Raw genomic sequence first — 54,197 nt, forward strand, 5'->3', positions numbered from 1 at the left:
AAGAAAAACTTGATTAATAATGTACAGGATTAATTCTACTACAAAATTGGAAGGAGGGGGCAACCATCGATCCCTACCTCCCACACTCCGAGAATGATTATTATTCTTGAGAATGAATAGTTTATTTTTTGGAAGTCCCTAGGTTTGGTGGATATTATGTATTCTAAGATATAGTCCTGCTGGCGAGTGAATGGAACGAACCACAGAGACACAAAGGACACAAAGATAGAACGCTACTTATTTCTGCGTTTCTTAGGTGGGTATTATGAAAGATATTTGAATGTTAGATACAGTAAAAATCATCAATTCTGATCCCCCCGCCTATCGGCACCCCCCTTATCAAGGGGGGCAGGGGGGATCGAATCTTTAAGGGCAGCAAATAAATAATTAGCTAAAGTTACTCCATCTACTCCTAATTCTGTCCTTTCTTTGGCTGCTAAAATGCCGGCTTGAGCGTGTAAATAAGCCGCTAATGCGGTTGCTTCCGAGGGTTTATCTGGCATTTGGGTTAAGAATCCGCCGATTAATCCTGTTAAAACATCACCACTACCACCTCGCGCTAAAGCGGAGGTACTTTCGGGAATTAAATACATTTTACCTTCCGGGGAGGCGATTATAGTTCTGGCTCCTTTTAATAAGACAATTGCACCACTTTGTTGAGATGCTTCTTGAGTGATATTAATCCTGTCCTGAGAACCTGAGAAGTTAGGAAATAAGCGTTTAAATTCTCCCCAATGAGGCGTTAAAATTGTCTTATTCTGGCGAGATGATAATTTTTCTATACCCAATTGAGCCAAAATATTTAAAGCATCGGCATCGAGTATAATCGGTTTATCACTATCTAAAACCTGTTCGATAATAGCGGGATTTTCTGTAGTTAATCCAGGACCACAGGCGAGGACATGATAATTATTTAATTCTAGGGGAAGTTCGGCAATAGCTCCCGTGGCAGTTTCGGGACAATCGATAATTAATGCTTCTGGTAAATGACTAATTAATAAAGATTTAAGGGCAGCAGGAACAGCAATAGAAAGCATTCCCACACCACTACCTCGCGCTCCTAATCCGGTGAGAATTGCCCCCCCCGCATAACGACGAGAACCACAGATAATTAATAAATGTCCCTGCTGATATTTATGGGTAAGGAGAGGACGGGGTAAAGGTAAATAAGGGCGAATTAGATCGGGATTAACCCTCAGAATTGGCGGTGAATCTTGTAAAATTGTTTCTAGGTCAAGGGGACTAATTCCTATATCAATTAACTCCACTTTACCCAGATAGGGTAAGGCCAAATCTTGGAAAAAAGCTCGCTTCCAGAGTCCCAAACAAAAGGTATGAGTGGCTTTAATTGCCGTGCCTAAAACCTCTCCGGTGTCGGTGTGAATTCCTGAAGCAATATCGATACTAATTACCGGTTTTTGCCAACTATTAATTTTATCGACTAATTCGGCAATCTCTCCCGATAAAGTCCTTTCTAAACCAAAACCGAAAAGACCATCGATAATTAACTGACAATCCTCCAAAGATTCTAAAGTTTTCTGAAAAATTAAGCCTAAATGCTTGACATAATTAGCCTGTTGTGCTGTTAAATCCTTGAGTTTGGCGATCGGACAAAAAAGAGATACTTGATAACCAGCGAGATGTAATTCTCTAGCAATCACGAGAGCGTCGCCGCCATTGTGACCAGGGCCAACGATAACGCCGATTTTGGGGAAATTAGCCAAAGAATAGGACTTTTTAAACTGTTGTGCCGTTAACAGGGCTGCCTTTTCCATCAAAGCGGCCACAGGCATACCGGAGGCAAAAATCGCCCCTTCAATGCGACGCATCTGCTCGCTATTAACCACGTTTAACCGATAATTGTAGCTCATTGCAGGGATAAATTGCCTGTTAACAGGTCTAGATAACTTTTTTGCCGAAAAACTGCCAATTAGCCCGCATTTTCACCAGCTAAAGGCTGGGTTGGGTGATAATAGCCAGATCATTCTGTCTAGTTTCCGCTTGACGGTGAGCAATGGATATATTAATTAAGTAGGTAGGCGTTAAAAACTATCAGATGCCCCCCTTATTAAGGGGGGATTAAGGGGGGATCGGCACCCCCCTTATTAAGGGGGGATTAAGGGGGGATCGAACCTAAAATCCATTTTTAATTTAATTATAACCAGCTACTTAATATTGTCATTTTATAGGATAATTGTCTTATGCCTATCACTGCCGCCCAACTAAAAACTATTGTTACTGGCGATGAGTCCGCTAGAGCCGAATCTCTGCGAACGATCCTTAACTATCCCGTACTAGAAAGGGACTCCCAAGGGTCAAGGTTTTGGTATTTGCGTCCGGGGGGCAACCCAGAAGATGCCGCAGAAACTTGTCCTATTGCTGTTGGTTTTTATCAGGAATTAAATCGAGGAACAGACCAAGAAATTAAGCAGTTTCTCACTTCAGAGCCACAGCAACAGGAAATCTATGGTCACTATATTGACAGAATTGCTGAGGATCAACCTGTCATGTATTTACTTTTCCCATTTTTCCCTTTTGAAGAGGAGTTAGGGGGAATTAAAAATCAAGCTAGAGTAGCTTTTATCTTACCCACTGAGGGGGGATTACGGCAGCGGGGGATTCAAACTTTTGCCTTTGAGGATGAGGATTTAAGGGCGAGGTTAGCACGGTTACATTGGGATGAATTAGCAGATAAAATTCTTGAAAAAGCTCTTAATTTAATCCCGCAAGTTGATTGGATTTTCTATAAACCTGCTGAAACTGCTCAGGAGTTAGCCCACGAATTAGCCGCAGTTACCCAACGCATTGAACGGGCGATACCTGATGTTTATAGTCAGGAAAATCAAGGGGGTTATTTACATAAATTATTAGAGAGTTTTCGGAAAGAGTTATTGCCCAATCTCAAGCTAAATTCTGAGGATCAGAAAGATTATAGTTTTAGTGATATTTACGCTCAAACTATTGCTTATGGTTTGTTTACGGCGCGGGTATTTAGTTATGTCAAGAATCCGAAACGAGATTTTAATCGCTACCATACTTGGCAAGAATTACCAGAAACTAACCCTTTTTTAAGGTAGTTATTTAAAGATGTTTCCCAGCGTCCGGCGGCGGAGTTGGGGGATGAGTTAATTGATAGTATCGGTGAGGCGTTTGGCATCCTCAGAGCGGCAAAAATGGAGGCAATCTTAACGGATTTTCGCAATAAGATGAACCGCGAGGATATTGTTATTCGCTTTTATGAGGACTTTTTAGCGGCTTATAAGCCTCAAATGCGGGAGAAAAGGGGGGTTTATTATACTCCTGAACCTGTGGTGTCTTATATAGTGCGTTCCGTTGATGAGTTGATTAAGGATAAGTTTAATAAACCGTTGGGAATTGCGGACTCAGAGGTGATGATTCTTGACCCTGCTTGTGGGACGGGGACGTTTTTATTATGGGTATTTCAGTTGATTCATAAGCGGTTTGAGGAGAACCCAGTCGCGTTGACGGCAGGGTTAGCGGATAAGTCTTGGTCGGGGTATGTTTCGGAAAGGTTATTACCTCGGATTTTTGGCTTTGAGTTGTTGATGGCTCCCTATGCAATTTGTCATCTAAAGTTGGGGTTATTTCTGGAAGAGACGGGTTATCAGTTTGCGAGTGGCAAGCGGTTAGGGGTTTATCTGATTAATACTTTAGAGGATATTAAGTTAAGGGAAGAAAAGCAGCAGTTAACTTTAGCTTTACCCCAAATGGAGGAGTTAATAGCAGAGGAAGCAAAAGCAGGTTCTCGGATTAAGAAAAATGAACCGATTATGGTTGTTATTGGCAATCCTCCCTATTCTGGTCATTCGGAAAATAATAATGAGTGGATCAAAAATTTAGTTAATGATTATTACTTTATTGATGGCAAGGGTTTAGGTGAGAAAAATACGAAATGGTTACAGGATGATTATGTTAAATTTATCAGGTTTGCACAGTGGCGAATTGATAAAAGTCAAAAGGGAATTTTAGCTTTTATTAATAATCATGGTTTTTTAGATAATCCTACTTTTCGAGGCATGAGACAACAGTTAATTAATACTTTTGATGAGATTTTTATTTATGATTTACATGGTAACAGTAAGAAAAAAGAAACCGCTTTAGACGGTAGTAAAGATGAAAATGTTTTTGATATTCAGCAGGGGGTTAGTATTGGTATAATGGTAAAAAGCATGGATGTAAGTTAACTCATGGCTTTGCTTGATCCTAAGACGGTTATTTCTCCAGCTAAATTGAAAGATTATCTTTTAGTGTTATTGCCTAAAGATGATAAATCACAATATTTAGCTCAAGCTGGTTATAATCAAGATAATTGGGTACAATTAGAAAAAGATTTAAGAGAGCAAATCCTTACTTTAGAAGCAACTCCTACCACTAAAACTAAATATGGTCAAAAATATGAAATTATTGGTAATTTAAGAGGAGTTAATAATAAGATTCTCTCAGTCAAAACCATTTGGATGGTTACACCTACTGAAACAAAATTTGTTACTTTATTTCCGTTTGAAGGAGGTTAGAGCATGAAATTTAGTTTATTTACCCAAGTTCGTTTAATTGAAGATTTACCTGAGTATGGTTTAAGTCAGGGTGATTTGGGTACTATTGTTGAACATTATCCCAATCCTGAAGGAGAAGATGGTTATAGTTTAGAGGGGTTAATTCCTCTAAATACGGTAGAAGTGTCTGAATCTCAAATTGAGTTGGTGTCCATGGGGATAACGAAAAAACAAGCAGTTTCTTTTTAGTGTTATTTTTGCATGACAAGTTCGGTAGAACCCAAATATGTTCTAATATAATGGAGTAAAAATATGAACCTTTTGCTAGAGATGAAGCAAAAGCAACAAGTGATTTAGATTTATTAGTAGAATTTCAAAGAAAAGTTACCTTTGATAAATATATGGAAGTTTTTTTTAGAAGATAATTTGGGTTTGTCTGTAGATTTAGTAACAAAAAAAATGTTAAAAACCCAAGTTATTAACTCTATCAAAGAGGAGGCTATTTATGTCTCGTAGTTTAAAGCTATATTGTGATGATATCTTAATTAGCGGTTGGGGGTTTATTTAATTAACACTCTAGAGGATATTAAGTTAAGGGAAGAAAAGCAGCAGTTAACTTTAGCTTTACCCCAAATGGAGGAGTTAATAATAATCATGGCTTTTTAGATAATCCTACTTTTCGAGGCACGAAACAACAGTTAATTAACACTTTTGATGAGATTTTTATTTATGATTTACATGGTAACAGTAAGAAAAAAGAAATTTGTCCTGATGGTAGTAAAGATGAAAATGTCTTTGATATTCAGCAGGGGGTTAGTATTGGTATAATGGTAAAAAGCTTAATGACACCATGAAGCTACCGAACCCTGAAGGAGCTATACTAGGAGATAAGCTAGAATGTTATTGTTTGAATTTTCAGCATAGCGTAGGCAAGTATAAAGCCTTTCGGTTAAACTAATGTTTGTATTGTTTATCAGTGGGGTACACTAATGAATACAGTTGAATTAAAACAAGCAAAAAATCAATTTAATGATTTATTGGAAGCTGTCCTGAAAGGTGAAGAAATTATTATTACAGAAAATAATCAACCTGTAATTAAATTAAGTCCTGTCAAGTTAGCCAAGAAACCACCGCGTCAACCCGGAAGTGCTGCGGGAAAAGTTTGGATAGCCGATGATTTTGATGCTCCTTTAACTGATTTTGCGGATTATATGTAATTATGCTCAAAGTTTTAATAGATACTCATGTATTTCTTTGGTATGTCACTAATAATAAACAATTGCGAGATAACCATAAAATTATGATTAATGAAAGAGAAAATCTGGTTTATCTTAGTCAAGCTAGTATTTGGGAAATGGCTATCAAATATAGTCTAAGAAAATTAACTTTTGATTCGCCTTTTCGAGAATTTATTGAGTCACAAATTCAGATAAATGATTTTCAGATTTTGCCTCTTAATTTACTACATTTTGAACAAGTAGCTCAATTACCTTTTCAGCATCAAGATCCTTTTGACCGGATGATTATTGCTCAAGCAATAGCCGAAAATGTTCCTGTTATTAGTTATGATCAGGTATTTGATTGTTATATAGTTAAACGTTTATAAAAAGAGGAGGTTTAATCATGGCTAAAATCTATCACGCTCATTTATACGGTTTAAGAGAAGATAAATATCAAATATTAAAAGAAAATACGGTTAACTCTACTAATTTTCATGAGGTTAACCCTCAATCTCCTTTTTATTTGTTGATTCCTCAAAATACTGATTTATTTGGTGAATATGAACAAGGATTTAAACTAACAGAGTTTATGAATGAATATTCTTTAGGATGTCTTACTAAAAGAGATAAATTAGTAATTAATTACTCTATTAATTCAGTAAAAAAACAAATCGCCAGTTTTCTTGATCCAGAGAAAACGGACAATCAGTCTGCACAAGAATTTAATTTAAGACTTGTTGATAACGATATGTGGAACACAAATATGGCAAGAAAATCTGTAGATGTTAATCAAATAGTTAAATATATTAAATCCGAGTGTTTTAGACCGTTTGATAATAGATTTATTTTTTATCACGAAAAGTTTGTTGCTCGTTTAAATCGTCGTATTATGCAACATTTAGATCAGAAAAAGAATATAGCATTAGTAACTGTTCGTCAGTTAGCTTCATTACCATTTGAGCATATATATGTAACTGATAATCTTACCGATCAACATATTATCTCTGTTAGAACAAAAGAAGGGGGGGTAATTTTTCCCCTCTACCTCTACCCCGACTCCGATAAAGCTCAAGAACTCCAACAAGAAAAACGTCCCAACTTCTCCCCAGACTTCCTCAAAACCCTAGAAACAAAACTCGGTTACTTACCCACACCAGAAACAATCTTTTACTACATCTACGCCGTCTTTCATTCTCCCACCTATCGCAGCCGTTACGCCGAATTTCTCAAGATAGACTTTCCCAGAGTACCCCTCACCAGCAACGATAACCTATTCCGTCAACTCGCAGAATACGGAGAACAACTGGTACAGCTTCACCTGATGACATCTCCTAAACTTGATCCTCCCTTAGCCCCCTCTTCAAAAAGGGGGGGAGTGGAAGCCCCCCTTATTAAGGGGGGTTGGGGGGATCTATCTTTTGTGAGTAAAAGCGATAGAATTGTAGCGGCAGGACATCCCAAATATAGCAAAGGAGAAGTCCACATTAACAAACAAGGAGACTGTTTTAGAGGAGTACCTGAAGCAGTTTGGAACTTCTATATTGGCGGTTATCAAGTTTGTCAGAAATGGTTAAAAGACAGAAAAGGACGCACCCTATCAGACGAGGATATACTGCACTATCATAAGATAGTAGTAGCCCTAGCCGAAACCATCAAATTAATGCAGTTAATCGATGCTGCGATTCCGGGTTTTCCTATTGAGTAATTAAGGAAAAATTATCATGAATAATATCGAAATTAAGCAAAAAATAAACGAAAAACTTGACCTACTAAACACAGAAGAATTAACTCTGATCGACAATTTATTAAATCAGATTACCTCTTTTATCACAACAAAAAAAACTCTGAATATTCCAGCAAAAGATGGTTTAGACAATGAGGATCCTTTAGCAGACTTAAGAAATAGTGATTTTATTGGTTGTTTTGCTGATGAACCAGATTTAGCGGCAAAATCAGAGGAAATCGCCCAAGGTATTTTGTCCAGAAAAGATATTGGGTAATTATGATTATTGCTGATACAGGTTTTTTTGTTGCTTTAGGGAATAAAAACGATAATTTTCATGCCAAAGCCAAACAAAAACTTGTCACATTAAAAGAGCCATTAATTACCACTTATCCAGTGGTGGTAGAAACCAGTTATCTTCTTTGGGAAAGATGCGGAAATGATGCTCAATTCAAATTTATACGTCAATTAACTCAAGGGAGTATTAAAATTTTTCATCTAGAAAATATTCATTTAGAACGAATGCTAGAATTAATGATAAAATATTTGAATTTGCCAATGGACTTAGCTGATGCTTCTTTAGTAGTATTAGCTGAAACAATTCAAGAGAACAGAATATTAACCACAGATAGGCGAGATTTTACTGTTTATCGTTGGCTAAATAATCAAACATTTGAACTTTTACTTTAAGAAGAGATGAAAATGACAGCGATTGAATTACAAAGAAAGGGATTTAAGGCTTTAGTTGATGCTTTAGGTATTGTGGATGCTATGCGCTTTATTCATCAATATGATAGCGGTAGTGGTGATTATACCAAAGAGTGCCATCAGTGGTTAGATCAGTTAACAATTGATGATTTCCATAATTATGTTCGACAAAAACGCCAAAGCCAAAAATGAATAAAACCGCTAGGGACGCACCCTATCAGATGAGAACATACTGCACTATCATAAGATAAAGGAGATGATTAGATTATGACTGCTACTGTTATCGATATTGGAACTTTAATTATTAGTAGCCCTGAAACTTGTGGTAATCGGCCTCGCATTGCCGGGACGCGAATCACAGTTGGGCGTATTGCAACGCTATGGAAACAAGGACTTAATGCTGAAGCGATTCAAAATGAATATCCCCATATAGAACTGGCAAAAATTTATGCCGCCCTAGCTTATTATCATGCCAATCGAGAAGAAATTGAACAACTTTTGGCTCAAGACCAGACAGATTATCAGCGATATAGTCAACTTTATTCACAGCCGCCAGGTTCTCATTCATGACCCAACTGAGGCTATATCTGGATGAAGATATGATGTCGCACTCGTTAGTTCAAGCTTTAGCTAATCGAGGTGTCGATGTAACGACTGTCTTAACAGAGGGTCGAGAGGGTTTGAGTGATGAGGAACAATTAAAATGGGCAGCGTCTCAAAACCGTGTTATTTGCACAGCCAATGTTGCTGATTTTGTGCAATTACATATTCAATTTATTGAGACTAACGAAACTCATAAGGGAATTTTGATTATTCCTCAACAGCAGTACTCAATTAGTCAATGCTTGCGGGGTTTAATGACATTCATCTCTGCTTATAAGCCTGAGTCCGTAACCAACCAAATTTACTTTTTAAGTAGTTTCTTGATATCCCCATGACCCAAATCTACCACAGACACCTCTACTGCACCCGCGACAGCAATTATGACTGGTTACTGCATCATGTTCACTACTACTATATTGGCGGTTATCAAGTCTGTCAGAAATGGTTAAAAGACCGCCAGGGACGCACCTTGTCAGATGAGGACATATTGCACTATCATAAGATAGTAGTGGCCCTAGCCGAAACCATCAAATTAATGCAGTTAATCGATGCTGCTATACCTAGTTTTTCCATCAAGTAAATATAGCCAGCAAGATTTATGCTCGAAACCGTAATCCAAGACTTGATAAAACAACAACGCCCCTACTACCACCCCGAAGGGGATTACATCAAAGGTGTCAATAATAACTATTGGCTAGTTTTTAAACATCGAGATGCGGAGAACCTCTTGCGAAATATAGTGAGTTTCTTGGGCCTACAAAAACATTCTACTCATAAGCTGTTCCGCATTGAACTCAACACCGCTCACATCTTTGAATATACCCCTAAACGAGAGGGAAATATCCCCAGCATTGCCTTACTCCGCACCAGTAAATTAACCATTATTGAACAATTCTTAAACCTCGAAAATGCCAGCAAAGAAGAAAGCTTAATTCGTGGAACATTTATCGAAATAGAACATAAAAAAAGACGTAGATTTAATTTACCCGAACAGCTAGACAAATACAATCAATTTATTGCTGCCTATTTAGAACGTACTAAAATCTATAGAAGAAGTACCGCCTACTTTAATAGTGGAGTTCTCAAACTTTATGAAGAACCTCTTTTTAATTTAGTCTTAAATGAAGGTCAGATTAAACTCTTAATGGACTGGCAAGGCTTCACCAATAAACGAGATGTTCAAGAATTAGAAAAACTCCACAACCCCGAATATCGTCAACAATATATTACCCGAACTTTAACCGAATGTTTACAAGGACTAGCTGATAAAACCTTTAGCAGTACCACTATTCTAGCGGAATTAGTTAGGTTGGGAATCCTTACCATCAAACTTGTTAAAATGCAAGAAACTAGAGGTATTTATCATAAAAAAACAGGGATTTTAACCGATAGTTTAGGTAACTCTATTTTACATGAAGGCTCAGATAACTTCACTGGTGCTGCTCATAGTAGTAACGCCGAGAGTATCACCTTTTTATATTACTCAGACTCCTTAGATTTAGAGACAATTCAACAGTCAATAATCGAATTTGACCAAGAATGGCAAGAGCCAGAATTAAGCTTTGATTTAACTCAAGAATTTTTGCAACAAGTCTTAGCAGAAAAACAGCGCCGACAACAACAAATTCAACCTCAAATAGAGACAATTAGTCCTCAAGAATTTCCCGCAGGCGCAACTACAAATATTAAAATTAAGGGTAAAAACCTAGACAAAATTGAAGAAATTGAGATTCCCGATAATCCCTTAATCGCAGTAGAAATAGAGGAAAAACAACCCCATCTCCTAACAGGAACTGTCACCGTTGATCCCGAACATCCCTCCACTTCTTTAAAAACTTTTAGAGTCAAAGAGAAACAGGGAACTTATCAGATTACGCCAACTCAAGCCCCAACTATTAAACAAGAAATAACCTTACCTGAATGGGAAGAAATAGCTGGATTTAAACAAGCGATTGAACTAATCCTACAGGGAAAACAGGGAACCCCCGATGATTTTCTCTACTGGTTAGCCCAACAACGCCCCCACCTGCTCAACATTCAATCCAGTAACATTTTAGATCGACTGGTTAATCAAGACATCCTGTTTGAACATCAAAAATCCGGCGCACAACATTGTTTGAGAGTCATGCAGAACTTTGGCGTAGTGGTTTGTGCCGATGCGGTAGGCTTAGGAAAAACCCGCCTTGCTGCTGCGGTAACAAAACTCTACCTAGAAGAAAATCCTCAAACTAAAATTGCCATTATTGCTGCCAAAAAACTCCACCCGAACTGGGAGAGAGAAATGGCAGAATTAGGATTGCTCGCCAAGAAACACTACGAACTCTACAATAAAAACCTAATGAGTCGTGGCGGCGATCGCTTTTATGATGAATTTACCCGCCATGGGGGTGCGGCAGATTTAGTCATCATTGATGAAGCTCATGAAGGCATCCGTAACTATAACAACCGCATCCATAAAACCTGCCTGCAAATTAAAGAACACGATCGCCAGATTGAAAGACAAAGATATTACCTGCTCCTGACGGCAACCCCTTGGAACAACCGCCGCGAAGACATCTATAACATCCTTTCTCCCTTTCTCACCCGTCCCGAAGGCTTCCAAGAATTGGGCTTTCCCCCCGAAGTCAAACAATGGTTTGCCAGCCGAGAAATAGGAATAGAAAACTTTACCGATACCACCAATATTTTCCGGCGCACCTATCGAGAACTCTTCTTACAGCGTACCCGCAAGATGTTGAGAGAAGCCACCCCAGACTTACAACTCTATGCCCAACGCCTTGCCCAATGGCTGCCCGTCCAATTTGAACCAGAAACCGAACAAGCATTAGAACGGATCTTCAGTCAGTTTGAAGATAATCTGTTTATTCCCTTTGCCGACCCGATCCGTTACTTAACCAGCACAGTGGAACAGCGTTCTTTACTGAAAAACCAGCGCCGGATGTTTTTACAACGGGCAGAGTCTAGTATGTATGCTCTACGACGAACCATTAAAAACTTTAGCGATCGCATTCCCTTACTCCAACAGCAACTCGAACAAGTCACCCCGGATGCCGAAGGGTTAAAACAATTTCTCTTACAACATTACAAATTTCAAGCTGAAAAAACAGGAAGAGAAACCGACTGGTTGGGGATAGAAGAAAATGGGGATGAGGATTATTGGGAAGAGGAAGAAGATGAAGAAGAAACTGACAGCAACAAAGGGGAAAAACGTCAACAGTTACGCCGCTCTATTGACCTAGCCACCGATAAACTGAAAAATAATCCCCTAGAAGCTAAAAATATCTATAACCGCATTCTCGCTGACTGTCATAGTGATTTAGAGCAACTACAGCAGATTTCAGTCCTCTTAGCCAATGAATTTGTCACCGACCACAAACGACAGCAAGTTAGCCGGAAAGTCATGGAATTAGTTGCTGATGGTCACAAAGTTTTACTAATTTCTACTTTCTCCGATACCGTCATTGATTACTACCGCTACATGAGCCAAAATCAGGTCATTGTCTCCAAAGGAATTGGCATGGCAATGGGCAGTCACAAACTTTACTACACCGATGAAAAATCGATTAAGATTGCGCCAAACAACGCCCTCAGAGGAAACAACCAGCAAACCGGACTCCAGCGCCAACAATTATTCCGTTTATTTGCCCCCGAAGCCACTTGTAAAAACCCGAACGAACGCCCTTTACTAGAACAGGAAATAGCCGTCCTCATCGGTTCAGAAACCCTCTCCGTCGGTCAAAACCTGCAAGATGCCGACTATCTAATTAACATTGACCTCCCCTGGAATCCCATGGTCTTGGAACAGCGCATCGGCAGAATCGATCGCCCCAAATCCCATCCTTGCCAATATATTTACATCTATTACGCCAACAGTGAAAGTCAGCTACTCAGACAAGCGGGCCGACTAGCTAACCTGAATAAGAAACTAATTGGGGAACTGGCCAAAGATGACAAAATTCCCCATATCAGTAATGTAGAGGAGTTGGGCGCTTCCGTTTATGGAGATACCTACTTTGACGATCAAATTCTCCCCGGTTATATTGACTTCATCCACAATCTAATTAAAGCCCGACAACTCGAACAAGAAAGTTTTCAAGAACAAACCTATCAAAAACAAGAAACTAGCCGCAACCTCTACAGTCAAAACGAGCTTTTGCATAGTGAAGAATTGCGGAAGCTCTACGAAAGATTAGGAGAAAAATATCAGCCCAATCCTCTAACTATCGGTCAATTTACCACCTCGGAATTACCCACCAGTGTAGTCGCTTTAACTCTCGATTACTTTGACCCTAATGGTCAACCAATTCCCGAACAAAATCAACTAATTTATTGGAACGATCTAAGCAGAGAAAATGATGGTTTAGGAGTAGCAATCGCCACAGCTTTTAAAACCCCTCAAGCCAGCCAGATTGTTCCCGCGAAACCAATCATTAACCTAGCCCAGCAGCTTTATGAACAACTGGTTCAAGTTAAACAAAAATTAAGCCAAGACCTAGAAGAAACTGCTATTTTAGAAAATATCCAACTCAATTCAGAACGACTAAGTAGGATTCAAAAGCGCATCCAAACTATGTCAGCTTTTCCCGCCAACGTTAACCGAAAAATGGTTAAAAATACCCTAAATAAATTGAGCCAAGCTAAAGAAACAAAGAAAGTGCAAAAACTGCTCAAAGATTACACTGACGGTGAACCAAGCCAACTCGATGATCAAAAATTTATTCTGGGGTTGATTCAGGGTACAGAACAGCTTAATTTACTGACCTTTGATACTGCTAAACCTTCCAGTTTAAAACTTTCTCTTTCAGCCATGTTACTGAGAATTTGGCTCTTCTAGGTTCTGTGTGATAAGTTTAACTTACAATATGATCGATCGATCTTTGTGTCCTTTGTGTCTTTGTGGTTCGCTCCACTCCCTCGCCAGCAGGACTGTATCTTAGAATACATTTTACCCACCAAACCTAAGAGAGCCATGAGGCAAGGAGCAAGGTTTTCTTTTCACTGATTACTGTTGACTGAAAAGACTCCCCCACAGCCATCTTACTCCGGGGAAAATCGCTATAGAATAGAGAGAAAAAAGAATTGCGAGGAAAAAACTCTGTCTTTTAACCCGATTGTCATTCCCCCTTCCCCGGAAAATCCCGCTCGCTATCTAGTGATCATGCTGCACGGTTGGGGTGCCGATGCCATGGATCTGGCCCCCCTTGCATCGATGCTGGATCTGGCTGATTGTCAATTTTTGTTTCCTAATGCTCCCTTTGATCATCCGCAAGTGCCGGGGGGACGCGCCTGGTATGCGCTAGAAACCTCCGATCATCAAGGTTTAGTCGCTAGTCGTCAACAGTTGCACGATTGGATTATTTCCCTAGAAGCAACTACCGGCATTCCCCTAGAGCGGACTTTTTTGACCGGTTTTTCCCAAGGAGGAGCGATGACCCTGGATGTGGGTTTATCCTTACCCTTGGCGGGATTGGGTTCCCTGAGTGGTTATCTGCACGGTGAACCCCATCCCCAAGGTCCACAAAATGTCTTAATTGTTCATGGTAAGCAGGATCCCGTCGTTCCTATCGCTGCCGCTCGTCAAGCCAGAGATTTACTGCTTGGTTTGGGGGTTAACGTCGAATATCACGAGTTAAATATGGGTCACGAAATCCCCATTCCGGCGCTGACTATATTACGCCAATTCCTCCGCAATCGTCTGGAAACGGCATGAATAATGCTCGTCAGCTGGCTTTGCTGATTTTACGCGATATCGATCGCTCCTCCGCTTATCCCGATCGCGCTCTTGATCGCCATTTGTCCGCTAGTTCCTTAAATTGTCTTGACAAAGCCTTGACAACGGAGATTGTTTATGGTATAATCCGCCGACAAAGAACTTTGGATGCGCTGCTCGATCGCCTGGGGAAAAAAACCGCGGCCCAGCAACCCCCAGATTTACGGCGAATTCTCCATATTGGTCTTTATCAACTGCGCTATCTCTCCCAGATTCCCCCATCAGCGGCGGTGAATACGGCGGTAGAATTAACTAAAATCAGTCATTTAGGCAAATTAGCGGCGGTGGTTAACGGAATGCTGCGGCAATATCTCCGTTTAACTGCTAATGGCGACGATCCTTTACTTTTACCGGAAAATACCGCTTCTAGATTGGGTATTCTCCACAGTTTCCCCGATTGGTTGGTGCAATTGTGGTTAGATCGCTTTAGTGTTACGGAAACGGAACAACTGTGTCAATGGTTTAATCGCTCTCCTGACCTCGATATTCGGATTAATCCCCTGAAAACTAGCCGAGAAGCCCTAGAAAATGAGTTAGAATCAGCCAATATAACTTTTCATCATCTTAAATTACCTCTAGCTTGCCGTTTAACCTCTGGTTTAGGCAATATTGAGCGTTTAGAGGGATTTCGAGCCGGAAATTACACCCTACAGGATATTAGCGCCCAATTAGTCACTTATCTACTCGATCCCCAGCCCGGAGAGACAATTATCGACGCTTGTGCGGCACCAGGGGGAAAAACCACTCATATTGCCGAATTAATGGGCGATCAGGGTAGAATATTAGCCTGTGATCAAACGGCATCCCGTTTACGACAGTTAGAAGCCAATATTAAAAGATTAGACTTAAAAGCGATCGAAATACATCTAGGGGATAGTCGCGATCGTCCCCAGTGGTGCGGCATCGCCGATCGTGTACTAATCGATGCTCCCTGTTCAGGATTGGGAACCCTGCACAAGCGTCCTGATATACGTTGGCGACAAACACCAGAAAATTTACCTGTACTAGCCAAACGACAGGGGGAACTTTTAGCCTCGGCTGCCACTTGGGTAAAACCGAAGGGAATCTTAGTTTATGCCACTTGTACTTTAAATCCGTTAGAAAATGAAAGAGTGATCGAGCAGTTTTTAGCCGCTCATCCCGATTGGAAAATGGCCACTCCTGACTCTAATTCATGCGTCTCAGAATACTATACAGAAACGGGAGCGATCGAAGTGTTACCCCATCGGCATAATCAAGACGGTTTTTTTATGGCTAAGTTAGTCAAGGAAGTGTGAGATGAAAAATAAACAATTACTGAAAATTCTCATCGGTGTTGCTTGGATTGATGGTGTAATTCAACCATCAGAAAGAAGCTATTTAAGACAGGTAGCTGTGAGGGAAAAACTTGATGATGATCCGGAGATAAAACCACTATTATCGGAACTAAAACCGGTTAAAACCAGTGAATGTTATCGATGGTTAGAGTCCTATTTAGGCGATAATCCTAGTCCAGAAATCTATCAAGATCTACTAACATCGATTAGCACTTTAATCTATAGCGATGACGACGTGGATATACAGGAAGCGAAATTATTAACCAAAGTGCAGAGTTTTGATCCGACTCACGATAGCCATCGATCGATTTTAGATAAATTAGTGACGGGAATTCAGAAATTGTACCACAAGGCAATTACTGAAAGTAATTAAGGAGTAGCTATCAGTGATGAGCAGGTCAAAAAATTCCCCGATAAAAACTGATAGCTTCTCCCTATATTTTAGGTAATAACTGTGGGTTGTTCCCGTCCGGTAGATTGACGAATTTGACCGATTTCTTCAGCTAAATCAATTAACGGCTGTAGGGCTTTTTGGGTGTCGATATCGTGTTTACTTGCGTCCGGTTCATAACTTTCTAGATAAACCCGGAGAGTTGCTCCTTTAGTTCCCGTACCGGATAGACGATAAATAATCCGAGAACCATCGGTAAAACCAATGCGAATACCTTGATTTTTACTCACACTACCATCCACGGGATCCGTATAGCTAAAATCATCGGCATATTCCACTTCATAGTTACCAAATTGTTTACCCTTAAGGTCTAAAACCAGCTTCTGGAGACGTGCCATCATCTCTTTAGCCGGTTCTAAGGCGACTTCTTCATAATCATGACGAGAATAGAAATTACGACCAAATTCTTGCCAATGACTGCGAACAATTTCCTCTACAGATTCCCCTTTAACTGCCAAAATATTTAACCAGAAAAGAACCGCCCATAAACCATCTTTTTCGCGAATATGATTGGAACCCGTGCCGAAACTTTCCTCACCGCAAAGGGTTGCTTTCCCCGCATCTAACAAATTACCGAAGAATTTCCAACCGGTGGGAGTTTCATAACAGTCAATTCCCAGTTTAGCCGCTACGCGATCGGCCGCCGCACTGGTGGGCATCGATCGCGCCACTCCCGTGATACCATTTTGATAGCCCGGTACTAGATGAGCGTTGGCAGTCAGTACAGCTAAACTATCACTGGGGGTGACAAAAAAATTCCGACCGAGGATCATATTGCGATCGCCATCTCCATCGGAAGCAGCCCCAAAATCCGGAGCCTCTTGACCAAAGAGAATTTCTACCAGATCATGGGCATAGACTAGGTTAGGGTCGGGATGACCCCCACCAAAGTCCTCTAAGGGAATACCATTTAATACTGTACCCTTGGGCGCGCCTAAACGCTGTTCAAATATGGCATAAGCGTAGGGACCCGTCACCGCATGGAGAGAATCCATGCACATTTTAAACTTACCAGAAGTGAGTAGGGCCTGAATGCGATCGAAATCAAAAATCTTTTCCATCATTTTGACGTAGGGAGTAACCGCATCGATCACTTCCACATCCATAGTTCCCAGTTTAAAGGAACCGGGGCGATCGAGATTAATATCGGCCCCTAAGAGGATGTTATAACTGCTAATCACCTTAGTCTCGGCATAAATTGCATCGGTGATATTTTCCGGGGCTGGTCCGCCGTTAGTAATATTGTACTTAATGCCAAAATCGCCCTCTGGACCGCCGGGGTTATGACTAGCAGAGAGAACAATACCGCCAAAAGCGTTATTTTCGCGAATTAACCCAGAAATAGCGGGAGTGGAGACAATACCATCGGTTCCCACGAGTATTCTACCGATACCGTTAGCGGCGGCGATTTTCAGGATAGTTTGAATAGCTTGACGGTTATAATAACGACCATCTCCACCGACAACTAGGGTTTGACCCTCGATACCGTCTAAAGTATTGAAGATAGCTTGAATAAAATTTTCCAGATAATGGGGTTGTTGAAAAACGGGAACGGATTTTCGCAATCCAGAAGTCCCCGGTTTCTGGTCACTAAAGGGTTTTGTGGCAACAGTTTCAATCGTCATAGTCTTTTCTTGATAGGCCGACGCAATTGTAAACTTAAGTATATAGCAGTAGGTTGACAGCCAAGAAATCGGGTAAGAAAGACAACGGTTCTATTGGGTTTGGTGAGTGAGTGGAAGGAACCACTCCAGACACAAAGGACACAGAGATCGATCGCTCCTATATAATTTAAACTGATCACACAAAGAATAAGAGAGCTAATCTAAGGATAGGGGGTTAAGATGGGTCTTAGCCAATAAATGAACCAGATTTGGGGGTATAAACCCCCAATAATAACCAATTTTAGCTATATCGCTTAATCGGCCCCTTCAATCGGTGCAAATCCCTGACGTTGAATATTCTCGCTGATGTGACGAGGTTCGAGGAATTGCAGCAGATAATCTGGACCTCCTGCTTTGGAACCTACCCCCGACATCTTGAAACCCCCGAAGGGTTGACGGGAGACAATCGCACCGGTGATTCCCCGGTTAATATAGAGGTTTCCCACTTCAAATTCCTGCATAGCTCGGTTAATATGGGCAGGAGTGCGAGAATATAAGCCACCAGTTAAAGCATAGTCGGTTCCGTTAGCTACAGCTAAAGCTTCCTCAAAATTACTCACTTTGATAATTGCCACCACTGGACCGAAAATTTCCTCCATCGCTATTACCGCATCGGGGGGAACATTTTTAAAGACGGTGGGACTGACGAAGTAACCCACCTCTGGAATTGGCATTTCTAGAGCCAATTCTGCCTCTTTTTTGCCAGTTTCGATGTATTCCCGAATTCTTGCTTGAGCTTTCTCGTCGATAACCGGTCCTACTTCCGTACTCGGTAAATCCGTCGGCCCGATATTGAGGGACCCGGTAGCCTCGACAAAGCGATCAACAAAGCTATCATAGACGCTTTCCAGAACGATTATCCGCGAACAGGCTGAACATTTCTGGCCGGTGTAGCCAAAAGCGGACTTAACCGCACCGACAACGGCCTGATCTAAATCGGCACTCTCATCGACAATTAGGGCATTTTTGCCGCCCATTTCGGCGATAACTCGTTTTAGGTGTTTTTGACCCTTTTGCACGATAGAGGCATCTGTATAGATGCGACAGCCCACTTCTCGTGAACCGGTGAAGGCGATTAGGTGAACATCGGGATGGCTAACTAAATGCGCCCCCACCTGGGAACCTTTACCCGGGATATATTGGAAGACTCCAGCAGGAATACCCGCTTCTAGGAGAATCTCGGCAAATTTCGCCGTAATCACCGAAGAAGTCTCGGCAGGTTTCAATAGCGTGCAGTTACCTGCTACTAAAGCTGCCACTGTCATCCCAACTGCGATCGCTAGGGGGAAATTCCAGGGAGAAATCACTAAAGCAATACCCCGGGGTTGGTAGGAATAACGATTATTTTCGCCTGCCACGTCGAAATTATGCCCTAAATCCAGTCTTTCCATCTCGGAGGCGTAATAACGGCAAAAATCGATCGCTTCTGACACTTCTGGATCCGCCTGTTGGATAACTTTGCCCACTTCCAAACAAATCCAGGCCGATAACTCGTGTCGTCGCGCTTCCATCAAATCTGCTGCTTTTCGCAGTATTTCGGCTCTTTTAGCCACTGGAGTGCGTTTCCAAGCGGGAAAAGCCTGTTTCGCCGCTATTATCGCTTTTTCTGCCTGTTCCACCTCAATTAAGCCCACTTTTCCCACTATTTCCTGCGGGTTACAGGGATTAACGGAATTGATTTGAACATTGGTGGTGACGTATTCGCCATTAATTAGGGGTAAATAGGTCTTACCGAGGGAATTTTTGACAAAAGTAAGGGCTTGATTGGCTTTATTTCGTAGTTGCTCGTTGGCATAATCTGTATCGGGGGCATTAGGAAAACCGGGGATAATCGGGTTATCATTGCCTAAAACCCGGGGGGCTGCGATTAAATCTTCCACGGGACGATCCTCCAAATTTTGCCGTAGGAAAGAACTATTAGCAGTATTTTCTAATAAACGGCGGATTAGATAGGCCATACCGGGTAAAAGTTTTCCGTAGGGGGAATAAACCCGCACCCGATGACCCCGCTTCACTAAGGCTTTGGCTAATTGGTCGCCCATGCCGTACAATACCTGCATTTCAAAGCGACGACGGGGAATTTCTAAACTTTCTGCGATCGCACAGGCTAGGGCTTGCGATCGCACGTTATGACTACCGATAGCAGCGTATAAATATTGATGATTTTCCAATAATAACCGCGTCATCCGTTCATAATTGGCATCAGTGGCTGATTTTTCGTTATATACCGGCTGTGGCCAGTGATTTTGGCGACATTTAATTGTTTCCTGATCCCAGTAAGCGCCTTTGACTAGCCGGACAGTCAGGGGATAACCGCGCTTTTTAGCCCAATTAATTAAATCTTGTAAATCTTGGGCAGAATCTCTTAAATATGCCTGTAGGGTGATACCAATATCGGTACGACTGCGAAATTCTTCTTCTAGGAGTAATTCTTTCAGGATAGCCAGGGTGAGGTTTTTATAAACGTACTGTTCCATATCAAAATGGACTGCTACCCCTAACTCCTGAGCGCGTCGCAATAGTAGGCGAATGCGATCGCAAACTTTTTCTTTACTGCCAATCGGATCTATGGGATCAAACTGAGAATAAAAGGCAGTTAGCTTGACAGAAACCTGCACTTGTGGTAATAAGTCGCCGTCCGCTTCATCAATTTGGCTAACTTTATTCCATTTGGTTGCTTCTTGAGCCAAATGGGTGATTAAATCCAGATAACTTTGTAGATAAACTTGGGTTTCCGCTTCAGTAATTACCGCTTCACCGAGGAGATCTATGGTAAAAGCCATTTTTTCCTTCCGCAGACGGGTGACAGTGCGAGTAATTTGCTCTAGGTCTTCCCCGGCGATATACTTACGAGCTAAGGTTTCTACAGATTTAGCGATCAGACTGGCGGCCGTTTGAGCGGGTAGGGAGTTAGGATCACTAAAGTTGAGGATACTTTTCAGCGCACTGGGCAGTTCTACGGAAGCATCACCGAGGTATTGTTGCAGATGATTAGCGATCTCGGCATTACTGCGTAAAGCGGGTAAACAATCAATAAAACGGAATAATTGTACTCGTAAATTGGGGTTAGACATTGCCCAATCGAGTAATTTATCATCCCAACGCATTTGATCCTGTAAAGCAGACCAAAGACCTTTTTTTTCCCGAGTTTCGGCTAAAAGTTGTCTAGCGATCTCTTGGGTTTTAGTTTCGTAGTTTTGAGTTGAGTCGATTTGGATAACCACGGTGATTCAAGTAAAAAAAATTATCAACGGGATTCAGCTTTCAGCAAGCTACCGTCAGCCTTCAGCCTAAAATTCAGTTTTTGAGCTTTTTTAGCTGATTGCCGCTCTTAATGGCTCTTTTCTCTGGTTTATATTCTTACCGAAGGACTAATCAAAGCTAATAGCTGATCGCTTTTGCTGAACACTCTATTGTACTCGATCGAGCGGGGAAGTGGGGGTGTAGGGTTTAGGGTGTGGAGTGTGGGGAAGTGGGAAGTATAAATAAAAATAATCTCCTGACTACTGATTACTGATCACTGATCACTGATTACTGATTACTGATTACTGATACCCGATAGTCCTTGTGTATTGTCGAAGCGTTTACTTATAATAACTTTAAAAAGATTTTCGGGATCATCGGTAGCCCTATGGCAAAAATTGAAACGAGAACAGAACCCATGGTTTTAAACATGGGACCCCATCACCCTTCGATGCACGGAGTTTTGCGCTTAATCGTCACCCTTGACGGGGAAGACGTGATTGACTGTGAACCCGTAATCGGTTATCTTCATCGGGGCATGGAAAAAATTGCCGAAAATCGCACCAATGTCATGTACGTTCCCTACGTTAGTCGTTGGGATTACGCCGCAGGGATGTTTAACGAGGCGATTACAGTCAATGCTCCCGAAAAATTAGCCGATATCGCCGTTCCCAAACGAGCGCAATATATCCGGGTGATTATGTTGGAACTCAACCGCATCGCTAACCATTTACTCTGGTTAGGCCCCTTTATGGCGGATGTAGGCGCACAAACTCCCTTTTTCTACATTTTCCGGGAACGGGAGATGATTTATGACCTCTGGGAAGCTGCCACGGGAATGCGGTTAATTAATAATAATTATTTCCGTATTGGTGGCGTGGCGGTGGATTTACCCTACGGATGGGTGGATAAGTGCGAGGATTTCTGTGACTATTTTGACCCCAAAGTGGACGAATACGAGAAATTAATCACTAATAACCCGATTTTCCGCCGTCGTATTGAAGGGATAGGCTGCATTACCAGAGACGAAGCGATTAACTGGGGTTTATCCGGTCCGATGTTACGCGCTTCTGGGGTGAAATGGGATTTAAGAAAAGTTGACCATTACGAGTGTTACGACGATTTTGACTGGGAAGTGCATTGGGAAACCGCCGGCGATTGTTTTGCTCGTTATCTGGTGCGGATTCGGGAAATGCGCGAATCGGTGAAAATTATCCGGCAAGCACTGAAAGGTTTACCCGGTGGTCCCTACGAAAATCTGGAAGCAAAACGGATGGCAGAAGGGAAAAAATCAGCTTGGAATGATTTTGACTATCAATATATCGCCAAAAAAGTCGCCCCCACTTTCAAAATCCCTAAAGGTGAACATTATGTGCGTTTGGAAAGCGGTAAAGGGGAATTAGGTATCTTTATCGTCGGTAATGATGATGTTTTCCCTTGGCGTTGGAAAATTCGGGCTGCTGATTTTAATAATCTTCAAATTCTGCCTCATATCCTCAAAGGGGTAAAAGTTGCCGATATTATGGCGATTTTAGGCAGTATTGATATTATTATGGGGTCAGTCGATCGCTAAATCTCCTTCCTAGGGAGCAGGTAGGTTGATTCATGAATCAACCTACTATAACTGGAGCAGGACAGGGCTGATTCATTCTCCCAATCTAATTTTTTATTTTTGCCACGTTTAATCGCTTACGCGGTAGGCAAAGCAGCACGTTTTGACAAATTTTCAGCTATTTAGGGCTTGGTGAATAAATGTGAAATGTATGCAAAGTAAGGGTTTTGGGGCTTTACGAGCGAAACAGGTGCAAGATTTTGAGAGAATCGTGGTTCAAAACCTTGCATCTTCATCGGCCCGCGTCCTGTAGGGGCGAAGCATTCGGGCAATAACCTATCGGTGAAACCGGAGATTTTCTATCCGAATGCTTCGCCCGTACTTTTTGCTGCAAACCCTATTTATTCCGAGAAATCGACTAAAAATGTAATTGTTGTGGGCAAACCACAAATCTCTGTATGATAGGGTGAGAAAATTTGTTTAAAGGCAAGTGAGATAACATTTAGGGGAAATCAAGACAATGACCGAAGATATCGCAACTCCCAGCAAAATATGGATTATTACGGGGGAATCTGATCGTCAAGAAACGCCCACCGGCGGTAGAAGTAGCAGTGATATCGGGGGACGGCTCGGTGAACAGGAAAGCTCGCCAGTTGCGGCCACCGAAAGAAGTCAAGTGGATGTGTCCAAACTGAAGCTAGAAATGAAGGGCTTTCTCAAAGCGATGAGGGAAATGCTCGATGAAGCCGACCCTCCTAGCGCTAAAATCCGGCTCGATGAAGTGGAACTGTCTGTAGAAATTAATGGGGAAGGGCAAGTTAGCCTGTTTGGGGTCGGGGGCAAAGCGGGAGGTAAAGGAGCGATGACGTTTAAGTTCAAGAGGAAAGATGGCTAAAAACTGGGTGATAGCGATCGGCATCAATGAATATGACAACCTCAAGCCACTGAAATACGCAAAGAAAGATGCAGAAGCGATCAAAGCTTGGTGTGAAAGGGAGGGAGGATTCGATCGCGGTGGGATATTTCTATTTACCGAAGATTCTCCACCCATTCCTGCTAGTCCCCCCATTCCCACGCAACTAACCCACGGTCGTCTCAAGCGGTTTCTTCAGAGGCAGTTCCAGACTCCCCTGCTTAAGCCTGGAGACAATCTCTGGTTTTTCTTTGCTGGTCACGGCAGGCGAGATCAAGACAAAGACTACCTGATGTTGCCCGATAGCGATCCGGGCAATGTAAGAGAAACGGCTGTATCAGTGGATTATGTAACCGAGCGGCTGCGGAGGTCTGGTGCGGATAACGTCGTACTATTGTTAGATGCCTGTCGAGATGAGGACAGCCGAGGCGGTCTGGGCATTGGAGAGGAGGAGTATCAGGGAGTAATAACCTTCTATTCCTGTACGGCCAATCAACAGTCATGGGAGATCGACGAGTTGCAACAAGGCTCATTTACCCATACGCTGCTGGAAGGATTGCGGCGGCAAGGAGAAGGCAATTGCGCTACGGTAGAGCGTCTAGACGAATACCTGCGCCGTCAAGTCGAGAAAATTAACGCTAGATATGGGAAACCGAGACAGAATCCCTATTTGAAAGCAGAACCGCCCCACAAGCTCTATTTTATTTTGTTAGAACAAGTTGCCACGCTTAGGGATGTGCAACCCCTAAAGTATCAGGCTTCCTTAGCAGAAAATAGGAGCGATTTTGACTTAGCTGAACAGTTATGGATTCGTGTCTTGGGAGCATCCCGTGGCGATTTAGATGCGATCGAAGCTATCAAGCGTATCGCGCGAAGACAGTCACAGTCGTCTTCAATTCCTACTACTCCTGAACCCGTCAGGCAGTCCGAGGGGAATAGGTCATCCACCCCTAAGCCTTCTCAAGAAAATGGACTCAAGGTATTTAACTTTGAAATCGTGGAAGTAAATGCGAAGGGTGAGCAAATCAAAAAAGAGTCGAAGCAGTCCCAATATTTCAGCCAAGATTTGGGCAAAGACATCACCCTAGAAATGGTCGCCATACCGGGGGGAACATTCACGATGGGTTCACCAGCAGGAGAAGGAGATAATGATGAGAAACCCCAACATCAGGTCACTGTTCCCCCCTTTTTCATGGGCAAATATCCCATAACCCAAGCGCAGTGGCAAGCGATCGCGTCCCGTGCCGATTTAAAAGTTAAACAAGACCTTAATCTCAAACCAGCCTATTTTAAAGACCGTCCCGATAGCGATCGCCGTCCCGTGGAACAAGTTAGTTGGTATGATGCGATCGAGTTCTGCGCGAGATTATCGAAACTATCGAAACTAAGCGGAAGGGAATACCGGCTACCGAGTGAGGCGGAATGGGAGTATGCTTGTCGCGCTGGGACAACCACCGCCTTTCATTTCGGTGAGACTATTACCACGGATTTAGCGAATTATAGAGGAACTGATTGGGAAATAGAAAACAAAGTTTATCCAGGGAATTATGGAAGGGGTCCAAAAGGCACTTATAGGGAAGAAACCACACCAGTAGGTCATTTTAAGGTAGCTAATGACTTTGGGCTGTATGATATGCACGGCAATGTTTGGGAATGGTGTTTAGATCCGTGGCACGACAGCTATGAGGGTAAAACGCAGACCGATAGCGAAGTTTGGGATGAAGAACAAAGCGCGGAGCAATATTTACTTAATGAAAATAATGTTATACAACTATTAAGTGATAAAAGAACTAGAGTACTACGCGGCGGTTCTTGGAACAGCCTTCCGAGGTACTGTCGCAGTGCGGTTCGTGACAGGGACAACCCCGGCAACCGCAACAACTACTACGACGGTTTTCGAGTTGTCTGCCGCTTCCCCAGGACTTGATTTCCCTTTATTCTTTTCTCTTTTTCCCTTTTCCGGCGATTTTTTTGCCGCTCATAGTACATATATACTATTCTTGATGCTGCAGAAGAGAACTCTCTAACCCTTGTACTCTTTTTTCCCTTTTTACTCTCATTCCCTATTTTTTCTCTTTTCTTTTCTTTATCGCCAGTTTTTTGGGTTTTTGGGGCGATTTTGGGGTTATTTGGGCGCACCAGAAGGCAAAAACCCCCGCATCAAGTTAATCTAGATGCCTTTCGAGAAAAAATTTTTTCTGTGCAGGGAATCCTTACAATAGAAAAGGGAACACACAACCAAATTGCTGGTATTTTTCCTCTGGGCATGGTGGCGCAGTTTGTAGAATTTAGCTGGAATTTATGAATCATTTCCTGCATTCTTTCACTGTTTTTCCTGATTCTGCCCGAAAATCTCGCTCTTACTCCCTGGGTAAACTGCGACGACCCTTAATCTTCCTGTTTACCGTCGGTTGTCGTTTCTATAATCAGCCGAAATTAGCCGTCGGGACTATTTCTCCGGTCACAATTATCGCCCCCGAAGATGCCAGTTTTCATCTTGACTAAGAATTTGCTGATGAGGACAAAACATGAGCAAAAATGATCTATTTTTTGAGATTTCAACCCCTCTTAATTGTACGATCTGCGTCACTGTTGCCTATTGGGAAATTATCACCCAGATAAAACATCCTATAATGAAAGGACAAGAAAAATTAGTCCAAGAAACCCTTAGCCAACCTGATGAAATTCGACGTAGCCGCAGTGACCCCAATGTTTATCTTTTTTATCAACTTCAACGACCAAAACGTTGGCTCTGTGCCATTATCCGAAAGCTCAATGGTGATGGTTTCCTAATTACCACTTATCCCACCGATGCAATTAAAGAAGGGGAAATTTTATGGCAGAAGTAAACGTTTATTATGATCCGATGGGCAATACCTTAACCGTGTGGTTTGGCGATCGCTCTTCAGAATATCTCTGCGAAGAAACCGGCGACGAAGTTATTTTAATGAAAAATCAAAAAGGCGAAGTTATTGGTTTTGAAAAACTTAACTATAGAATTTCTGAAAACAGGAATCTGAAAATTTCCCTAGAAACCGCCATCCCTCTTTAAACAGTAAAGGTTAAAAATGACAATTACTAAAAGTGGGCAAGCTTTCAACAATATTAAGGAAAATCAATCAAAATAATCTCTCCTTGTCTAACTTTCCCGTGGTGTGCGGTGCTGGGGGGACTTTGTAACCCTTTTTCTCTTTTTTTTCCCGCCCAAAGGCCGGTCGATTTTGTAGGGGTGAACTGCGTTCGCCCACCGGCAATTATCGGCCCACCAGCAATTATCGGCCCGCCCGTTTTTTGGGGATTTGGGGCGATTTTTGGGTTATTTGGGCGCACCAGAAGGCAAAAACCCCCGCATCAAGTTAATCTAGATACCTTTCGAGAAAAATTTTTTTTGCACAGGGAGTCCTTACAATAGAAAAGGGAACACACAACCAAATTGCTGGTATTTTTCCTCTGGGCATGGTGGCGCAGTTTATAGAATTTAGCTGGAATTTATGAATCATTTTCTGCATTCTTTCACTGTTTTTCCTGATTCTGCCCGAAAATCTCGCTCTTACTCCCTGGGTAAACTGCGACGACCCTTAATCTTCCTGTTTACCGTCGGTTGTCTGACTAGCGTGGTCGGTTATCGTTTCTATAATCAGCCGAAATTGGCCGTCGGGACTATTTCCCCGGTTACGATTATCGCCCCCGAAGATGCCCGTTTTCAAGACCAAGAAACCACCGCCCTCAAACGCCAAAAAATTCGGGCTGGACTGCTTCCCCGGCTGAAAAGAGACCCCCAAACCACCGACCAGATCGAGCGATCGCTGCAGGACACTTTAGGGCAATTAAGTCAAATTCGCCCAATTTTGCGAAGAAATTCCATTTTAATGGGCAGGACTATTTCCAACGCCACAATGGAAACGCTGCTCACCTTTTCTGCCGCTCAATGGTCAACTCTACAGAGCCGCCTCAACTATGAAGAATCTTTTACAAACCTCTTGACAAAAAAGCAGGAATATGCTGTAGACGAAATCCAAGCCTATCGTCAGCGCGTGACGAAGGGAAACTTTGAGCAATTTATCGATCGATTAGGGCAATTACGGCAAATACAGGAGCAAACCAGCCAAAATTATCGGCATTCCAGCTTAAATAAACTCAAATACGCCGATCTGATCGCAGTGGCCCAAATGGGCGATCGAGAGTGGCAAAACCTAGAAACAGCCATCCTGCAAGCGAGTCGCCGGATTTTGGTGCAAGGCATTCCCCCGGGGATTTCCACCAGTCACCTACAGGATACCATCGCCGTGCAGATTAGCAGCGATCGCCTAACCGATCGCCAGCAGCTTTTAGCCGAAAATATCCTTCTGGCAGCCCTGGAGGGAGAAGCGAACCTGATAGAAGATCGGGAGGCAACCAAAGAACAAGCCGCTAAAGCGGTGGAAGCGGTAGATATGGTCATGTCTAGCGCTCAAACCGGTCAAATTATCGTTAAAGCAGGCGAAACAATTACTCAAGCTCAGTTTGTTCTCATCGATGGCTTTGGTTTGAGCGAACGGGGCATTAACTGGATGGGTTTAGGGTCAACGGCAATCCTTGTCACCAGTGCGATCGGGACTTTTTGCCTCGTGGCCCAGCGTCTCCATCGGCCCCTGCGTCACCGGGATTTTATTCTCTTGGGTTTACTAAGTTTTACCACACCGATCCTAGCGATCGCCAATATTCCCTTTACCAATTTGGCAGCCGTGGGTTTATTAGTCAGCAGTTTCTACGGCCCGACTCTGGCCGTCACCCAGGTCCTCTTAACTGCCGGTCTTTCCCTATTCAGCATCCAAGGTATCAGCGCCGATTTAATCGCGGGGACGATAGGGGGACTATTAGCGGCTATGATAGCGGCAAAATTGCGTTCCAGGGATGAATTATCGCTGCTAGGGATGGGAATCGGAGTCAGCCAAGGGGGTGTTTATCTGCTCACTTACCTAATCGTTAGTGCCACGGCCAGCACGATCATCTATACTCTACTACCCACGGCGCTCGTCTATGGTCTATCGGGGATAGCTTGGACGGTAATCGCCCTAGGATTATCCCCCTATTTGGAACGCTGTTTCGATGTGGTGACTCCGATTCGTCTGGTGGAGTTGTCCAATCCTAATTGTAGTTTGCTCAAACGTTTGGCCACGGAAGCACCGGGTACTTTTCAACATACCCTTTTTGTCGCCTGTTTAGCTGAAGCGGCCGCCCGAAAACTGCACTGTAATGTGGAATTAATTCGCACGGGGACTCTCTATCACGATATCGGGAAAATGCACGATCCTCTCGGTTTTATTGAAAATCAAATGGGTGGCCCGAATAAACACGATGAAATTAATGATCCCTACGTCAGCGCCGAGATTATTAAAAAGCACGTTAGCGAAGGGTTAGTCATGGCCCGCAGACACGGTTTACCGCGAGTCGTCCGCGATTTTATTCCCGAACACCAAGGTAATCTCTTAATTTCCTATTTTTATCAGCAAGCTTTGCAAAAATCCGCCCAAAATGGTCAAGAATTCGTCGATGAGGCGGCCTTTCGCTACGATGGTCCGATTCCCCAATCGCGAGAAACGGCGATCGTTATGTTAGCCGATAGTAGCGAGGCCGCTTTGCGATCGCTGAAGGAGGCCTCCCCAGAACAAGCTATGGATATGATCAAAAAGATTTTTCAGGCCCGATGGCGCGATCAACAATTAGTAGATAGTGGTATTCGTCAGGAGGAATTACCAATTATTGCCGAGATTTTTGTGCAAGTTTGGCAACAATTCCACCATCAACGCATTGCCTACCCGAAAGCAGTTTTAGAAGTCTCCTCAGCCAAAAAAATATGAAAAAAGATACTTGGCTAAATCAGTTACAATTTCTCTACGAACAAGATGAACATCTCTGGTTGACTGAAACAATTAAACTTCTCAAGGAAAATCGTCTAGCTGAGTTGGATATTCAACATTTAATCGAGGAGTTGGAGGCTTTGAGCAAACGGGATAAAAATCGAGTTGAGAGTTTTTTAAGACAGATAATTATTCATCTTTTGTTGTGGCAATATTGGTCAAAAGAATTTGAATTAAATCATCGGCATTGGCAAGGAGAAATAGCCACTTTTAGAGTTCAGCTAAATGGATATTTAAGCACAAATCTAGAAAAATATCTCCTAGATAACCAAGAAAGAATTTATCAAGATGCCGTTTTTATTGTCGGGCAAAAAACTGAAATATCTCCTCACAATTTCCCTCTAAATTGTCCCTATTCCCTTGAACAAATGCTTGATAGGCATTGGTTGCCAGAGCGAAATTAGTTAAATCCCACAGCTAAAAATCAAGGATAATTACCAAAATGTTACTAATTACTCTCAACGAAAATACTTTATCTTTATCTCCGGGCAGTCAAGTTATTTTTCCCCATCAGACTTGGGAAGATTACGAAAGATTGCTGAGTTTACGTCTCCAAAAAACCTATCCCAAACTCTATTTTAATCGCAAAACTCAAGAAATTCGGCTTATGTCTCCCTTACCAAGTCATGGCAAACGTATCAATCTTTTAAGTGATTTAGTAAAAATTATCCTTCGTCGTCAAGGCAAAGACTGGGAATGTTTTGATCCGATTACCTTGAAAATTCCGGGAGAAGCAGGAGTAGAGCCGGATACTTGTTTTTATATTGATAATAGACAGGCAATTTTAGGCAAAGAGAGAATTGATTTAACTGTCGATCCTCCTCCCGATTTAGCTATAGAAGTGGACTTTACTTCTCTGACTGATGTAGAGGCCTATCAATTGCTGAAAATACCCGAATTGTGGGTTTATCGTCGGGAAGAATTAAAAATATATCTGTTCAGAGAAGACGGTTATCAAGAAAGCGAAAATAGTCTTCTCTTTCCCGATATAAATATCAAGAAACTTTTTCCCTATTATGTTGAATTAGGCTGGAATCAAGGTTCTAGTATTGCTTTACGTCAGTTTGAAGCTTTAGAGAATTTTAGTTAAAACACTTTTTGTATAAAAGTGAGCCATGTACCCAATTAATCCCCCCTTAATCCAGGCTTAATAAGGCTTGATCCCCCCTGCTCCCCTTATTAAGGGGGGTGCCGATAGGCGGGGGAATCTGACAAACTAAAGATAATTACCAAAATGCTACTAATTACTCTCAACGAAAATACTTTATCTTTATCTCCGGGCAGTCAAGTGATTTTTCCGCATCAGACTTGGGAAGATTACCAAAGATTGCTGAGTTTACGTCTCCAGAAAACCTATCCCAAACTCTATTTTAATCGCAAAACGCAAGAAATTCGGCTTATGTCTCCCCTACCAAGTCATGGCAATCGTGTTGATACATTAAGGGATTTAGTAAAAATTATCCTCCGTCGTCAAGGCAAAGACTGGCAATGTTTTGATCCCATTACCTTGAAAATGCCGGGAGAAGCGGGAGTAGAGCCAGATACTTGTTTTTATATTGATAATAGACAGTCAATTTTAGGCAAAGAGAGAATTGATTTAACTGTCGATCCTCCTCCCGATTTAGCTATAGAAGTGGATTTTACTTCTCTGACTGATGTAGAGGCTTATCAATTGCTAAAAATCCCCGAATTGTGGGTTTATCGTCGGGAAGAATTAAAAATATATCTGTTCATAGAAGATAGTTGTCAGGAAAGTGAAAATAGTCGTCTCTTTCCCGATATAAATATCAAGAAACTTTTTCCCTATTATGTTGAATTAGGCTGGAACCAAGGTTCTAGTATTGCTTTACGTCAGTTTGAAGCTTTAGAGAATTAGAGACCTAAAAGTGCGATGTCAAAAAATAATTGTAATTATATCAAACCGGGGACTTTCCGATAGATAGAAGCGATCGATCCCCGGAATCCTACACTGGTAAATTCTACCTCATCTCCCGCTTCATAGATCTGTTCTTGCCAAACTCCCGAATCCTCGCGACGGTGACATTCAATTTTCATCTGGTTTTGATGAATAAGAATGTATTCTTTTAGGGTGGGACAGGTTTGATAATCGCTAAATTTATCACCCCTATCAAAGGATTCCGTAGATTTCGATAATACTTCAATAATCAGAAGGGGATAAAGAATAAAATCATCGGTATTGTTAATCTCTCTCTCGTCACAAACCACCGCAATATCGGGATAATAATAACAATTTGCCTCCTCTAACCGGACTTTGATATCGGAAGTGAGAACAAGACAGGGACTATCATCGAGATGGATATTCAATAAAGTGGCTAGATTTGTATTTAAGACAATATGGGGCTTTTTTGCGCCTACCATCGCATAAATCCGTCCTTTTCGGTACTCGTGCTTGATCGGACTGACTCTTTCCCCTTCTAGATACACTTCTGGAGAGACATAAAAAAAATTAGGATTCGTCACCATCGTCCTCATGCTCCCTATCCTCGAATAACTAAATTATAGCCTTTGGGAATCATCGCTCTTGGACTCAATCTCGCTAGACTTATAGATCATTGATTGTCACTTGTAATATTTGTATTACAGTTATGTGACAGAATAGAGATAACGACTCTCAAAGAGACGTTATTTAGGAATGAATCCCGAAAACGATTGATATCCATAGGTTTGCCAGAATGTCCAACGCTAAAAGTTACAAAGATACCGTTAATTTGCCTCAAACTGACTTTGATATGCGAGCAAATGCCAGCAAACGTGAGCCAGAAATCCAGAAATTCTGGCAAGATGAGCAAATATACGAGAAATTAGCGCAAAATAACCCCAAAGAATTATTTATTCTCCACGATGGTCCACCCTACGCTAACGGGTCACTGCATATCGGTCATGCTTTAAATAAAATTCTCAAAGACATTATCAATAAATATAAACTGCTGCAAGGCTACAAAGTGCGCTATGTGCCGGGTTGGGATTGTCACGGGTTGCCGATCGAACTAAAGGTTTTACAAAGTCTCAAAAGCTCGGAAAAAGAGGGTCTAACCCCTTTGAAATTACGTCAGAAAGCCCACGATTTTGCCCTTCAAACGCAAAAAGAACAGTGTGAAGGTTTCAAAAGGTATGGAGTCTGGGGAGACTGGGAAAATCCCTATTTAACCCTACAACCTGAATACGAGGCCGCTCAAATTGCCGTATTCGGAAAAATGGCCCTAAAAGGTTATATTTATCGGGGACTAAAACCGGTTCACTGGAGTCCTAGTTCTCAAACCGCTTTAGCTGAGGCAGAATTAGAATATCCCGAAGGTCACACTTCCCGCAGTGTCTATGTTGCTTTTCCGATTACGTCAGTTTCAACCCCAGTTTTAACGCCATTTTTGCCTAATTTATCCGTGGCTATCTGGACGACTACCCCCTGGACTTTACCCGGGAATTTGGCCGTCGCATTAAACCCAGAATTAAACTATTCAGTGGTGGAAACCAGCGAGTCTAATTATCTAATTGTAGCGACGGATTTAGTCGAAAAATTAGCCGACACTTTTAACAGGACTTTGACGATTAAAGCAACGGTTAAAGGTCTGGAATTAGAACATACTAAATATCGTCATCCTTTGTTTGACAGAGAAAGTGCGATTCTCATCGGTGGGGATTATGTCACCACTGATTCCGGCACCGGATTAGTTCACACGGCCCCCGGCCATGGTCAGGAGGATTATATCGTCGGCCAACGTTACGGTTTACCGATACTTTCTCCCGTGGATGATAAGGGAAATTTCACCGCAGAAGCGGGACAATTTGCGGGTTTAAATGTCTTGAAAGATGCTAATGAAGCGATAATTTTAGCACTGACAGAAAAGGGTGCCTTACTCAAAGAAGAAGCATATCAGCATAAATATCCCTACGATTGGAGAACCAAAAAACCGACAATTTTCCGCGCAACGGAACAATGGTTTGCTTCCGTGGAAGGATTCCGGGAATTAGCTTTAGAAGCAATTGATTCGGTGCGTTGGATTCCCGCAACAGGTAAGAATCGCATCACTTCTATGGTTAGTGAAAGAAGCGATTGGTGTATCTCTCGTCAGCGCAGTTGGGGGGTTCCTATTCCTGTTTTTTATGACGAAGAAACGAATGAACCTCTGTTAACGGAGGAGACGATTAATCACGTTCAAGCTATCTTCGCAGTCAAGGGTTCTAATGCTTGGTGGGAGTTATCCGTAGAGGAATTATTACCTCCCAGTTATCGCGATAATGGTCGCAGTTATCGCAAGGGAATGGATACTATGGATGTGTGGTTTGATTCTGGTTCTAGTTGGAATGCGGTGGCTAATGCTCGACCAGAATTAAGTTATCCTGCGGATATGTATCTAGAAGGATCGGATCAGCATCGGGGATGGTTTCAATCGAGTTTATTAACCAGTGTGGCTGCTAATGGTATTGCTCCCTATAAAACGGTGTTAACTCACGGTTTTGTTTTGGATGAACAGGGACGAAAAATGAGTAAATCTCTGGGTAATGTCATCGATCCCAATGTGATCATTAATGGTGGTAAAGACCAGAAAAAAGAACCTGCTTATGGGGTGGATGTGATTCGGTTATGGGTGTCCTCGGTGGACTATACCAATGATGTGAATATCGGTCAAAATATTCTTAAACAGTTGGTAGATATCCGTAATAAAATCCGTAATACTGCTCGGTTTTTACTGGGGAGTTTAAATGATTTTGATCCCCTTAAAGATGCGGTAGCTTATGAAGAGCTACCGGAGATTGATCGCTATATGTTACATCGTATCTCGGAAGTGTTTACGGAAGTTACGGCAGCTTTTGAAAGTTTCCAATTCTTCCGCTTTTTCCAGACGGTACAGAATTTTTGTGTTGTCGATTTATCTAACTTTTATATCGACATTGCTAAGGATCGTTTATACATTTCTGATCCTAATTCTTTCCGTCGTCGCAGTTGTCAAACAGTCTATGCTATTGCTTTAGAAAATCTCGCTAAAGCGATCGCTCCTGTCCTGTCTCATCTAGCGGAAGATATCTGGCAATTTCTCCCCTACAAAACTCCTTATTTATCGGTATTTGAGTCAGGATGGCTAAACATCGATCCTGCTTGGAATAATCGCGAATTGGCCGATAAATGGGCGAAATTCCGGCAGCTACGCACCGAAGTTAATAAGGTGATGGAAACTGCCAGAAATGATAAAGCGATCGGTGCTTCTTTAGAGGCAAAAGTTTTACTTTATGTTCCCGATGAAACCTTACAACAGGAGTTAGAATTATTCAACAATTGTGATAGTTTAACGGGAAATAAAGTTGATGAATTGCGTTATCTATTTCTCTCTTCCCAAGTGGAATTAGTTAGTGATATTAGCGCGATTCAAACCGCAGAATATAAGGGAGAATCGGACTTTGTTTCGGTGGGAATTGTCAAAGCAGAGGGCGAAAAATGCGATCGCTGTTGGAATTATTCCACTCAAGTGGGAAAATTTGCCGATGATCCCACTATTTGCGAGCGCTGTAATGCCGCTTTAAAAGGAGAGTTCTAAGCTAAACTAAAAGGGTGCTTTATTGTTTAATAAAGTACCCTTGTTTAATCCTCAGCTAAAAACTTATTCACAGGTATTAACTCTAGGGAATAGATAATTAGGGATGGAAGATTACCAATCAGCTTTTTTACAACGTCATCGAGATACAGAAATACTTGATCGATCTAATAGGAAAATAGCTGCTATGCACTTTGGAGGTATTACGATCGAATGTTTGCTGAAATCTATGATCTTAGCTTCGGTATCCAATAAAGAATGGAAAACTAAGTCCAATAACCCCGGACATACTATAACTAATCCGGGTCACAGTTTGACAGCTGCTCTAAAAAGTAATAATCGTCTCTATTCGAGAGTTCAAAATTATCCAGACGTGATAAAATGGATTAATATAGTAGAAAATCCTAGTCAAAATTTTATAGATATGCGTTATTCCAGCAGTGAACCGAATGACGATAAATACAAAGAGTAGTTATCAGCTTATACAGGTCTGAAACAATGGCTTCAGAAACAAGCTACTCAACTTTAAGGAGATACTTATGTCAGAAACTTGGTTAAGATCACTGAAACAAAAATTAACAGATATATATGTTCAAAAAGAAGCCCAAGAATGGGTTGATATCAATGTATCTACTGCTGGACTTTTGAATATAACTATCGTCAGTGATAAGTTTGAAAATTTATCAACAACTCAGCGAAGAGAAGCAGTTAAAAATGACATAGGACAACAGCATAAATCTTTAGGTTTTATATCTTTATATACTATTCAGGAGGCAGCCTCTCTCGATCTAAAAGCTCCACAACTTCTGGACGAAAAATCAATTCACACTTGGCAAGATTTAGCTTTGTGGTCAACTAATCCACAAAATCAATCACCGTCTTCTCCCGAACTTTGTCTTCCTAGAACCGTAACTTTTTATTCTTTTAAAGGGGGAGTAGGTAGGACAACTGCTTTAATTCATGTTGCTTGGATTTTAGCGATGCGAGGTCGTAAAGTAGTAGCTGTTGACTTGGATTTAGAAGCACCGGGGTTAAGCACAGCTTTCCCCTTAAATCCCTCACCGAAATACGGAATTGTGGACTATTTTTATGAAAAATCCTATTTACCAGAAGGTGTAAAAGCAAAGATTAATATCACTGAAATATTTGGAGAAGTTAATATTCCCGATGCAACGGGAAGACTATTTATTGTTCCTGCGGGTTATTTGAGTCTTGATTACATTGCTAAAGTTGATGATCTGCGAGCAACAACAATTCTCGATAATGGGGAAACACTCTGGTCAACTTTTAGTCGAGAGATTCAAAATCAGTTAAAACCTGATCTTATCTTAGTAGATTCGTGTACTGGAATCAATGAATGGGGAGCTTTATCTTTACTACAGGCAGCCAACGAAGCAATTATTTTTTTATTTCCTAACGAACAAAATCAAAAAGGAATCGAGCTTCTTTTGCAATCTTTGACTTCTTTCGGCCGACTTTCGCTTAATTTTGTTTTTTCACCTGTTCCCGATTTAAGTGATACAGGAATAACTAAAGTTACTCATGCTTGGCAAATTTTACAAAAGGATATTGACAAAAATATAGATATAGATGAAACTACCGATCATGATTTAGATATAGATTCAGAAGACTATCTAATCATACCTTATATTCCCTCGATCGCTCTAGCAGACCGCTATCCTGTCACTGGATTACTGGATTATTATGCTCGCATTGCTAACTTAATCGATGAAGATACCAATTTTCAGTAGATAGCATCCGAGGGAACCTTGATTCCTTCTTAATTCTCGCTTTGGTCGTGCTTTGATGACATCCCAGCTGCCATTTGCCGTTGAGATAAATTTCCCTCTTGACCAAGTTGATAGAGCAAGTTTCTTTGTTCTATGTTAAGATGTTGGTGGCTTCGTTTTTGTGTCTGATCTGTTGTTGTATTGATCAGACAGTACCTGATGAGCCTTTTTCTGTCAACTCTTAAGGAGTCGTGCGTTTCATTTTTGAATTGGCAATATTAGGACGGATAAAAATTATGGTTAATTATCTCACTCAAGAAGAGAAATTACTAGCAGCCGAAGAAGAAAAGTATCTAGAGGAAGAAGATGATGTGGATTTTCCTCCTGCGGATATTATTGCTTACAATGAGCAGCGATCCTGCTCTGATCTAGTTAGAATGTATCAAAAAAAACAATTGGTTATCGATCCAGATTTTCAAAGAGATGTGGTATGGACTGATCCACAACAAACTCGTTTTATTGATAGTTTAATGAAACAGTTACCGATTCCTAGTATGTGTATTAGTCTTGACTATAAGACAGATAAACGCTATATCATCGATGGATTACAACGAATTAGTACCATCGTCAAATTTTTAACTACTGAAGATTGGAGGCTATCAAAATTACCCGATGTAGATTCGTCTATTTCTGGAAGAACAGTTGAGGAAATAAAAACTCAGCATGAAGAATTATATGAACGCGTAGAAAATATGACTATTCCCATCACGGTGATTCGCTATGACTCCAGCAAAAAAGCTCATAATAATTATATTTTTACCATTTTCCATCGCTTAAATACTGGTGGAGTAAAACTCAATAATCAGGAGATCAGAAATTGTATCTATAATGGCGAGTTTAATAGTTTTTTAAAAAAATGCGCTCAATATGAAAACTGGCTTTTGCTGATGGATCGAAAGCAGAAAAAAGCATCTCGGTTTGAAGATGAAGAATTAGTGCTTCGTTTCTTTGCTTTTTATGATGGATACCAGAACTACAAGGGGAAATTGACCGGATTTTTAAATGATTATATGTATAAACATAGATTGGCTCATGAAGATTTTATTCAAGATAAAGATCAATTATTTAAGCAAACTGTTGACTTAATTTATGATAGAATCTTCAAAGAGGAACCTCTCAAAACCAGTAAAGTTATTGCTGAGGGAATTCTTTTAGGAGTTGCCAAGAATTTAGATACTTTAGTCAATCTCTCCAATGGTGAATTACAAGACAAGTATTCTAGATTAATAAAATCTGAACCATTTTTGACTAAAAATTTAGCTAGTGGTATGTATCGAAAAGATAAGGCTTTAGAGAGAATTAATACATCTATCAAAATTTTTTCATCTACTGGTAATGATTACTAAAGATTATTTACTCAAGACGTTAAACTGGCTTGATCAACTCTATAATGACCCTACAGCTGATAATCAAAAAACTTCTTCTTATTCCAAACTAGCTCTTATAGAATTATGTGGCTGGATCGAGGAAACTATGGATGATATAGTTTTAAGATGTGCTAAACGATGCTTAAAGTCCGAAGCTAACAAAAAATTCATCGATAAGACTATTAGTGGTACTCATAGTTTTGAATATGAACCTTTTAGAAAAATGTTGATGATGGTTATTGGTTTAGCAACATTAGAAAAAATCGAAGAAAAGTTAGAAAACACTGGTAAAATCAGTGCTTTAAAAGGTTATCTTGGTAATCTAAAAAAGAGTCGCGATACAGCGGCTCATAGTCATACTACAGGTACTTTGAGAACCTATGACGCTCCTTCTAAAACTCAACATGATTTTGATAGAATATATGCTTTGTTAACAGAGTTAGATGCAGAATTGCAACGTCATAAATGTTGACTTATTTCTCGTACAATCGCTTTTAGCGCACCTTCGACAAAGACAATCAGTCCAAATTAAACCCCCTAACCGGCGAAAATTAACTGCAAGCGATCGAAAAACTGGGAGAATATTCAATTGATTCAATGTCATCTTTTTTAACTATCCTGCCCATGAATAATCAGGTCATCCGTACTGATAAAGCTCCGGCCCCTGTGGGTCCCTATAATCAAGCGATCGCCGCTCCTGGTCCTTTTCTCTTTGTTGCGGGACAAATTCCCCTAGATCCCGTCACGGGTGAAATCGTCTCCGGGGAAATTAGCGCCCAAACCGAACAAGTTATGGCCAATCTAGAGGGCATTTTAACCGCTGCTGGGGCTAATTGGTCAAATGTGGTGAAAACTACCGTCTTTCTCTCGGATTTAGCCAATTTCGGGGCGATGAATCAAGTTTATGCCCGTTATTTCCCCCCGGAAACTGCCCCGGCCCGGGCCTGTGTGGAGGTGGCCCGTCTTCCCAAAGATGTGCTAGTGGAAATAGAATGTATTGCCGCTTTAGCCTAAAAATTAAGGTGGGCAATGCCCACCCTAACCTAATCTTTCTCTAGACCACCAAAGCCTCTAGAATCGTCTTATTGTAGATAATTCGCCCTACAGTAGTACGCACATACTGGGAAATTATCTCACCATCCTTCTCGCGGGTTTTGCGCTCCCGATAATATTTCCAGATGCTGCCATCGGGGAGAGTTTCCGTTTCCAGGACTTCCTCATCGGGTTTATTGGTTTTCACCTTTTCTCCGACTGGTAAACGCAACCACACAGAAGCGTGCAGATCCACCAATCCCTGATCGAAAGAGCGAATAGCGTCATCCATGCTGGCGAAATAACGACCTCCACCCTTTTGGGCCTTGGGATTTTCGGCCGTGAGATAATAACAACCCAAAACCATATCCTGAGAAGGGGCAACAATCGGGCGACCGGTCGCCGGTGAGAGAATATTATGACAAGCTAACATCAATAATCGCGCTTCCGATTGTGCTTCCAGGGAGAGGGGAATATGTACAGCCATTTGGTCCCCGTCAAAGTCAGCGTTAAAAGCGGGACAGACGAGGGGATGTAACTGAATCGCCCGGCCCTCCACCAATATCGGTTCAAACGCTTGAATGCCCAAACGGTGCAGGGTAGGAGCGCGGTTTAACATCACCGGGTGTCCCGTGATCACTTCATCCAAGACGTGCCAAACATTGGCATCCCCCCGTTGGATCATTTTCTTGGCTGCCTTGATATTATTGACGATGCCTAATTTAATTAAACGATGGATAACGAAGGGTTGGAACAATTCGATCGCCATTTCCCGGGGTAAACCGCATTGATAGATCTTCAATTTCGGACCGACAACGATAACCGAACGTCCCGAATAGTCAACCCGTTTACCGAGGAGATTTTGACGGAAACGCCCCTGTTTACCCTCGATAATATCCGATAAAGACTTCAGGGCGCGATTATTGGCCCCCACCACCGTGCGACCGCGACGACCGTTATCAATTAAAGCATCGACGGCCTCCTGTAACATCCGTTTTTCATTGCGGACGATAATTTCCGGGGCGAGAATTTCTTGCAGACGGGATAAACGGTTATTGCGGTTAATCACCCGACGGTAGAGATCGTTCAGGTCAGAGGTGGCAAAACGGCCGCCGTCCAACTGCACCATCGGGCGTAAATCGGGAGGAATCACGGGAATTACGCTTAAAACCATCCATTCTGCCTGAGAACCCGTGGCGATAAAGTTATCGATTACCCGGAGACGTTTAATTAATTTTGCCCGTTTTTGCCCCTTACTTTCGACAATTTCCGTCCGCAGTCTTTCCGCTTCTTCTTCCAGGTTAATTTCCTGTAAGAGTCTTTGGATAGCCTCGGCCCCGATCCCCACTTCAATACCGACTAATTCCGAGTCCTCCGCGTAGATTTCCTCTTCGATCTCTAACCATTGATCTTCGCTGAGGAGTTGTTTATAACTAAGATTGCCCGCATTGCCCGGATCGAGAACCACATAGGCATTAAAATAGACGATTTGCTCCACGTCCCGCAGGGGCATATCGAGCAGGATACTGAGATAACTGGGAATACCTTTAAGATACCAAACGTGGGTGACGGGGGCGGCTAATTTGATAAAACCCATGCGATGACGACGTACCCGCGACTCGGTGACTTCTACCCCGCAACGTTCACAGACAATCCCCCGGTGACGGACGCGTTTGTATTTACCGCACCAACATTCCCAGTCTTTCGAGGGGCCAAAAATTTTCTCGCAGAATAACCCATCCATTTCCGGTTTGAGAGTCCGATAGTTGATCGTTTCTGGTTTGGTTACTTCTCCGACGACTTGACCGTTAGGTAGGGTTCTTTCTCCCCATTGCCGAATTCTCTCGGGGGACGCTAAACCGATTTTGACGTAATCAAATCTTTGATCTGTTGGAGTCTTCATTCTGAATTTTTTACTATGGGTAATGATTCTGGGATAAGCGATCGCTCTCGCGTTCTCGATGCCCCGATGACAACTATTAGGCAGAAACGACGGTTAACTCAGTCACTTTTTCTTGGGGTCAAACTGGCCCGATCGAGTCCGGGACATTACATTATACAATTTTTCTAGTTCGATCGACCATTAAGTGATATTTTCCCAGATGGTGATGCTGCCGTCGGCCGCGGCCGCTGCTAGGTGACAATAATCGGGGCTGAGAACTAAACTGGAGATCGGCGATGATCGCTCATTGGTGGCGGTGAGAGTTGCGATCGCCTGTTGAGAATTGGCTAACCAGATTTTAATTTCTCCGTCGGTTCCCCCGGTAAATAACCACTGACCTCCTGGAGCAAATACCAAGCTTGTCACCTGACCATTATGGGCATTAATCACCCGAATTGGCGCAAAATGACCGCTTTTCTCCTGGTCGTATTGCCAGATTTTCACCGTCCCATCCACACAACCGGCGGCAATAATCTGACTATCAGCAGCGATCGCCAGACTCTGCACCGAAGAAACGTTACCAGATAGGACGGCGATTTTTGCTCCCGATCCCAATTGCCAGAGGGTGACAGTGCCATCACCCCCAGCTGCGGCGATAAAATCTTGATTAGGAGCCACTGCTAGGGCATAAATTGCCCCCAGACTGTCATAGGAGCTAAATTCTTCGTTTTCCTGCTCTAAATTCCACTGTTTTAGGGTTTGATCGTAACTACCACTAACCAAAAAATGCCAACGGGGGGCAAAATCTAGGCCGTGAATCGAACCGAGATGACCGAGGAAAATTTGATTTAATTCCAGATTACTGGCATCCCTGGCTAAAGTCCATAATTTAACGGTTTGATCGAATCCCCCCGTCGCTAGATGATAATCGCCGTTTCCGGTCACTGCTAGGGCTAAAATGCCCTGATCATGAGCTTCCACCGTATTAATCAGGGTTCCTCTCGCAAAATCCCAGATTTTTAGGGTACGATCCCAACTAACGCTAATTAAAAACCTTTGATTTTCGGTAATTGCGATCGCTGTAATCATTTCCCGATGGGCGCTCAGACGGCGATAATAGTGCCAATGGGGGACAGGGGGGGAAGTGGGAGTTAAATTAAGGGCAGGTAGGGTGATTTGTGGCTCATTTTCCGCTTTTATGGCGTTAATATCTGCTGATTCTTCCTTAAGCGGCAAAATCTCTCTTTGTAAGCGACTGTAGGATTTTTCCAGATGTTCGATGCGTTCCAGCAGCGCGTTACGGTTGATGTATTGAATAATTTGATTGTAGGACTGTTCGAGGGCGAGAATATTCTCCTCTAATTCTGCGATGGCACTGGCGTTATCCCTGGCCACTGCGGGACTGAGGGACTGTATTTGGGCCGATAAAGCTTCTTTTTCTTCTTCCCACTGCTCCTGTAAATGACCGGTTATCTCGGTTAAGCGTTGAAGTTGCCTGGTTCTTTCTCGGAGACGATTGAGAATATTCAACCCGAAAGTCACTACTAGGAGGAACAAAGGCAAAAACCCCGCACCCATGGCGATAAGGGTAAGCAGGGTTAATCCTAGGGCGATATATTCCGCTAATTCTAGCCCAGGTCGGCGATGGTCGGTCATTTTGCAGTTACCGGTAAAGGGATTTTGATCATCTCCTGATTTCAGACTCATGGTAACGCTAATTGCCGCCTTGGGATTGACTAAAATTAATTTTTAAGCAGGAGTTAAGACTTTTTTCTTAGTTTCTATCGGTGCGGTTAAAGCGGATTCTAAATCGGCCTTCCCTAGTCTTGCTTCCAAAATTTTCAGCACTTCCCGTCCAAAATCATCGGGATTTTGTCGCCATGCTTGCAGACAAACTTCGCCAAAGAATGACCCCAAAGGTTCGGGATTCCAGAGCAGTTTTTTGGCTGTCCAGGGCATTAAACTCATGGGATCATAGTCGGGTTTAATAATTTCCTTTTTGAAGGCGTATTCTTCTAGATGGGTGTGGGGTTGTAGTCCGATAAAAAAGATGGCTGGTTCCACTTTATCGACTCCAAAAATATTTTCTAATTCCCGATGATAGGTGATAGTTTGACGAATAGTTTCTAGGGTTTCATCAATAACATTAAAAGAATAATTTACCGAAACCAGATCATTAAAACCCGCCGCTTTTAAGTCTCGACAATTTTGCAGAACTGTCCGTAAATTATAGCCCATACGCATTTTTCGGACTAATTCCTGAGAACCACTGGTGATGCCGATTTCAAAGTAGTTCATGCCTGTTTTTACCATTAAATCGCACAGTTTTGGGGTAAGATTATCGGCGCGAATATAGGCAGCCCAATGGATATCTTTCATCCCATCGGCGAGGATTTTTTCTAATAGTTCTTCTACATCGTTGATAAATTTTCTGGTGGGGATAAATTGGGCATCGGTAAACCAGAAATTGCGAATGCCGCGGTCGTATAATTGGCGGATTTCCTTAACTACTTCATCGGCGGGATTAATGCGTACTTGTTTCCCTTCGACGACGGTATAGATGCAGTAGCAGCAGTTATGGGGACAGCCGCGCTTGGTTTGCACCCCGATATAAAAGTCGTTTTCTTGGAAATAGTAGGAAAATTCCGGCCAAATACTGGCGATGTAATCGTAGTTACAAGCGGATTTTTCTAAGGGGGTGGGGGATTCGTGGATTAAACGCGGCCGGGGTGTGGTTTCTCCGACCACATAACAACGTTCATCGCTAAAGTCCCGGCCGGAGAGGAATTTTTCTAGCAGGGTTTCCCCTTCTCCCACTGATACAATTGTTCCTGTGGGCAGTTTGGTTTTTAGTTGTTCGTAGAAAACACTGACGGCACCACCCCCGACGATAACTCGCGCTTCGGGATGGTATTTTCTGGCCCGCTGCAACCCTCGGCGAATTAGTCCCTGATTGCGCCATAATTCCCCGTAGTAGGCTGTTGTCACCTTTAAACCTCCTAAAGCACCTCGCAGCTTGATTAGGGGGTTTTTAGCGTAGTAAAATTCAAAGGCGTTTTGCAGGGGATTGCCACCGCGACCACCGACGGGGGCATATATTTGAATATCCCGCCAGGAGAATACTAGCAGGGTCGGCCGAAATTCGTCAACACAGCGATCGAGTGCCTGGTTAAAGTCTAAGGGGGGGACGGTGCCAAGGTCAAAGATCCTTTGTTCGATGTCGGGGAAGAGTTTATGAACGTGGTCGGAAAGATAAACCACACCGATGGGGAAAATGGGGTTACAGGGGAGTCTAACGTAGAGGATGCGTTGTGCTTGCGGTTGAGTCATGAGATTTCTGAATGGGACGGGGACGCATTCTGAGTAATCTTAATATAACTTAACTTTGCTGGGCTTGTCTGGCAGTTATCAGTTATCAGTTATCAGTTATCAGATGTGAGTTTTCAGTTCACTGTTTACTGTTTACTGTTTACTCAAAAGCTTCCCACTTCCCCACACCCCACACCCTACACCCTACACCCCACACCCTACACCCTACACCCTACACCCCACACCCCACACCCCACACCCCACTTGCGTCTAAGGTTAAACTTTAATTCCTAGTACCTGTGTATGGGTTCCCCGTGCTTGGGTGACACCGATGGTTCTTTCCGATGCTTCAATCATCGGCCGACGCAAACTAACAACAATAAATTGCGCTTGTTGTGCTTGTTTTTGAATCATTTTGGCCAATTTCTCCACATTTGCCCCATCTAAAAACATATCCACTTCATCAAAGGCATAAAAGGGAGAAGGACGATATCTTTGTAGGGAAAAAATAAAGCTTAAAGCGGTTAAAGATTTTTCACCTCCAGACATGGAACTTAATCGCTGTACGGGTTTTCCTTTCGGATGGGCCACCAGATTTAAGCCACCATTAAAGGGGTCATTTTCGTCTTCTAATTGCAAGTAACCATCACCATCGGACAGGGTAGCAAATATATTCTTAAAGTTTTCGTTAACAGCAGTAAATGCTTCCTGAAAAGCATTAAATCTGAGGGTGGTAAAGTTTTCTATGCGTAAAAGTAGTTCGGTTCTTTCTCCTTCAAGAGTTTGCAGTTTTTCTGATAGTTCATCTAATCTCTCTTTGGTTTTTTGGTATTCTTCTAAAGCTAACATATTCACAGGTTCTAAAGCTTCTAATTTCTTTTGTAGCTGCCGAATATCGCTTTGAATTTTCTCGAAATCCCGCTCACTTTCGGGAATTTCGGGCAAGGGATTGGGTAAGTCGCTTTCTAGTTGACTAATTTCTGTCTGTAAAGTGGTTAGTAATGCTCGTCTTTCCTCTTGATTGTTGACTAACTTCTCCGATTGCCAGATAGTCTGTTGTTGTTGGTTTTGTTGTTGTCGCAAAACTGTCTCTAATTGGTCTCTTTTTTGCTTGGTTTCCCCTAGTTGTTGCGATAATTGCTGTAAAGCTTGATTGATTTCTAAAATATGGTGATCAAGTTTTTCTATCTCCAGATTACCGATATTTCTCTGATTAACTGCATCGGTAATTATTTTCTCAATCTCAATAATTCTATCCGCAGACTCTTGACTTTTTTCCTCTAGTCTGATTTGTTGACTTTGTAAATCTTTTAACTGTTCGCGGACTGTAGCGAGGTGATTTTCTTGGGTTTGTAACTCTAATTCTTGAGCGCGAATTATTCCCTGTACCTGTTGCCATTCGCTATGGGTATGATTGGCCTCTAAAGCAGTTAATTTCTCCTGTTCTTGCTGTAAAGATAACTCTAACTCAGGAATTTCTCTGGTTAATACCTCTAACCGTTGACGAGAAATAGTAATTTCCTCTTGCTGGCCCGATAATTGACGGGTTAAATCCTCTTTTTCTGTGGTTAAACGTTGTAAATCCTTGCTTAATTGTTGTAGAGATAATTGATTTTCCCGATGACTTTGACGGGTTTCGGTTAACTGTTGGGTTAATTGACTGATAAGATTATTAACTTGAGTAATTTTTTCTTCGTTGCGGGTAAGAATGCGATCGATTTCTGCTAATCTTTCCCGTAGAGATTCCGCTTCACTAGACTCCTTCGGAGAAATTTTACCAAAACGTTGCCCCGATCGCGTCGGTTGGCTGCCTCCAGTCATAGCGCCAGTCATCTCTAATAACTCGCCATCCAAAGTAACGATGCGATATTGATTGATATAATAACGGGCAGAATCTATATCCTCGAAAACCACCGTACTGCCAAAAATATAGTTAAAAACCTCCCGATACTGGGGTTGAAACTTAACTAAATTCACCGCTAAATCCAGATAACCCCGCGCATGACGCAGAGAGGAAATATCCTGGGGACGGGGAGGACGAATTTTATTCAGGGGTAAAAAAGTGGCCCTACCGATGCGACGCTGTTTTAGTAAGGCAATTCCGGCAGCCGCAACGCTATCATCTTGGACGACTACATGACCTAAACGACCTCCGGCGGCGATTTCCAGAGCAATTTGATAACGTTCTTCTACTTCGCCCAATTGTGCCACTAATCCGCAGATTCCGGGCAAATCTGACTGTAATAATATTTGAGTGGCATAGGTTCCCTGGGCCTCCTGTTGCGCTTGCTTAGTCGCTTCCAGTTTATCTAATTCCCTCTGTTTGTCCCGTTGTTCCTTGAGCAGACGTTTTTGGGTGTCCTGACTGATAACGCGATTTTGTTCAGCAATGGTGAGTTTTTGGGCTAAATTTTGGATATCTGGTTCCGATTGATTAATTTTTTGTAATATTTCTTGACTTTCTTCTGTTTTTGTGCTAATAACTTGCTCTAATTCTTGCAGACGTTGACCAGCTTCTACTATATTAGTTTGCAATCGATCGCATCTTTCGGTCAATTGGGCCCGTTGGCTACGGTAGGGGTTTAATTGTTCCTGAAGACGGGTAATATTGCGGGAAAGGTCACTTTGTTCTTTTACCCAAGCTTCTGACGCTTCCGCGAGACTACTTGCTTGCAGACGATAGTTTTCTAGGGTTTCCCTTGCGGTTTGGGTTGTCCGTAGGAGATTGGGTAAAATTTCAGTTTCTAAACGGCTTTTTTGGGCAGTAATCTGATTTAATTCGAGATTGTAGCGATTAATTTCCTCTGAAAGCCTGTTTTTCTGTGCCTGAGATTCTTTTTCGAGGTTTTCTAACTCTTTTTGTCGTTGTTGCTGTTGTTGTCGTTTGGCCTGTTGACTCGCTAATCGGGAAGTCAGGGACAGGTGTTCATCTTCCCCGAAAGCTTTAACCTGTTGATTGAGTTTCTCTAATTCTTGACTATTTTGGGCGATTTGTTCGGATAAATTGGCGATAGTTTCCGTTAAAACCTGTTTTTCCCTTTCCCCAGCTTGAATTTGTCCTTGTAATTGCTGGCAGCGCTGCTGGAGATTTTGCCAATGGAGGACAATTTCCCATTGTTGCTTTTCTTGGACTTGGGCCTTGAGTTTTTGGTATTTTTCGGCTTTAATGCGATCGAGTGCTAATTTCTCCAGAGATTTTTGCAATTCTGTGGCAATAATTTGGCAGCGTTCTTCTCTTTCTTTAACCGAATCGATATTCTCCTTAGTTTTCTCAATTTTGCGGTCAAATTCGGCTACTCCTGCCAATTCGTCGATAATTTCCCGTCTTTCCTTGGCATTCATGCTGATAATTCGGGTTACGTCCCCCTGTAACACCACGTTGTACCCTTCGGGATAGATGCGTAAACGGTTTAATTGGTCGTGAAGTTCACTAACCGTACAGGTTTCCCCATTGATATAGTAGGTAGAAGTATAGCTGCCCCCCTTAGCCACTTTTAAGCGTCGGGAAACCGTCCAATCCCTATCGGTTGCGTCAGGAATATCGGCAATATCAAAAGTCACCGAAACACTCGCTTCTGAGCTATGACGTTGACTGTTATAGCTATGATTGACTAAATCCGGTAATCTTTCGGCCCGCATTCCCTTGGAAGTAGCTAATCCCAAGCAAAATAGCAATGCGTCAAGGATATTCGACTTTCCCGAACCATTTGGACCAGAAACCACCGTAAACCCCGGTAAAAAGGGTATAGGAGTCGTTCCCCCGAAGGATTTGAAGTGTGAGAGTTCGACCTTTTTGATGTAAACCATGGCAATAAGCAAAAAGTAGGCAAGCTATCAGCTGTCAGCTGGAATCGATAAGGGATAACTCCGGTTTATCCTTGACAATATCCTCAGACTTGACCGGAGATGAGTTTGATTAGTTGCGTAGTTGGAAAATTTTATGACAACACCCTTATAGAAAAATATAGCTGATAGCCCCCTTAGATGACTTGAATCCATTCCTTGACTTGGTACTCTGTCCAGATGCCATTTTGCCAGTAGGGATCCGATTCGATTAATTCTCGCACTTCTGATTCGCTGGCTGCCTGATAAATTGCGAAAACTTGGCTTAAATCTGCCGTTGGTCCGATAGTAACGAGAATTCCCCGTTCTTTCTGTTGATTTAATCCCTCTAGATGCGCTTGACGATAGGGTGCGCGTTTTTCCAGCACGTTTTCACAATAACTACCCCAGACAACAAATTTCGGCATATTTGACCTGTACTCTCTTGATCTGTTGCTATTTTACGATCGAATCGTCAATCAGACTAAATCGCTATAGAAAAGTGGGAAGTAGGGGGGTTTTCGGTTATCAGTAAACAGTCATCAGTGAATTGAACAGTCAAATCTGATAAGTAATAACTGCAATAGTTAATTTTTGTAAAAAGTAGTTGACAAATTGCCAGTGCTTTAAAGTGGGATTTATGTCACTTAACTTCTTGTTAACAGCCTAAACTTCTATGGTTACTGTTAAACTTATCCAATAGACTGGGGCTGTTAAGTCAAAGTTGCGATATTAAAGGAGGCAACGATATGAACGTAATTATCGAGTGGAATGACGTTTTTTTAGAAACTATTCGGAAAATTGGTGGCGGTCCGACACCGATTGCCCGGGCGGGGGCGATGTTACAGGTGGCGATGTTTAACGCCATTAATGCCCTTTCGGGGAATTTATACAGTCCCTATCCTAGCAATTTAAAGTTAAAGCCTGATCCCGGTACTTCTCCTGAAATAGCGGCGGTTTATGCGGCCCATCGTATTCTTAGCCGGATTTATGTCAATCTGACCATGACTTTTAATACTGCTTTGGATACATCCCTGCAAAGATTAAACGTGGTTAAGATGTCCGATGCCGATACCAAAGGTAAAACGTTTGGGCAGGCCGTGGCCGATTCGATTCTCACCCTGCGTCAGAATGACGGTTCTGACCAACCTCCCCTGTATAAACCGGGTAATCAGCCGGGGGATTGGCGACCGACAGGATCTGGGGATGCGGTTGCCCCCCAATGGCCAGACGTGACTCCCTTTGTCATGACTTCTGGGAGTCAATTTCGGCCGCCCTTTCCGGGTAACTATGCTAATAAAATCGACCTTCTCCTTAGTCCTGAATATGCGGCCCAGTTTAACGAAGTCAAACTGTTAGGGGCGGCCAATTCCCCTGTGCGTACTGCTGAAGAGGCTATAATTGCCTTTTTCTGGGCGAATGATGTGGATGGAACCTATAAACCCCCTGGCCATCTGTTCCGCATTACCCAAATTGTTGCCCAACAAAGAAATTTATCTCTACTGGAAACAGCGCGTTTATTTGCCCTAGTGGGTTTAGTCATGGGTGATGCCGCTATTGTCGCGTGGGATGCTAAGTACCGGCTGCCGATTAATCTCTGGCGACCGGAAACAGCGATCCGTCTGGCGGATCAAGATGGTAATCTTTTAACCGAAGCTGATCCCAATTGGCAACCCCTATCAATTAATCCCGCCGGTCAGCGTTTTAGTCCCGCTTTCCCTGCCTATGTTTCTGGTCATTCCACTTTTGGGGCGGCCCACGCTGGGATTATGCGTAATTTCTTTGGTACTGATAACGTCACTTTTACCGCCGACACGGACGATCCTAAAGCCGAGGGGATTAAACGCACCTATAATAGTTTTAGTTCGGCGGCTTTGGAAAATGGTCGCAGCCGTATTTATCTGGGGGTTCACTTCCAATGGGATGCTGACCACGGTTTCTGGTCGGGTACACAGTTGGCTGATTTTGTCTATGCCAGAGTTTTACAGAGAGTTTAGGTAGGGCTTGCTGAAAAGTACGGGCGAAGCATTCGGATAGAAAATCTACGGTTTCACCGATAGGTTATTACCCGAATGCTTCGCCCCTAGAGGACGCGGGCCGATGAAGACGCAAGGTTTTGAAGCACGATTCTCTCAAAATCTTGCACCTGTTTCACGAGAAAAGCCACAAAACCCTAACTTTGCCTACATTTCCATTTATTCAGCAAACCCTAAGTAGAGTAACCGATAAACTACGCCTACCCATTAGTTTGAGGTAGGCGTTTTGGTCTCAAATTAGTTAGGGCCTTTTGCGAAAGACAAGACCTATTCCTCCTAAAGTAATTAAACCGATAACCATAGAAGGTTCAGGAACTTTGCTAAAAGTTAGGCTACCTTGTCCTGCAATACCCAAGCGAGGACTATAGGTAAAAGCCGCTTCACTGAGGTTAAACAATCCGCTAGTCAGGGCAAAATTAGCGATGGGAAAGAAGGCATTAGTAGAGGTGACACTATAATCGATGCCAATAAAAGTCCCATCGAAATAATTAGCCACGGGAGGGGCATCGGCCGAAGCGAGATTAAAGCTATGGTCGAGGAGATTAAAACTAATATTGGTCAAGGGGATAGATTCAAAATCTACGCCTGTAATCGCCGCATCATCGAAACTGACCGAACCGGAATAAGTCCCATTCAGACTTCCAGAAGTTATAACACCTTGAAAATTGTAGGTGATATTTGCCGCTTGTAAACTATTGACATTGACCGCAAAATATGCTAGGGCTAAACCTGTGATTACAGCAACTTTATTCATGGAAATTACTCCTTAAAAAAAACGGTGGGCATTGATAGCCCACCAAAAAAAACTAGAACAGGAAATTGGCAAGGTTATTCAAGACCACCACCGCAACGTTATTAATTAACGCTAGGGGTAAAGGACTTGCGGCAGTTCCAAAACCATCAGTATCGATATTTAGAACCGTACTACTACCACGAGCAGTAAAAGTGATATAACCATCAGCAATGGGATTACTGCCGGTGTAATTCAAACTATTAAGCAGTTGCGTGAGAACAATTTTGTCGCTGCCGACGGTAAAATCAGTAATAGTATCACTGCGATCGCTCAAACTGACATAAACAAAGAAATCATTAAGTAGTCATGCAAAATAAATTTCCTAGTGAAGACAGGCAAGAGGCAATAGGCAAGAGGCAAAAGCTTTATCGAAATGTGTAATTAATTTTGCTTAGGTACTTACCACCTAAACCAGTTAGGGTGTCGCGACCTTGAAACCCGACTAAGACATCATCACCGGTAGTACCCACTAGATTATCAATGCCGGCCGTACCCGAACGAGTGGAACGCAAAACTTCATCACTGCGGAAATTGAGGTTTTGCAGACGGGTATCAAATTCTCTGCTCACATCTTCCCCTAAAAAGGGTTGATTGAAGAAATTCGCCCGTAAATACTCCGCAAAAGCGTCCTGTTCCGTACCATCGGGGGCAAAAGTTGCGTTACCAGTGAAGTTGGGTGTACTGCCTAGCAAATTGACGCGATTGCGCTGGGGAATGGTATAACCATCACCGCCATCAAGAAGAAAAGAAAGCGTCACCATGCGGAAGCTACGATTAGCATCACCGACAATTGCGCCATTTTGAACCACCACATCGATAACTGTGCCGTTTTCATCCTTGATTACCAAAGATTTTATCCGACTGCCAGCGGGGTCATCAAGGTCGAAACTGAAGGCCATTCCTCCCACTTGCGGGAAACGGCCTTGGGAATTAGCAGGGTCGTTTGTACTAGCCGCCAGACCATACTCCAAAATCCCCTTTAATTCACTAGCAGTGACAGTGGTGAGACTGAGGGAATTATTAAAACTGAGGGCATTTTTAATCGCTACTTCTGAAATTCCCCCGGCCGGTTTCACTCCGGGTACTTCTTCCGGTGCTACCCGTACTGCTTCCGTACCGGTGGGAACGATGATACTGCCAATGCTATTGCGAATACCACCGCCATTTTTCAGGGAAATAACCACGTTAGCATCGGTTTTTTTGGCCTCAGCTAGGTTAGCATCGGCGGTAATATTGCCGAGGTTGGTTTCCTGTTGGCGAACTCCATCTAATCCTGTCCCCGACCGTTGACCGTTGAGGAAAACTCGCGTAAAACCGAAGAAATTGCCTTCTTGAGCGTTAATAACCCCTCTGAGGGAATTGGTAATCGCCCGAATTTCGGGGTCTTCTAATCCTGTTCCCCCCACTTCCGTCACCCCTTGGGCATCGGTGGCGTAAGCGCCGCTAATATTGGGATTGTAGCTTTCGGGAATGATATGACCATTGCTATCAAAATCGAGAACTAAGCGCCCGACGTACTTATAATTGGCATCGGTATTAACTACCGCTACCGGTTTTCCCTCTGGGTTAGTTTTGACAATGGGGTAAACGCCCTGGAAGGTGTCTCCGGCGCGTAAACGGTCATTTTCGTCGGTTAAACGAGTATGGGAACCACCAGCGACGATAATATCGACATTGCGTAAACGTTCTGCTAGGGCCTGTTCGATCGATAATTGTTGCATATGGGCTAACAAAACGACCTTATTCATCCCCGGATTAGCGGCCAAAAGTGCATCGACGGAAGCTTGAATAATGGCCGCTAAAGCATCAAGGTCATCTGGATTAGCAGGAGAAACTCCCACGTTACCCGGACTGGAAATTGAGCGTAAAATCGGGGTAGTTGCCCCAACAATGCCAATTTTCTCGCCATCGGACAGGGTAATCACCGTACTCTTCGCGATTTTATTAGCAATGGTACTCGCTTCCTGACCATCGGCAGTCACTAAACTGGCTAAGTTGGTATCGGGGGCAAAATTAAGATTAGAACTGAGATAGGGGAAATTTGTACCAGGATAGTTGCCATTGGGAAGAATCAAATTACGGACAACTGCTGTACCTTGGTCAAATTCATGATTGCCAAAAGCGTTCGCTTGTACTCCCAAATTGTTGAGAATCTGGATATCACCGCGGCCAACTGCCCCGAATACCTGTTCGCTGGCCCCGAAAAATAGCCCCGGAATGTAGGCATCTCCAGACGCAAGGGTGAGGGTATTGGCAAAACCTGCTACACCGTCATTATCGATGTCCTGCTGTTTGAGGGCATTTAACACCGCACTCATGCGCGGGGCATCATCAAGGGCTGAAATTCCGCCTTCGTTGTCGGAAAAATGGAATAATTGCAGTTTAAAGGGTTGGGGGGTGGTTAAATTTAAACCAATTAAAACGGGATCGTGATCACTGGTACGATAGGGGTTGACTTGGTAGAGTGCAGAGGGGTTTAAGGGAGGATTGGAGGGATTTTCCCCGGGGTCAACGATATTGTCATCATAGTCGAAAACACTAGGTTCATCGGCGTTAATGTGCCATTCTGTCACTCCCGTTACCTGAGAGGCTAAACTAGCATTAGCGAGAGCATGGTCAAGATAACCAGCTTGACCATCGAAAACGTAGGAATAAGCGTTAATACCCCCAAATTGACCCACTAAATTTGTATATCCGGCGGATTCGAGCGCTCGAATTGGGTCTTCTTGGGCGTAGGCATTGAGATCCCCGATAATTAAATAATCCCTATCACCGCTATTAGTGGGATCCGTGGCTATCCAAGTAAAAAAAACCGAAAAAGCCGCCTTAACTGCATCTTCTACCTGATATTTGGTATTGTTTCCTGGTTTTCTGTCATCGGGTAAGTCATGTAATTCTTCAACTAAAAATTGTATTAATTCAGGAATTTCTAAAGTCACAGCCTTTTTCGTCATCGCAGAACAGTTTGATTAATTAATATTTCCAACTTAATAATTTTACCTCAACAGACAACAATCATCAATTTTTATTTGGTTCTCTT

At 42.5% G+C, this 54,197-nt stretch carries 43 protein-coding genes and 7 pseudogenes; 36 read left to right on the forward strand and 14 right to left on the reverse strand.

The annotated features are described in order from the left end of the window. Positions 1 to 302: 302 nt before the first annotated feature. The gene (locus tag O9323_RS17065) at positions 303 to 1,871 is read right to left on the reverse strand and encodes an NAD(P)H-hydrate dehydratase (RefSeq protein WP_272096298.1); all 1,569 of its coding nucleotides are present in this window, start codon (positions 1,869 to 1,871) and stop codon (positions 303 to 305) included. A 330-nt stretch (positions 1,872 to 2,201) separates the two neighbouring features. Between O9323_RS17065 and O9323_RS17070 the strand changes: the two genes are divergently transcribed. The 18 genes and pseudogenes from O9323_RS17070 to O9323_RS17150 all read left to right on the forward strand — a co-directional run bounded on the left by O9323_RS17070 (position 2,202) and on the right by O9323_RS17150 (position 16,227). After that, the gene (locus O9323_RS17070) at positions 2,202 to 3,077 is read left to right on the forward strand and encodes a hypothetical protein (RefSeq protein WP_288125460.1); all 876 of its coding nucleotides are present in this window, start codon (positions 2,202 to 2,204) and stop codon (positions 3,075 to 3,077) included. Positions 3,078 to 3,173: 96 nt separating this feature from the next. Further along, complete coding sequence (locus O9323_RS17075) at positions 3,174 to 4,205, forward strand: N-6 DNA methylase (protein WP_288125461.1); 1,032 nt, start codon at positions 3,174 to 3,176, stop codon at positions 4,203 to 4,205. 3 nt (positions 4,206 to 4,208) lie between these two features. Further along, on the forward strand, positions 4,209 to 4,535 hold the full coding sequence (locus tag O9323_RS17080; protein WP_002749521.1) for a DUF6883 domain-containing protein: 327 nt from the start codon (positions 4,209 to 4,211) through the stop codon (positions 4,533 to 4,535). Between the two features lie 3 nt (positions 4,536 to 4,538). After that, positions 4,539 to 4,763 carry a DUF4926 domain-containing protein gene (locus O9323_RS17085; RefSeq protein ID WP_002735184.1) on the forward strand — a complete coding sequence of 75 codons (225 nt, stop codon included), beginning with the start codon at positions 4,539 to 4,541 and terminating at the stop codon, positions 4,761 to 4,763. A gap of 300 nt (positions 4,764 to 5,063) precedes the next feature. Next, positions 5,064 to 5,368, forward strand: a pseudogene (locus tag O9323_RS22935) (N-6 DNA methylase); the annotation flags it as partial. Positions 5,369 to 5,503: 135 nt separating this feature from the next. Continuing rightward, positions 5,504 to 5,731, forward strand: a complete 228-nt coding sequence (locus O9323_RS17090) for a type II toxin-antitoxin system Phd/YefM family antitoxin (RefSeq protein ID WP_002742618.1) — start codon at positions 5,504 to 5,506, stop codon at positions 5,729 to 5,731. A gap of 2 nt (positions 5,732 to 5,733) precedes the next feature. After that, positions 5,734 to 6,120 carry a type II toxin-antitoxin system VapC family toxin gene (locus O9323_RS17095; RefSeq protein ID WP_002754453.1) on the forward strand — a complete coding sequence of 129 codons (387 nt, stop codon included), beginning with the start codon at positions 5,734 to 5,736 and terminating at the stop codon, positions 6,118 to 6,120. A gap of 17 nt (positions 6,121 to 6,137) precedes the next feature. Further along, complete coding sequence (locus O9323_RS17100) at positions 6,138 to 7,439, forward strand: type ISP restriction/modification enzyme (RefSeq protein WP_130757332.1); 1,302 nt, start codon at positions 6,138 to 6,140, stop codon at positions 7,437 to 7,439. A 16-nt stretch (positions 7,440 to 7,455) separates the two neighbouring features. Continuing rightward, complete coding sequence (locus O9323_RS17105) at positions 7,456 to 7,734, forward strand: hypothetical protein (protein ID WP_002736884.1); 279 nt, start codon at positions 7,456 to 7,458, stop codon at positions 7,732 to 7,734. 2 nt (positions 7,735 to 7,736) lie between these two features. Further along, positions 7,737 to 8,147 carry a type II toxin-antitoxin system VapC family toxin gene (locus O9323_RS17110; protein WP_002737382.1) on the forward strand — a complete coding sequence of 137 codons (411 nt, stop codon included), beginning with the start codon at positions 7,737 to 7,739 and terminating at the stop codon, positions 8,145 to 8,147. A 6-nt stretch (positions 8,148 to 8,153) separates the two neighbouring features. Next, complete coding sequence (locus O9323_RS17115; protein WP_002754447.1) at positions 8,154 to 8,357, forward strand: hypothetical protein; 204 nt, start codon at positions 8,154 to 8,156, stop codon at positions 8,355 to 8,357. A 75-nt stretch (positions 8,358 to 8,432) separates the two neighbouring features. Beyond that, entirely contained in the window at positions 8,433 to 8,735 is a 303-nt protein-coding gene (locus O9323_RS17120; RefSeq protein ID WP_002754445.1) for a DUF433 domain-containing protein, read from the forward strand. Then, positions 8,732 to 9,103 (forward strand): DUF5615 family PIN-like protein, encoded by a 372-nt coding sequence (locus O9323_RS17125; protein ID WP_002754443.1) that lies wholly within the window; start codon positions 8,732 to 8,734, stop codon positions 9,101 to 9,103. Before O9323_RS17120 ends, O9323_RS17125 begins: the two co-directional genes overlap by 4 nt. Then, positions 9,100 to 9,348: a type ISP restriction/modification enzyme gene (locus O9323_RS17130; protein WP_002754437.1), complete on the forward strand. Its 249-nt coding sequence runs from the start codon at positions 9,100 to 9,102 to the stop codon at positions 9,346 to 9,348. The genes O9323_RS17125 and O9323_RS17130 overlap by 4 nt, the downstream gene beginning before the upstream one ends. Before the next feature lie 18 nt (positions 9,349 to 9,366). Next, a complete protein-coding gene (locus O9323_RS17135) occupies positions 9,367 to 13,602 on the forward strand; it encodes a helicase-related protein (protein ID WP_149107389.1) in 4,236 nt (1,411 codons plus the stop codon). Positions 13,603 to 13,884: 282 nt separating this feature from the next. After that, complete coding sequence (locus O9323_RS17140; protein WP_306766099.1) at positions 13,885 to 14,478, forward strand: alpha/beta hydrolase; 594 nt, start codon at positions 13,885 to 13,887, stop codon at positions 14,476 to 14,478. Continuing rightward, positions 14,475 to 15,815 (forward strand): 16S rRNA (cytosine(967)-C(5))-methyltransferase, encoded by a 1,341-nt coding sequence (locus tag O9323_RS17145; RefSeq protein WP_288125462.1) that lies wholly within the window; start codon positions 14,475 to 14,477, stop codon positions 15,813 to 15,815. The genes O9323_RS17140 and O9323_RS17145 overlap by 4 nt, the downstream gene beginning before the upstream one ends. A 1-nt stretch (position 15,816) precedes the next feature. Next, positions 15,817 to 16,227, forward strand: a complete 411-nt coding sequence (locus O9323_RS17150; protein WP_002754429.1) for a tellurite resistance TerB family protein — start codon at positions 15,817 to 15,819, stop codon at positions 16,225 to 16,227. A 68-nt stretch (positions 16,228 to 16,295) separates the two neighbouring features. On the opposite strand, the gene O9323_RS17155 is transcribed toward O9323_RS17150, so the two are convergent. Together O9323_RS17155 and pruA are read right to left on the reverse strand one after the other, a co-directional pair. Then, entirely contained in the window at positions 16,296 to 17,930 is a 1,635-nt protein-coding gene (locus tag O9323_RS17155; protein ID WP_288125463.1) for an alpha-D-glucose phosphate-specific phosphoglucomutase, read from the reverse strand. A 293-nt stretch (positions 17,931 to 18,223) separates the two neighbouring features. Next, entirely contained in the window at positions 18,224 to 21,193 is a 2,970-nt protein-coding gene (gene pruA, locus O9323_RS17160; RefSeq protein ID WP_288125464.1) for an L-glutamate gamma-semialdehyde dehydrogenase, read from the reverse strand. Positions 21,194 to 21,600: 407 nt separating this feature from the next. On the opposite strand from pruA, the gene O9323_RS17165 reads away from it, so the two are divergent. From O9323_RS17165 to O9323_RS17210, 11 genes and pseudogenes are all read left to right on the forward strand, one after another. Next, positions 21,601 to 22,785: an NAD(P)H-quinone oxidoreductase subunit H gene (locus tag O9323_RS17165; RefSeq protein ID WP_002754423.1), complete on the forward strand. Its 1,185-nt coding sequence runs from the start codon at positions 21,601 to 21,603 to the stop codon at positions 22,783 to 22,785. A gap of 499 nt (positions 22,786 to 23,284) precedes the next feature. Next, positions 23,285 to 23,659, forward strand: coding sequence for a Pepco domain-containing protein (locus O9323_RS17170; protein ID WP_288125465.1), 375 nt, complete (start codon positions 23,285 to 23,287; stop codon positions 23,657 to 23,659). Beyond that, positions 23,652 to 24,362: pseudogene (locus tag O9323_RS22940) on the forward strand (caspase family protein); the annotation flags it as partial. The gene O9323_RS17170 and the pseudogene O9323_RS22940, both read left to right, overlap by 8 nt. A gap of 288 nt (positions 24,363 to 24,650) precedes the next feature. Continuing rightward, positions 24,651 to 25,604 (forward strand): annotated as a pseudogene (locus O9323_RS22945) (formylglycine-generating enzyme family protein); the annotation flags it as partial. Positions 25,605 to 25,978: 374 nt separating this feature from the next. Next, a pseudogene (locus O9323_RS17180) lies at positions 25,979 to 26,170 on the forward strand (hypothetical protein); the annotation flags it as partial. A gap of 140 nt (positions 26,171 to 26,310) precedes the next feature. Next, the gene (locus tag O9323_RS17185) at positions 26,311 to 26,526 is read left to right on the forward strand and encodes a hypothetical protein (protein WP_253852119.1); all 216 of its coding nucleotides are present in this window, start codon (positions 26,311 to 26,313) and stop codon (positions 26,524 to 26,526) included. Beyond that, positions 26,514 to 26,729: a DUF2283 domain-containing protein gene (locus tag O9323_RS17190; protein ID WP_002800147.1), complete on the forward strand. Its 216-nt coding sequence runs from the start codon at positions 26,514 to 26,516 to the stop codon at positions 26,727 to 26,729. The genes O9323_RS17185 and O9323_RS17190 overlap by 13 nt, the downstream gene beginning before the upstream one ends. Positions 26,730 to 27,168: 439 nt before the next feature. Further along, positions 27,169 to 29,517, forward strand: a complete 2,349-nt coding sequence (locus O9323_RS17195; protein WP_288125468.1) for an HD family phosphohydrolase — start codon at positions 27,169 to 27,171, stop codon at positions 29,515 to 29,517. Next, complete coding sequence (locus O9323_RS17200) at positions 29,514 to 29,981, forward strand: DUF29 domain-containing protein (RefSeq protein WP_288125469.1); 468 nt, start codon at positions 29,514 to 29,516, stop codon at positions 29,979 to 29,981. Before O9323_RS17195 ends, O9323_RS17200 begins: the two co-directional genes overlap by 4 nt. 38 nt (positions 29,982 to 30,019) lie before the next feature. Next, positions 30,020 to 30,667: a Uma2 family endonuclease gene (locus tag O9323_RS17205; protein ID WP_149107396.1), complete on the forward strand. Its 648-nt coding sequence runs from the start codon at positions 30,020 to 30,022 to the stop codon at positions 30,665 to 30,667. A 144-nt stretch (positions 30,668 to 30,811) separates the two neighbouring features. Beyond that, positions 30,812 to 31,453: a Uma2 family endonuclease gene (locus O9323_RS17210; RefSeq protein ID WP_149107397.1), complete on the forward strand. Its 642-nt coding sequence runs from the start codon at positions 30,812 to 30,814 to the stop codon at positions 31,451 to 31,453. A gap of 35 nt (positions 31,454 to 31,488) precedes the next feature. On the opposite strand, the gene O9323_RS17215 is transcribed toward O9323_RS17210, so the two are convergent. Next, a complete protein-coding gene (locus O9323_RS17215; protein ID WP_149107398.1) occupies positions 31,489 to 32,061 on the reverse strand; it encodes a Uma2 family endonuclease in 573 nt (190 codons plus the stop codon). Positions 32,062 to 32,270: 209 nt separating this feature from the next. Here O9323_RS17215 and ileS point away from each other — a divergent pair, with 209 nt between their 5' ends. The 3 genes from ileS (at position 32,271) to O9323_RS17230 (ending at position 36,877) form a co-directional block, all read left to right on the forward strand. Next, complete coding sequence (gene ileS, locus O9323_RS17220) at positions 32,271 to 35,129, forward strand: isoleucine--tRNA ligase (RefSeq protein WP_288125470.1); 2,859 nt, start codon at positions 32,271 to 32,273, stop codon at positions 35,127 to 35,129. A gap of 103 nt (positions 35,130 to 35,232) precedes the next feature. Then, positions 35,233 to 35,598: a hypothetical protein gene (locus O9323_RS17225; protein WP_149107400.1), complete on the forward strand. Its 366-nt coding sequence runs from the start codon at positions 35,233 to 35,235 to the stop codon at positions 35,596 to 35,598. Between the two features lie 67 nt (positions 35,599 to 35,665). Next, positions 35,666 to 36,877 (forward strand): ParA family protein, encoded by a 1,212-nt coding sequence (locus tag O9323_RS17230; RefSeq protein ID WP_228051230.1) that lies wholly within the window; start codon positions 35,666 to 35,668, stop codon positions 36,875 to 36,877. Here the strand turns inward: O9323_RS17230 and O9323_RS17235 are convergent. Continuing rightward, positions 36,875 to 37,062, reverse strand: a pseudogene (locus O9323_RS17235) (hypothetical protein); the annotation flags it as partial. The gene O9323_RS17230 and the pseudogene O9323_RS17235 sit on opposite strands and share 3 nt — an antisense overlap. A 90-nt stretch (positions 37,063 to 37,152) precedes the next feature. On the opposite strand from O9323_RS17235, the gene O9323_RS17240 reads away from it, so the two are divergent. From O9323_RS17240 to O9323_RS17250, 3 genes are all read left to right on the forward strand, one after another. Then, complete coding sequence (locus O9323_RS17240; RefSeq protein WP_288125471.1) at positions 37,153 to 38,262, forward strand: DUF262 domain-containing protein; 1,110 nt, start codon at positions 37,153 to 37,155, stop codon at positions 38,260 to 38,262. Then, positions 38,252 to 38,755, forward strand: coding sequence for an endoribonuclease (locus tag O9323_RS17245; RefSeq protein ID WP_149107402.1), 504 nt, complete (start codon positions 38,252 to 38,254; stop codon positions 38,753 to 38,755). Before O9323_RS17240 ends, O9323_RS17245 begins: the two co-directional genes overlap by 11 nt. 125 nt (positions 38,756 to 38,880) lie before the next feature. Next, positions 38,881 to 39,297, forward strand: coding sequence for a RidA family protein (locus O9323_RS17250; RefSeq protein WP_002762767.1), 417 nt, complete (start codon positions 38,881 to 38,883; stop codon positions 39,295 to 39,297). A 40-nt stretch (positions 39,298 to 39,337) separates the two neighbouring features. Here O9323_RS17250 and O9323_RS17255 read toward each other — a convergent pair whose 3' ends face one another. From O9323_RS17255 to O9323_RS17275, 5 genes are all read right to left on the reverse strand, one after another. Further along, on the reverse strand, positions 39,338 to 41,218 hold the full coding sequence (locus O9323_RS17255) for a DNA-directed RNA polymerase subunit gamma (RefSeq protein WP_002737004.1): 1,881 nt from the start codon (positions 41,216 to 41,218) through the stop codon (positions 39,338 to 39,340). 180 nt (positions 41,219 to 41,398) lie between these two features. Next, complete coding sequence (locus O9323_RS17260; protein WP_288125472.1) at positions 41,399 to 42,904, reverse strand: WD40 repeat domain-containing protein; 1,506 nt, start codon at positions 42,902 to 42,904, stop codon at positions 41,399 to 41,401. A gap of 42 nt (positions 42,905 to 42,946) precedes the next feature. Continuing rightward, positions 42,947 to 44,527: a photosystem II high light acclimation radical SAM protein gene (locus O9323_RS17265; protein WP_002754388.1), complete on the reverse strand. Its 1,581-nt coding sequence runs from the start codon at positions 44,525 to 44,527 to the stop codon at positions 42,947 to 42,949. A 255-nt stretch (positions 44,528 to 44,782) separates the two neighbouring features. Continuing rightward, positions 44,783 to 48,313, reverse strand: coding sequence for a chromosome segregation protein SMC (gene smc, locus O9323_RS17270; RefSeq protein WP_288125473.1), 3,531 nt, complete (start codon positions 48,311 to 48,313; stop codon positions 44,783 to 44,785). Between the two features lie 173 nt (positions 48,314 to 48,486). Further along, complete coding sequence (locus O9323_RS17275; protein ID WP_193977283.1) at positions 48,487 to 48,756, reverse strand: YciI family protein; 270 nt, start codon at positions 48,754 to 48,756, stop codon at positions 48,487 to 48,489. Positions 48,757 to 49,077: 321 nt separating this feature from the next. Here O9323_RS17275 and O9323_RS17280 point away from each other — a divergent pair, with 321 nt between their 5' ends. Further along, positions 49,078 to 50,325 carry a vanadium-dependent haloperoxidase gene (locus O9323_RS17280; RefSeq protein WP_288125474.1) on the forward strand — a complete coding sequence of 416 codons (1,248 nt, stop codon included), beginning with the start codon at positions 49,078 to 49,080 and terminating at the stop codon, positions 50,323 to 50,325. A 280-nt stretch (positions 50,326 to 50,605) separates the two neighbouring features. Here O9323_RS17280 and O9323_RS17285 read toward each other — a convergent pair whose 3' ends face one another. From O9323_RS17285 to O9323_RS17300, 4 genes and pseudogenes are all read right to left on the reverse strand, one after another. After that, on the reverse strand, positions 50,606 to 51,118 hold the full coding sequence (locus O9323_RS17285) for a PEP-CTERM sorting domain-containing protein (RefSeq protein WP_002754381.1): 513 nt from the start codon (positions 51,116 to 51,118) through the stop codon (positions 50,606 to 50,608). Between the two features lie 52 nt (positions 51,119 to 51,170). After that, a complete protein-coding gene (locus tag O9323_RS17290; protein WP_002754380.1) occupies positions 51,171 to 51,431 on the reverse strand; it encodes a type I secretion C-terminal target domain-containing protein in 261 nt (86 codons plus the stop codon). Between the two features lie 91 nt (positions 51,432 to 51,522). Further along, a pseudogene (locus O9323_RS17295) lies at positions 51,523 to 53,958 on the reverse strand (5'-nucleotidase C-terminal domain-containing protein); the annotation flags it as partial. Beyond that, positions 53,959 to 54,111 (reverse strand): annotated as a pseudogene (locus O9323_RS17300) (ISNCY family transposase); the annotation flags it as partial. Positions 54,112 to 54,197: the final 86 nt, after the last annotated feature.

It is taken from the genome of Microcystis sp. LE19-131.1A (genome assembly GCF_027532015.1).
Lineage (GTDB): Bacteria > Cyanobacteriota > Cyanobacteriia > Cyanobacteriales > Microcystaceae > Microcystis > Microcystis ichthyoblabe_A.

What these genes read in the sequence shown, in the direction of transcription:
- O9323_RS17065 (WP_272096298.1), bottom strand. Translation starts at nt 1,871, where the DNA reads ATGAGCTACAATTATCGGTTAAACGTGGTTAATAGCGAGCAGATGCGT.
- O9323_RS17070 (WP_288125460.1), top strand. Translation starts at nt 2,202, where the DNA reads ATGCCTATCACTGCCGCCCAACTAAAAACTATTGTTACTGGCGATGAG.
- O9323_RS17075 (WP_288125461.1), top strand. Translation starts at nt 3,174, where the DNA reads ATGGAGGCAATCTTAACGGATTTTCGCAATAAGATGAACCGCGAGGAT.
- O9323_RS17080 (WP_002749521.1), top strand. Translation starts at nt 4,209, where the DNA reads ATGGCTTTGCTTGATCCTAAGACGGTTATTTCTCCAGCTAAATTGAAA.
- O9323_RS17085 (WP_002735184.1), top strand. Translation starts at nt 4,539, where the DNA reads ATGAAATTTAGTTTATTTACCCAAGTTCGTTTAATTGAAGATTTACCT.
- O9323_RS17090 (WP_002742618.1), top strand. Translation starts at nt 5,504, where the DNA reads ATGAATACAGTTGAATTAAAACAAGCAAAAAATCAATTTAATGATTTA.
- O9323_RS17095 (WP_002754453.1), top strand. Translation starts at nt 5,734, where the DNA reads ATGCTCAAAGTTTTAATAGATACTCATGTATTTCTTTGGTATGTCACT.
- O9323_RS17100 (WP_130757332.1), top strand. Translation starts at nt 6,138, where the DNA reads ATGGCTAAAATCTATCACGCTCATTTATACGGTTTAAGAGAAGATAAA.
- O9323_RS17105 (WP_002736884.1), top strand. Translation starts at nt 7,456, where the DNA reads ATGAATAATATCGAAATTAAGCAAAAAATAAACGAAAAACTTGACCTA.
- O9323_RS17110 (WP_002737382.1), top strand. Translation starts at nt 7,737, where the DNA reads ATGATTATTGCTGATACAGGTTTTTTTGTTGCTTTAGGGAATAAAAAC.
- O9323_RS17115 (WP_002754447.1), top strand. Translation starts at nt 8,154, where the DNA reads ATGAAAATGACAGCGATTGAATTACAAAGAAAGGGATTTAAGGCTTTA.
- O9323_RS17120 (WP_002754445.1), top strand. Translation starts at nt 8,433, where the DNA reads ATGACTGCTACTGTTATCGATATTGGAACTTTAATTATTAGTAGCCCT.
- O9323_RS17125 (WP_002754443.1), top strand. Translation starts at nt 8,732, where the DNA reads ATGACCCAACTGAGGCTATATCTGGATGAAGATATGATGTCGCACTCG.
- O9323_RS17130 (WP_002754437.1), top strand. Translation starts at nt 9,100, where the DNA reads ATGACCCAAATCTACCACAGACACCTCTACTGCACCCGCGACAGCAAT.
- O9323_RS17135 (WP_149107389.1), top strand. Translation starts at nt 9,367, where the DNA reads ATGCTCGAAACCGTAATCCAAGACTTGATAAAACAACAACGCCCCTAC.
- O9323_RS17145 (WP_288125462.1), top strand. Translation starts at nt 14,475, where the DNA reads ATGAATAATGCTCGTCAGCTGGCTTTGCTGATTTTACGCGATATCGAT.
- O9323_RS17150 (WP_002754429.1), top strand. Translation starts at nt 15,817, where the DNA reads ATGAAAAATAAACAATTACTGAAAATTCTCATCGGTGTTGCTTGGATT.
- O9323_RS17155 (WP_288125463.1), bottom strand. Translation starts at nt 17,930, where the DNA reads ATGACGATTGAAACTGTTGCCACAAAACCCTTTAGTGACCAGAAACCG.
- O9323_RS17165 (WP_002754423.1), top strand. Translation starts at nt 21,601, where the DNA reads ATGGCAAAAATTGAAACGAGAACAGAACCCATGGTTTTAAACATGGGA.
- O9323_RS17170 (WP_288125465.1), top strand. Translation starts at nt 23,285, where the DNA reads ATGACCGAAGATATCGCAACTCCCAGCAAAATATGGATTATTACGGGG.
- O9323_RS17185 (WP_253852119.1), top strand. Translation starts at nt 26,311, where the DNA reads ATGAAAGGACAAGAAAAATTAGTCCAAGAAACCCTTAGCCAACCTGAT.
- O9323_RS17190 (WP_002800147.1), top strand. Translation starts at nt 26,514, where the DNA reads ATGGCAGAAGTAAACGTTTATTATGATCCGATGGGCAATACCTTAACC.
- O9323_RS17195 (WP_288125468.1), top strand. Translation starts at nt 27,169, where the DNA reads ATGAATCATTTTCTGCATTCTTTCACTGTTTTTCCTGATTCTGCCCGA.
- O9323_RS17200 (WP_288125469.1), top strand. Translation starts at nt 29,514, where the DNA reads ATGAAAAAAGATACTTGGCTAAATCAGTTACAATTTCTCTACGAACAA.
- O9323_RS17205 (WP_149107396.1), top strand. Translation starts at nt 30,020, where the DNA reads ATGTTACTAATTACTCTCAACGAAAATACTTTATCTTTATCTCCGGGC.
- O9323_RS17210 (WP_149107397.1), top strand. Translation starts at nt 30,812, where the DNA reads ATGCTACTAATTACTCTCAACGAAAATACTTTATCTTTATCTCCGGGC.
- O9323_RS17215 (WP_149107398.1), bottom strand. Translation starts at nt 32,061, where the DNA reads ATGGTGACGAATCCTAATTTTTTTTATGTCTCTCCAGAAGTGTATCTA.
- ileS (WP_288125470.1), top strand. Translation starts at nt 32,271, where the DNA reads ATGTCCAACGCTAAAAGTTACAAAGATACCGTTAATTTGCCTCAAACT.
- O9323_RS17225 (WP_149107400.1), top strand. Translation starts at nt 35,233, where the DNA reads ATGGAAGATTACCAATCAGCTTTTTTACAACGTCATCGAGATACAGAA.
- O9323_RS17230 (WP_228051230.1), top strand. Translation starts at nt 35,666, where the DNA reads ATGTCAGAAACTTGGTTAAGATCACTGAAACAAAAATTAACAGATATA.
- O9323_RS17240 (WP_288125471.1), top strand. Translation starts at nt 37,153, where the DNA reads ATGGTTAATTATCTCACTCAAGAAGAGAAATTACTAGCAGCCGAAGAA.
- O9323_RS17245 (WP_149107402.1), top strand. Translation starts at nt 38,252, where the DNA reads ATGATTACTAAAGATTATTTACTCAAGACGTTAAACTGGCTTGATCAA.
- O9323_RS17250 (WP_002762767.1), top strand. Translation starts at nt 38,881, where the DNA reads ATGTCATCTTTTTTAACTATCCTGCCCATGAATAATCAGGTCATCCGT.
- O9323_RS17255 (WP_002737004.1), bottom strand. Translation starts at nt 41,218, where the DNA reads ATGAAGACTCCAACAGATCAAAGATTTGATTACGTCAAAATCGGTTTA.
- O9323_RS17260 (WP_288125472.1), bottom strand. Translation starts at nt 42,904, where the DNA reads ATGAGTCTGAAATCAGGAGATGATCAAAATCCCTTTACCGGTAACTGC.
- O9323_RS17265 (WP_002754388.1), bottom strand. Translation starts at nt 44,527, where the DNA reads ATGACTCAACCGCAAGCACAACGCATCCTCTACGTTAGACTCCCCTGT.
- smc (WP_288125473.1), bottom strand. Translation starts at nt 48,313, where the DNA reads ATGGTTTACATCAAAAAGGTCGAACTCTCACACTTCAAATCCTTCGGG.
- O9323_RS17275 (WP_193977283.1), bottom strand. Translation starts at nt 48,756, where the DNA reads ATGCCGAAATTTGTTGTCTGGGGTAGTTATTGTGAAAACGTGCTGGAA.
- O9323_RS17280 (WP_288125474.1), top strand. Translation starts at nt 49,078, where the DNA reads ATGAACGTAATTATCGAGTGGAATGACGTTTTTTTAGAAACTATTCGG.
- O9323_RS17285 (WP_002754381.1), bottom strand. Translation starts at nt 51,118, where the DNA reads ATGAATAAAGTTGCTGTAATCACAGGTTTAGCCCTAGCATATTTTGCG.